The following is a 53865-nucleotide window of genomic DNA, read 5'->3' as shown; positions in this document are numbered from 1 at the left end:
GCTCGGTCTCCTCGGCGAAGTCGAAGACGAAGAAGAGGAGTCGCTGGCGAACGTCGTCAGCGAGGTCATCACCGACCGATTTTTCGAGACGGTTCGGTCGGTCCCCAAGGACGACGGCGAGTACAGCCACAGTAGCGAAGCGTCCTTCGACAAGCCAGTCGCCGAACCCGAGGACTAGCGACGTTTCGAACCGGGGTCCGAGCGGGAAACCTTTTCACGCGTGGTCGCGTCCACCACGCCATGGACGTGGCGGCAGTGCCCGACGGCGGAACCGCAGACGGCAAGCCGACTGTCAAGGAGTACATGACCCGCGACGTGGCGACGGTCTCCCCCGACGCGACCGTCGAGACAGTCGCGCGCCGAATAGCCGAGAGCGACCAGCACAACGGCTTTCCGGTCTGTGACGGCCGCCGGGTCGAGGGGTTCGTCACCGCGCGAGACCTACTGCTCGCCGACGAGGAAGAGCCGATTTTCAAGGTGATGAGCCAAGAGCTAATCGTCGCCCACCCGGACATGAACGTCAACGACGCGGCGCGGGTCATCCTCCGGTCGGGCATCCAGAAACTCCCAGTCGTAGACGACGCGGGCAACCTCGTCGGCATCATCTCGAACACCGACGTGATTCGGAGCCAAATCGAGCGTGCGACGCCCGAGAAGGTCGGCAAACTGATGCGGACGCTGGAATCCATCCACGATACCGAGGTCCACCAGACGCGTCGGGAGGTACCACTCGCCGAGTTGACCCCGACGCAAGGCAAAGTTTACGCCGACGAGTTGGAGGGCCGCACCTACGAGTTACGGCGCGGTCTCGCCGAACCGCTCGTCGTCATCGACACGGACGGCGACCTCCTGCTCGCGGACGGCCACCACCGCGTGATGGCGGCCAACAGACTCGACGTGGAAGAGATGGACGCGTACGTCATAGTCGTAGACAAGGAGGTCGAGTTGGGAATGGAGAAGACCGCCGAGAAGGAGGGTCTGGAGACGCTCGAAGACATCAACGTCGTCGATTACGCCCGGCACCCGTTGGTGGAGACGACGAAGCGGTTGCAGTAGGAAACCTACTCCCGTTCTGTTTCGAGGACGTTCAACTCACCGTCGAGTGTCAACTGTAGTGTGTCCTCGCCGAGTTCGACGGTGACGCGCATCCGGACGGGATCCTCAGAGAGTACACTCGCACTTTCAGGATCTCGAACGAAATCGAGCGAGAGTAGCGGTTCACTCCGAACGTCGATGCCGTGGTCGTGGTAGAGTGAGACGACCGCAGGATGGCGAACGACGGTCACCGCAACTGGGAGGTGCATATAGTTCCAGCAGTTCTCACAGGAGAGCACCACTTGAAGGAGGTTTTCCGGACGTTCCGGAGACGAACAGGAGAGAGGGCCAGTACAGATGTGGCAGTTTCCATCGACAGTGTGTTCGATGTCACGCTGTACTTCGGCGTTGGCGTACGAAAGTAGCGCTTCAATCGTCCGATTCGACGCAGCAGTTGGTGGCACCATGGTCTGGAAAACTTTCTCGTGTTCGTCACACTCTAAGAAGAGTTTCCCTCTGTCGTACGTCGCGGTCAGTAGACTCTCACAGGTCGGGCAGTCGTAGTCGGTTTCTTTCGTCTCGGTAGTAGAGCCACTAGTGTAGATACCCGACCTGATCGCACCGACTGCCCGAAGTGCGGCGTACTGGGGGTGATACTCGCCATCGCGCTTGCTGACGAAGCGGTCCTGTAACTTCGACAGGTGGTAGTTGAACTGTCCGGCGTCGCTGACGCCGACCCGTTTGCGGAGTTCTGCGAACGATAGTCCCGACTCTTCGGCCAGCGTCTCCACGATGGCGACCCGCGTTTCGTTGCTGAGGACCGCGAACGCCTCGGCAGGAAAGAGCGACGCCGTCTCCACTCCATCCCCTTCGGTCATACGCGGAAATAAGTTCCCCGCACGAAATGTGTTTCGTATCAGAATAGTTATTGAAATCGTGTTCTGGAAACGGTTGTCCTTCCAACGGGAGACGAGGGAGGTATGAGCGCGGAACCGACGCAGACGGACTCAGAGTCTGCGGCGACGGCATCGGAGACGGACGACGAGACTGGAGCCAGCACTACCCAAATCGGTGGGGCCGATACAACCGGCGACACCGTCGTCAGCGTCCGAAACCTCCGGAAGACGTACGGCGACGGAGACGAAGCAGTGACCGCAGTCGATGGCGTCTCGTTCGACATCGAACGAGGCACCGTCGTCGGGTTGCTCGGGCCGAACGGCGCGGGGAAGACGACCACGATAAAGTCGATTCTCGGCCTCGTCCTTCCCTCCAGCGGCGAGGTGGAAATCGCGGGCGTAGACGTACACGAAGACGCCAAGCGGGCGTATCGACACGTCGGCGCGACACTCGAAGGGGCGCGCAACGTCTACTGGCGACTGACCGTCCGGGAGAACGTCGAGTTCTTCGCCAGTCTCGGCGGCCAAGACCCAGCCGAGGTCAGAGACCGCTACGAACGACTCCTCGAACAGTTCGGTCTCGCCGAGAAGGCAGAGGAGACGGTCAACGACCTCTCTCGCGGGATGAAACAGAAGGTCTCGCTGGTCTGCACGCTCGCTCGCGGCACCGACGTGGTGTTCCTCGACGAACCGACGTTGGGCCTCGACGTGGAGAGTTCGCTGGAACTGCGGCGGGAACTTCGACAACTCGCCGAACAGGAGTCTATCACGGTCGTCCTGAGCAGCCACGACATGGACGTGGTTGAGGACCTCTGTGAGCGCGTCGTGGTGATGAACGACGGCCGCGTCGTCGCCGACGACTCCGTGGCAAATCTCGTAGAGGTGTTCGGCACGCGCTCGTACCAGATTACCGTCGCGGACTCGATACCAGACTCGACGCGTGAGCGACTCAGAAACAACTTCGGCGCGGACGCGTTCGAGCGTGTCGGCGAGAACGAGCGGTTCGAAGTCACGCTCGCGGAGGGCGACGACCTCTACGCCATCTTCGACGCGCTTCGGGCGGGCGACTGCTCGCTCGACGGCGTGACTGCAACCGACCCCGACCTCGAAACCGTGTTCCTCGAACTGACGAACGAGGACGGCGACGACTCGGCGTCGGCGGAAACACCTGCAACCGCGACGGCGGAGGGCGAGCGATGAACGAACATCTCACTCTCTTGCGTGCGATAGCGAAGAAGAAGGTCGTCTTGCTGGTCAGATACCCGGTCAACACGCTCTCGCAGTTCATCTCCATCTACGCGCTGTTTGCCGTCCTCTTCTTCGGCGGGAGTGCGGTCGCGGGGCCATCACTGACGGAGTCGCTCGGCGGCATCATCGTCGGGTTCTTCCTGTTCACGGCGGCCATCGTCGCCTACTCGGGCCTCTCGTGGAACATGACCCGCGAGGCTCAGTGGGGCACCTTGGAGCAGTTGTTCATGTCGCCGCTCGGGTTCGGGACCGTCGTGAGCCTGAAAGTCGTCGTCAACGTCTGCTACAGCATCGTTTGGGGTGCTGTCATTCTGGCGATGATGTTGCTCACGACCGGCCAATCGCTCGCGCTCGACGTGCTGACGGTCGGCCCGTTGCTCGTCCTCGCCCTCGCCTCGGCGGTCGGCATCGGGTTCGTCTTCGGCGGTCTCGCGCTGCCCTACAAGCGCATCGAGAACGCCTTCCAACTCGTCCAGTGGGCATTCATCGCGTTCATCGGCGCACCGGTGGGCCAGTACGAACTCCTCGGGTGGCTTCCGCTCGCACAGGGAAGCTACCTCCTCCGGCGCGCGATGGAGGGGAGCGTTAGTCTTTGGGAGTTCCCGGCGTCGGACCTCGGCGTCCTCGTCGTCACGTCGGTGGGCTATCTCGCGCTCGGCTACTACTGTTTCCACCGAGCGCAACGCCGCGCCCGACGGCAAGGTGTTCTCGGCCACTATTGACTGTTGACTGATAGTAACCGGCCTTTCCTCCTCGAAACTGCTGATTGTGACAACGAAACGTATAGTGTACTTACAGTGCTCGGTGTCGTTGGTTCTCACCGCATGCGCGTAGCGGTCGCTTTCGCAGTCGTACTACTCAGTGTGGCCACAGTGACCACCGTCGCGTTCGAGCCACCAGCGACTGCGAACGCCACCGAATTCGCCTCTAGAAGTTCCGTGAATGGTCCGTCAGACGAGCGAACGACGAGAAGTGCAGGGATGGCAGGAGCTCCAGAAGTGACAGAACTTGCGACATTTGAGACGTATCCCGGAGCGGTTGTCCAGTACGTCGGTGTCCTGACGCGACGTTCGCTGATAGGAACGTCCGTCGAGGACAGCGAGCGAGAGCCGAACGACGACCCGAACAACGCGAACTCGATTCAGAAAGGACGGACAGTCCGCGGCGAAGTTTCGACGGTCACCGACCTCGACGCGTTCACCGTCTCGGTGGACGCGGGGACGCGCGTCGTCGTGAAGTTGCAGAGTCTCGACGTGGGCGGAACCCTGCAGGTATCGGTGTACGGTCCGGACCTCGGCACAATCGAATCGATGTACGCCTCCGGCGGCGGACAGAACAGCCTCCAGTTCCGACCGTCTCGGAGCGGGAACTACCACGTGGTCGTCTCTTCGGTCCGGAACAGAGACCCCGCGCTGAAACCGGGAACTGGCACGTACGCACTAGTCGTGAATGCCGCCGACGAGACGGACGAAAGCCAGCGGAGCGACACCCCTACGACCGACGACGGACCGACGACAAGTAAATCGACGCCTACTGAACCGACGGACACGACCACAAAGACGCCGACCAGCACGACCCAGACCACTCCGGCCACCGAGTCGGGTCCACCGACTCAGGCATCGAACACGCAGACCAGCGAAGTCCCGAACACCCCGACGAGCGGGTCAGACTCGCCGAATCGGGAGACGACGCCGTCGAACAAAGGGAACTCGACGCAGACTACTTCGTGACCGACCACACCACATGCCGCGTTAGGACTACACTATCGGGGCCGATGTTTCGGTCATTCGTGGGGAAATCATCCGTTTTCAGCGGGTATTGTTCGTTCCTGTGTCGGCCACAAGTCGTTACTTAGGTCGAGCGAAGTCATCAGTTCTCGTATGCGAATCCTCGTTTGCTTCGTCGCGATCCTCGTCGCCCTGAGTCTCGTTGCGCCAGTCGGACCGGTGCAGGCGAATCAACAACCGATAGAGATTCGTCTCGGCGCGGTGGTCTCCGAGTGGCAAGGCCAGTCCGGCGACGGTTCGGGAGCCACGAATCCGACGCTCCGACTCGAAGTCGGCCAGCAGTACGCCATCACGTGGACGAACCTCGACGGCGCGCCGCACAACCTCGCACTCACCGACTCCGCCGGAAACGTGTTGGCACGCACGGAAGTCGTCGCCGAACAGGGAGCGACGCGGACGCTCGTGTTCACCGCGACGGAAGACGTGGCGGGGTATCGCTGTGAGGTTCACCCGCAAACGATGAACGGCGGGGTTCAAGTTTCAGGAAGTGGGCAAGCAGGAACCACTTCTCAGGAGCCGACTTCGACCGAGAATCGACCCGGGAACGCGACCGAGCGCGAACCCAACGACGACCCCGCCAACGCGACGTTCGTGGAATCAACGACGAACGTGAGCGGAAAGTTAGGGAGTCCGGTTGACGTGGACAGGTACAGCTTCGAGACGACCGCTGGCGACCAGATTCGCGTGGAAGTCCGTCGGCCGCGGAACGCAGTCGGGACGCTTCTGACGCGGTTGTACGACGCGAACCTCACGCCGCTCACGAGTCTCCGTACGGTTCGAAGCGGCGAGACGGTGGTCCTCGAGGCCGTCGCACAGCAGTCCGGCCGGTATCACCTCTCGGTCGAGTCAGCCGACGGAGCAGTCGGCGAGTACGCCGTCCGGGTGGTGGGCCAGCGTGACGGCGAGACGACGATTGCCGATCCACCGACCACGCGAGCGGTGTCGGTCACCGAGCAAGAACCGAACGATGCGTCCCAAGACTCCAACGCGATTTCGGCGGGGACGTTAGTCGGTGGCACGCTCGCCACCCCGAACGACCTCGACGCGTTCACCGTGCAAGCAGACGCGGGCGAGACGATCACCGTCGAGTTTGCAAGCTTCAGAACGGGCGGTACTCTCGGCGTCACGGTCCTCGACCCAAACCTCCAATTGGTCGATGGACTCCTCGTCGGTGGTGGCGGACAGGACCGAATTCAGTTCCAAGCACGCGAGAGCGGGACCTACCACTTCGTAGTCTCGTCGCTCAACGGGAGTGATCCCGCGGAGACGCCAGGTTTCGGCCAATACGCCCTTCGGGTGCTGGTGAACGAGTCGGCGAGCGGATAAGGCTCGCGGGGCGGGCTGCGGTCGCAGTAGTTGCATCACCGTGAGGAAGACGCTCGAAATCCGTGTGTTCCGCGCGCGGATTTCGAGCGTCCCTTTTTGGTCCAAAAAAGGTGGTTCGCAAGCCCCAAGTTCGACTCACTCCAAAGTCGAACGATGAGCGACCAATCGCACCGGTATCGCCGTCTCGCGGTCGCACTCGTGGGGACGCTCTTGCTCGCGGCGCGGGCGGCGGCCCACGGCGGCGCGCTCCGCGCGTCCGCCGGGTCGCTGTCGGTGCCGACGTGGCTGTTCCTGCTGACCGGCGGCGGCGTCGTCGGTGCTTCGTTCCTGCTGGCGAGTTTCGTCACCGACCGCGCGTTCGTCCGGTCGATTCACGACTGGCATCGAACCGCGGCGGTCGATAGCGTACTCAATGTGGGCGCGAAGTTGACCCGCGCGCTCTCGGTGGTCGTCTTGGCCGGTATCGTCGCAATCGGCCTGTTCGGCCCCGACGGGCCAGACGCCGCGTTTCGCAACGCCGCGATTCTGGTCGTCTGGGTCGGTTGGTGGGCGGGCTACGTGGCGACGGTGTATCTCGTCGGCAACAGTTGGCCCGCGGTGAACCCGTGGCGGGCAATCGCGGACGTGCTCCCGTCGTTCGGCTTCGACTATCCCGAAAAACTCGGCGCGTGGCCGAGCGTCGTCGGACTGCTCGCGCTGGTCTGGGTCGAAGTCGTCAGTCCGCTCGCCGACGACCCGGCGCTACTGGCGCTGGTCATTCTGGGCTACTCGGCGTTCACACTCTCTGGCGCGCTCTTGTTCGGCACCGACACGTGGTTCGAGACGGTAGACCCCGTCTCGCGGGTATTCAGCTACTACGGACGAGTCGCCCCAGTTCAGCGCACCGAGGAGGGGAACCTGGAACTTCGGCTGCCGGGCGCGGCACTCACGGAGCCGAAACTCGTAGACGGCGCGGACGAAGTCGCGTTCGTCGTCGCACTGCTGTGGGTGACGACCTACGACGGACTCGTCGGCACGGGCGCGTGGGAGACGTTCGCCCGAACGGTCGTCGGCGCAGGCGTGCCCGCGGTGCTTCTCTACCCCACTGTTCTGTTGGTCGGCTTCGGTCTGTTCTGGGGCGCGTATCGACTCGCGGCGCGCTACTCGCGGAAAACTGCGGAGACGTACCTCACCCCGCAAGCCATCGGTCGGCGACTCGCGCCCTCGTTGTTGCCGATTGCCGCCGGATACCACCTCGCGCACTTCCTCGGCTACTTCATTTCGCTGTCGCCGGTCCTTGTTGGCGTCCTCCAGAACCCGATGGTGCCGCCGATTAATCCGGTCGTCATCGTGCTTCCAGCGTGGTTCGGGATGCTCGCGGTGACGTTCGTCTTGGTGGGCCACCTGCTCGCCGTCTGGGTCGCACACGCCACGGCATACGACGTGTTCCCCGGTCGTTTGCAGGCGGTTCGCAGTCAGTACCCCTTCGTCGTCGTGATGGTGCTGTACACGATGACGAGTCTCTGGATCGTTTCCACACCGAGCGGGTCGCCGCCGTTCGTCTAATCCAATCGAACCATGCAAGTCCAATACGACACCGACGTTCCGGCCGACGAAACGCCGTCCAGTTGTCCGTACTGCCAGCGACCGCTCGGAAGCGAGGAACTGGTCGCGTTACACAAGGGTCTCGACCACTGGGAGCGATTGGACGACGAGGAACGCGAGACGTTCTACGATGCGTACGAAGACGAATCTGAAGACCTTCGGACGTTCCGACTGAAGATGCTCGGGATACTGATGCTGGTCTACTTCGGTTTCCTGTTCACGTACTCGTACTTCTCCGCGAACCCGTTCATGTAGTCGAGGGTCGTTTTCTCAGTCGTAGAAAAGACGATGAGACGATAGACGGCGAGACGATGGACGGCGAGACGATGGACGGCGAGAGGTTAGACGGTGAGAGGACGAACGGTGAAACGACAGTGGTCTGTTCTTCGACTACCGGTCTACCGACGACAGGTCGAAATACGGCGTTATCTCTCCAAACTCGACGGCCAACTCGACCAGATGCTCCTTGGCGTCGTAGCGAACGAGACCGAAGTCGGCTAACTTCGGGAGATGGTTGTGGTGGAGCGAGATGTGAGTGTGTTCACACGCGGAGTCGGGACCGACCGCGGCGAGCGCGTCCGCAAGTTCGTCGAGCGAAACGGCGCCGACTCGTGTGGACAGATACTCCAACGTCTGTCGGCGTGTCGGGTGCGAAAAGGCGTCGAAGGTGGCATCTAGCGAGAGGTCCGACCCCACGAAAGTACGTACTCTAGTGTCTGAGGACTCAGTTTTCATGATTACTCCGTACTCGGCCTACGCAGTGTCTATCTGCTAGTCGTCGCGAAACAACTCCAGCAGAGTACGAGTACTGATTACCGCTAATCCTTTTAAAAATGATGTACAAATCAGGGCGTTAGTTACTGTTTCTCACTGAACTAGTCCCGATACCTCGCTCGTGTGTTCGGACGAACGTCGATTTCTGACCACGTTCGGTCACCGCGGTTAGGTAACTCGGTTCGGTCACCATCGGAGGGGGACCCAGTTCGTAGTCGGTGCCCTTTAGTCTGCGCCGCCCCGAGCGACGGGTATGGACGAACAACCGGGCCTGAGCGACGAATATCGAAAAGCGAGTCCGTGGCCGATATTTGTCGCCTTCGGACTCGCCATCTTCGAAGTCGGCATCGTCGTGCCGCTCTTCCCCGTCACCGTCGGCGGGATGCTCCTGTTCGTCGGGAGTACAGTCGGCGTGCTGCGCGAGTCGGGCTACATCGCAAACCCGTGGAAGGGACTGATTACGGCGGCGGTCGTCTCGCTGGCCGTCGGTGGTGCCATCGCTTACACGACCAGCGGGTCGATTCAGACTCGCGGTATCGCAATCGTGGTCGGTGGGGCACTCTGTCTGCTCGGCGGTGCGTTCGGGTCGGTCTGGGTCCCCGAACAGACCAATCGTTGAATCCGAATCGACAACCTATTTGTCGGCCCACCGGCTATCGTCGGACATGGCAACCCCCATCTTCGACCGCGAGACGTGGCTCGACATCACCGTCAACATCATCCCCCTGGGTATCATCGGGTTCTTCCTCGCGCTGTTCTTAATCGCCTCGCCGTGGGAAATCGCGGGACTGACCTCGATGGTCGGCTTCGCACTCCTCGTCGTCCCGTTCGTCGGACTCGCGCTGTTGACCTACTTCGCCGCGAAGGTCATCTGAACTGCTGCTCTGTCTCGCCTTCTACAGGCTCACTCTTGCAGTTCGAGATAGCCCAGTGCCTCTAGTTGCTCTTTGTCCACTTCGTCTACGGGGTCCCTGAGCGACTCGTCTTCGCGGTCGAAGAGGTAGTCGGGAATCTCTCTCTGGAATCGCCGAACTACGTCCTGATTGTCGTCGGCGACGTTCTCCGACTCCCTGGGGTCTGTGTCCAAGTCGTACAACTGCACCGACTCGGCGTCCGCGATGAACTTCCAGCCATCCCACCGGCCAGCGACGACCTGCTCGTCGTCCGGTCGTCCGGAACCGAGCGCGACGATCTTGCGCTCCTCGCCCTCGAACAGCGGTTCACCTTCGAAGTCGAACTCGTCCGTCTCGACGCCGTGAAACTGACAGATGGTGGGCGCGAGGTCGAGCAGTTGTCGCTGTTCCTCGACGCGCTCGTCCACAGGCAGGTCGTCGCCCTTCACGAGAAGTGGAACGTGTATCAACTCGTCGTAGGGGTAGTTGCGGTGGAAGTAGTGGCCGTGTTCGTGAAACTCCTCGCCGTGGTCGGCCGAAAAGAGGAGGTTCGTCTCCTCCCAGAGGCCGAGTCCGTCGAGCGCGTCGAACAATCGTTCGAGGTGGCGCGAGCAGTATCGCAGGTCCGAGTCGTAGAGGTCTACGAGCAACTCGCGCTCTGACTCGGTGATTTCCTCGGGAGTAGTTCCTGCGGTCTTCATCAACTCCTTGATTCGGTCCCGGTCGAGTTGCTCGTCGGGGTACGCCGGGTCCGTGTCGTGGACGCCATATGGCCGGTGGGCCTCCATGTAGTGAATCCAGAGGAAGAAGTCGTCGTGTTGATTGTCTCGAATCCACTCGGTCGCCCGGTCGGTCACTCGCTCGGCACTCGTGTAGCCGAGATACTGGAAGTCGTTCGTCGGCACGAGTCGCCGATACGCGGCGTTTATCGGTTCGTAGAGCGACTCGACTTGCCGAAGTTTCGGCCCGATTTTGCTAGCGAATCGGTCGATTCGGTGGCTCACTTGCTCGCCTAGTGACCGGTCCCGATTCGCTTCGTCGTAGTACTCGTCACGCCCCATATCGAGGTTCTCTTCGAACCTGAAGTCCCCATCGACGAGGCCGACGCCGGTTTGGGTGCCGACGACGGCCGTCTTCGTGCCGTGGTTTCTCAGAATCGACGCGATAGTCGGCAGTCGTGCTATCTCGTCGTACGCGAGGAACTGCGACGTTTGGAACGACGGTATCGAGATGCGCGTGTACGGCGCGTTCGAGTACGCCTGCTCGAACGTCGTACCTGCGTCTGTCAGTCGGTCCAACGCTGGCATGGTGTCGCGTTCGTAGCCGTACTGCCCGAGATGGTCTGCCCGTAGTGCGTCTACGGTAAGTAGTATCGTCTGCATGTCCCCTCCCCGAGTCGTAGATGACTCGACAATCCTCTTCGACGCCATCCTTCTAAAGTCCAGTGTTGGTCGGAACTGTCGTTACCGTCGATGTCGTTGACCAACGGCCGAATTTTCACGATTCCCCACGCCCTCTGGCCCCTCCGTAGGTCCATAACCTAACCTTTCTTTACCCTGTGGTCCTGACCTTCGACCATGGTAGAAGCCGGGCAGATAGCACTCACTGTCGTCATGGGGGTCTTCCTCTTGGCGGTCGCCGCGTTCCTCTCTCGCGTCGAGGACTGGCGCTCGTACACGCCCCTCACTGGTGGCGGTGGGTACGTCGGCGAACAGACCGGGCAGGCACATCACGAGAAGCCTGCTGGAATCATCCGCTGGCTCACGACGGTAGACCACAAAGACATCGGATTCCTCTACGGCGGCTACGGACTCTTCGCGTTCGCGTGGGGCGGCATCGCCGTCCTGCTGATGCGCGCGGAACTGGCCGCCCCCGCAGAGAACTTCATCGGTGCGAACTTCTACAACGCGCTGCTGACGACCCACGGCATCACGATGCTGTTCCTCTTCGGGACGCCCATAATCGCGGCGTTCGGTAACTACTTCATCCCGTTACTCATCGGCGCGGACGACATGGCGTTCCCACGCATCAACGCCATCGCGTTCTGGTTGCTTCCGCCCGCCGCACTCCTCATCTGGGCTGGCTTCCCGCTGGCGACGATGACCGGCGGTCAGATTCAACCTGCACAGACGAGTTGGACGATGTACACGCCGCTGTCGGCCGAGCAGGCCAATCCCGGCGTGGACCTGATGTTGTTGGGACTGCACCTCTCCGGTGTCTCGGCGACGATGGGTGCGATCAACTTCATCGCCACAATCTTCACCGAGCGCGGCGAGGACGTCGGCTGGGAGAGCCTCGACATCTTCTCGTGGACGATGCTCACCCAGTCGGGCCTCATCCTGTTCTCGTTCCCGCTGCTCGGGAGCGCGCTGGTGATGCTCCTGCTCGACCGGAACTTCGGCACGATGTTCTTCGCGGTCGAAGGTGGCGGTCCGATACTGTGGCAACACCTGTTCTGGTTCTTCGGCCATCCGGAGGTGTACATCCTCGTGTTGCCGCCGATGGGACTCGTGAGCTTGATTCTGCCACGGTTCTCCGGTCGCAAGCTGTTCGGGTTCAAGTTCGTCGTCTACTCGACGCTGGCAATCGGCGTCCTGAGCTTCGGCGTCTGGGCCCACCACATGTTCTCCACGGGTATCGACCCGCGAATCCGTGCGAGCTTCATGGCGGTGTCTTTGGCCATCGCGGTCCCGAGCGCAGTGAAGACGTTCAACTGGATTACGACGATGTGGAACGGGCGGCTCCGGATGACCGCACCGATGCTGTTCTGCATCGGGTTCGTCTCGAACTTCATCATCGGCGGTGTCACGGGCGTCTTCCTGGCGGCGGTGCCGGTGGACCTCGTACTGCACGACACCTACTACGTCGTGGGTCACTTCCACTACATCGTCATGGGTGCCATCGCGGTCGCTGGCTTCGCTGGCATCTACTACTGGTTCCCGATGTACACCGGTCGGATGTACCAGAAGGGCCTCGCACAGTGGCACTTCTGGCTGACGATGATCGGGACGAACGTGACGTTCTTCTCGATGCTGTTCCTCGGCTACGGCGGCATGCCGCGCCGCTACGCGACGTACCTGCCGCAGTTCACCGACCTCCACCTCATCGCGACGGTCGGCGCGTTCGTGATGGGCTTCGGACAGCTCATCTTCGTCTGGAACATCGTCGTCTCGTGGCTCGAAGGACCGCACGTCGAATCTGCGGACCCGTGGAACCTCGAAGAAGACGGCCTCCGCTCGAAAGAGTGGGCGTGGTTCGAGCGCAAGCGCGAGACGGCCATCGCCACCGACGGCGGCGAAGAGGTCGCTACTGACGGCGGTCAGGACACAGACGACGAATAACGCGGTTGAATTAGCGGTTTCGGTTTTTCGTCTTCTTTGACGCCACGTAGAGAATCCAATTGGCCTGAATTCGGGATTTTCACGAACACACAGCGCGCGCTGACGTGGCTCGTGGTCACGCGAGTAGCGAGGGACTCCGTCCCTCGGACCGTTCGCGCGGCACCACCGCGCGAAGACGAAGCGAGTGTGACTACGGAGGACACGGTTTGTCCTCCGGTGGTTTGAGCCACGTCGAAACCGTGCGAGGGACGAGGCTGGCGAGACGCTTCGCGTCGTTCGAAATCGAGAAACGCAGTCGGTTGGGGAGGCGTGTGGTCGTTTCGGTGCTGTGCGGTCTCTCATCGGTATCGGGAGTAGCTAGCTTCTCGAAATCAAGAGCAAAATCATCAGAACCAGAACCAACGTCCACGGATACAATTTATCTCTGAAGACGGAGGAGCCAGACAGCAACACACTTGAGTTGAAGGTTCTAAACTCGAATCATGTCCACCACGACTGCCAAGCGGCGGGTCAAGGAAAACCCACGGGCCGCCACGGTCGTCCTCTCGATTCTGGGCTACGTCCTCGTCCTCGGGACGTTCGCCGGACTGTTGCCCATCTACCCGGAACTCGAACGCCCGACCGTAGACCTGCTGAGCCACGCCATCGCGGTCGTCAACACGGTCGCACTCGCTTCGCTCTTGATGGGGTGGCGCTGGATTCGAGCGGGCGAGATCCGCAAACACCGCGCCGCGATGCTTACAGCGTTCTCGCTCATCCTCGTCTTCCTCGCGTTCTACCTCACCAAGGTCGGGGGCGGCGGCGAGAAACACATTGCCGCGACCGGCTTGCCGTACTACGCCTACCTCGTGATGCTGGCGATACACATCCTGCTGTCGGTCGTCGCGGTGCCAGTGGTCATCTACGCCGTCGTCCTCGGACTGACCCACTCGCCTGCCGAACTGAGAGAGACGGCACACGCGAAAGTCGGTCGCTGGGCCGCAGGGGCGTGGAGTCTCAGCCTCGCGCTCGGCATCGTTACCTACGTGATGCTCAACCACGTCTACGGGGCCGAGAAGTACGTGCCCATGTTCGTGTCCTCCGTCCCTCTTGTGTAGTCCGCATGAACTAACTCGGTAGAGCGAGACCCACGACCGATGGACGATTCGTGGGCGTACCCCACTTCCCGCGGGCGAGCGCACGTCACGGACGGGAAACTCCACGTCGAGTACTCACTCCCGAGCATGTTCCGTGGCGGACTCCGCGAGAAGTGGACGAGGGCGGAGTGGAAACACAGAGCCCTCTTTCTCCTGTCGATGTACGGGATAGCGAGCCTCTTCGTGCGTCTCGTCCCCGCAGTTCAGGCGTTGCTGGGTCCCGAGCAACCGTCGATGCTACAGTGGCTTTCGCTCGCGGCAGTCGGCGTTCTCGGACTCGTCGTCGCGTGGCAACTCTCCCGGTCGAAGACCCTCCCACTCGACAGCATCGAGGACCTCCAACGAGACAGCACGACCCTACGTATTACCCACGTCGAAGACGGAGAGCAAGCGACGTACGAACTCACCTTTCCGACCGAGACGGACGTGAACGACGCCGTGGAAGCGCTTCGACTGAAAGGCGTCTCCGCGAATCGAGACGTGAACGCGGTCCGCGACGAATCGGCGAGCGGCTACGAGAGCGTTCGGACGCGAGTCTCCGAGACAAACGAGTGAATCCTTCTTCCCTTCAGTCGCCCCGACGCCGATACACGACGACGGCGACGACGAGCGCCACAACCCCGACGCAGGCCAACGCACCGCCGAGAACCAACTCGCCGCGGAATCCAACGAGAAGCAGGCCAATACTGATAGCGAACAGTCCAACCTGCACGAGAACTGCGAGGAGGATGAACTGCTGAAGCGTCTCGGTCGAGATGCTCTGTATCGACTGTTGCAACTGCGGGTCCCGCTCTCCACCGTGTTCTTCCTCGAACGGGTCGAAGAACATCAGTCGAAGAGACGTCCCACAACTAGATAGCAATTCGGTCGGACTTGAGGATAGCAGTTCGGTCAGTCTGGACGAGTTCGCCCACTTCGACTCGACTCAGTCGGTCTGCGGAATCAGCGCAGCACCGACGGCGAAGAAGACGACCGTCAGCACTGCGAGTATCGCGAGATTGAACTGCCAGCCGACGAGCGAAGAGCCGCCGACTCGCATGATTTCCATCTGCGGGTACGTCACGTCCCGAACGCCCCGTGCGAAGTAGGTCAGCGGCGAGAGGCTCATCGCCGGTCGGAACCACGCGGGAAGCAACTCCGGCGTGACGAACGTGTTCGACAGGAAGAGCAACGGGAGCGCGATGGCATTACTGGCCGCAATCACGCCGTCTTGCGAGTCCGCCAGACTCCCCAGCATCGCCCCGAGACCACAGAACAGCGCGACGGCGAAGGCGACGAACACCGCGACGATTGCGAGGTTCGCCGGGCCGAGTGCGAGGTTCGCCGTACCGGTCACGAGCGCCATCAGGCCGAGGATGATGAGACTGGCGATGCCGATGATGACCACGTTGACGAGCGTGTGAGCCAACAGCCACTCCGCGCGAGAGAGGGGCGTCGTCGCCAACTTCTCGAATCGGTTCCCTTCGCGGTGGCGCGCGACGGTCGAACCGACCCGCGAGAGCGGCGTGAACAGCACGACTACCGCGAGATAGCCCGGTAGGTAGTAGCCCGCGGGTTCGGTGAAGAGGCCGCCCCCGCCACCGCCGCCGGGGTTCGTCTGCACCAGCACGGCGAAGATGAGGATGAGGATGACCGGGAAGAAGAACGTGAAGAACACCGCCGTCCGTCGCCTGACGAACGAGTGCCACGCGGCAGTTGCCTCGGCACTAACCCTGCTGGTCGCGGTCATTGCTCACCTCCGGCGAGCGCGACTTCCTCGCGCTCGCTCGCACCGACGCCCGCAGTCGAGAGCGTCCCATCGGCCACCGACTGCCCCGTCAATTCGAGGAAGACGCTCTCCAAGTCGGGTTGTTTCCACGTCAGTGCCTCGTACTCGACGCCGCGGTCGTTCAGCGCGGCGACCACGTCGCCGATGTCCTCGGGAGCGACGCCTTCGACGACTAGTCCCTCGCCGGTCGTCCGTACGCCGAAGTTGCTCGCTTCGAGTGCGTCTGCGCCCGATTCGGCGTTTTCTGGAGCGACCACGAGTCTGCTCTGGCCACCGTACTCGGCCACGAGGTCTGCTGGTGGGCCGACTTCGACGACGCTCCCCTCCGCGAGGAGTCCCACGCGGTCCGCGAGGTGTTCGGCTTCTTCCATGTAGTGCGTGGTGAGGAAGACGGTCGTCCCGCGGTCGGCGAGGTCTTCGATGAGCGACCAGAGCGCCCGACGACCCGCGGGGTCGATTCCAGTGGTCGGTTCGTCCAGAAACAGCACGTCCGGGTCGTTGACGAGCGCCGTCCCGACGCAGGTCCGGCGTCGTTGGCCACCCGAGAGGTTCTCGTACCACGTCGTCCCAGCATCGTCCATGCCGACCTCCGCGAGGACCGTTTCGACGTCGCGCGAGTCGTCGTAGAGGCCCGCGTAGTAGTCGAGCAGTTCGCGCGCGGTCAGTCGTTCGGGTGGGTCGAACGACTGGGGGAGTAAGCCGAGCCCCTCGCGGTCGGCGTCAGTCGGGTCGCTTCCGAGCAACGAGACTGAACCCGCGTCGGGCGTCGTCGTTCCCGTGAGCGCCCGGACGAGCGTCGTCTTGCCCGCGCCGTTCGGTCCGATGAGCGCGAACACCTCGCCCTCGGCGACCGAGAGGGAGACGCCGTCGAGCGCGGTGGTGTCGCCGTACTCCTTGCGGAGTCCGTCGGCGACAAGTACGTCGGTCATAGCCGGAGGTAACGGCGGTTCGCAGGTAAGGAGTTCGGTTCGCGGAGAGTGGACTACTCACTCGACTGCTGTTTGCGCTGTTCTTCCAGCAACGTGCCGCGGCGACGCTCGAACTCCTCGGTGTCAACCAGTCCCCGCGAGTGCGCTTCGCCGAGGCGTTCCAGTCGTTCCTTGACGCTCTTCGGCCCGGAGTCTCTTAGCTCGCCGTCGCCGCTGTCTGGGGTCGCCCGCTTGTGCTGAAATCGCGCGTAGCCGACTGCGCCGTTCAGGTCGTCCTCGTCGAACGCCGTCGGAATCCAGAGGTGATAGCTCGTCTCCGCGAGTTCGAGTTCGATGCGGTGGCGGCGCACGCCGACGTGAACCTCCGCGGCCTGAATCGACTCGTAGTCGAGGTTCAACGACTTGTCGTCCTCGCCGACGCCGAGGTGCAGATACACTCGCTCGTCGGTGAACAGAAAGACGCCGCCGCGTTCGGGGACGACGGTGTCGTCCGGGTCTCCCATCCCGACGCCGCGCTCGTGGCAGTCGAAGCAGTACTTCGGCGACTCCCCGTCGAGAAGGTGGGAGACGATAGCCGTCTGTAACTCCGAGACGGCGTCACCACTTCCCGCCAGTCGTTCGGTCGTCACTGACCAGTGGTCGGCCCGCTCGGCCAACAACGCCGCACGTTCCCGGTCGTCTTCGGTGGGGGTCGCCATGCGCTGTCGGACGAACGTCTGACGCAAACCCAGTTATAGTTATCTCGCGTTATCACGCGTAATAATCCCTCGCTCAGGTGAATCAGAAGTCGTCGCCGCCTGTCGAATTCGCTACCTGCCACCTATCGTCGGCCGCCAGTAGAGCAACCCGACGGTCACGACGAAGACGACGGTTCCGAGCGTGTAGGACCACTCAGTCGCCGCGACTGCGACGGCGGTACCACTTCCGGCGACGCCGGTCACCAGCGTGGCGACGATGGGCCACGTGCAACTCACGCAGGAGAGCAGGCCCAAGATTCCGGAGATTGCGGACCCGGCGGCGTCGAGGACCGTCGCGTAGACGAGATACGCGAGTGCCACGTATCCGACGACTTTGTACGGCATCAACGCGAGTTTGGCGACGCCGCCGGTGTACAACACTGCAGGCCCCCACCCGGGCGGGAGCCACGCGATTCGCCACCCGAGCGCGTGTTCGGGGTGTGGGACGCCCGGTCCGAGTAGCCCGCCGAAGTACGCCAGCACGAGGAAGTAGCCAGTGGCGACCGCAACTCCGACGTATCTATCTCGCTCGCTGTTTGCCACGGGCTTCGTCTTGACGATTGCCCAGATACCGACGTTCAGCCAGACGAACGGATAGACGAGGTAGCGGAACTCTTGGACGCTGGCGTCCGACAGCAGGAGGTACGCGATGGTCAGAATCAGTTCGGTGTTGAACAGTAGTCCCGCCCACAGCACGGTGTCGCGGTCGGGTCGAAGTCGGTCGATGTCGAGGGTGAAGGTCGAACTCATGGTCTCGGTCTCCCACTCAGACGACGAGCGCGTCGGCGACGACCGCGAGCAGTAGCGCGCCGAGGTACGCGTTCGACGCGTGGAACGACCGGAACGCCGCCCGCTCGGTTCGCTCGCGGTGCAGTCGAACGACCGCCCAGAGGAAGACGGTGCCGAAGACGACGCTCGTCGCGGCGAAGAGCCACCCGAGCGTCGTCACCGTCGAGAGCAGACTCGCCGAGAGCAACGTCGCGCCGAGCCACAGCAGGATGTGTTTCCGGGTGACTGCCTCTCCGCGGACGACTGGCATCATCGGGAAGCCGCCTCGCGCGTAGTCGTCCTTGTACGCCAGCGCGAGGTTGTAGAAGTGCGCGGGCGTCCACATGAAGATGACTCCAGAGAGAACGAGCGCCGGGACGCCGACGTCGCCGGTCACGGCCGCCCAACCAATGAGTGCCGGGAGCGCGCCAGCGAAGCCACCGATGACCGTGTTCTGGACCGTGTTGGGCTTCAACATCAGCGTGTAGACGACGCTGTAGAAGAAGATGGCGAACAAGCCCAGAATCGCCGCCAACACGTTCACGGTGAGGAACACGCCGACCGAGAGCGCGGCGAGCGCGAACCCGAAGACGAGCGCGTTTCGCACCGGCACCTGATGGGTCACTGTCGGCCGGTCGTTCGTCCGGGACATCTTCTCGTCCACGTCGCGTTCGAGGACGTGGTTGAAAGTGCCGGAGGCACCGATGGAGAGGACGCCGCCCGCGAGCGTGGCGACGACAGTCTCGACGCGGAGTGCAGGTCCGGCAGCGAGCGCCATCCCCGCCGACGCGACGAGACAGAGGAGCCACATCAGTCGCGGCTTCATCAGTCGGAAGTAGGCGTTCGCAGTCCGTTTTACGCGGTCGAGTGCCGTCGTCGGTTCGTCGAAGGTCGGTGCGGGGCCGTCTTCGGAGAGCGGTTCTGGCTCCGCGAAGCCGGTCGGGTCGTCGGGCGTCTCAGGTTCTAGCGTCCACGCGAGCGCGAGGACGACGCCGGAGAAGATTGCCATCCCGACCAGCAGGTGAATCGCCGAGAGGGTCGCCACGCCGCCGGTGGTCGCCGCGAACGCGCCGAGGCCGATTTGCACGGGGTAGAGCGCGGCCGCGAGACCCAGTGAGAGTCGGACGCGGCGACGGTCGGCGTCTCGCCAGCCGACGACCAGCGTCGCGAGGAGGAGGACGCCTACGGCCATCGCGGCGACGCGGTGGCCCCACGCGATGGCGAGTTTCGGCTCGCCGAGTTGGGGGAGCCACTGGCCGTTACAGGCTGGCCACGTCGAGCAGGCCGCGACGGCGTCGGTCAGTGCGGTCGTCGCACCGACGACTACCAGCAGATAGACGCCGACTGCCGTGGCCGCGAGGAGCGTAGAGAACCGCCGAGAGATCGTCTGTCCGGTCACGCGAATCAACTACGTTGTCTTTCCGTCTCGGCGTATTTAGAACAACCGACTCAGACTCGGTGCGTGACCGGGTTGCGGACCCGCCAGTGTTGGGTTGCGGACCCGCCACTGGCCGGAGACGACCCGCGAGTGGTCAGGTTGGGCGGCGCGAGCGAAGAATACGGCCAGTGGCAAGTGGAAAATACGAAGGAAGGCGAGCGGAAACGCTGTCGAGCGGAGCAGGCGAAATACTGCAGCCAAACACCAAAGTCAGCAAGTTTTTATGCCAATCGTCCTAATCCGCAACTAGTTATGGATTCCAAGCGGACAGCGTTGACAACGCTGCTGGGTGTCGCCCTGCTCGCGGTCTTCGCGGACCCGGCGCTTGCTCAGGGGTACGACTCCACGACCGAACAGCTCATTCGGTCGCTCAACACCCAGTTGCTCTACATGGCGATTCCCATCACGGTACTCGTAGAAGGTATCCTCATCTACACCGTGTGGAAGTACCGTAAGAACGACGACCCACAACCGACCAAAGAGAACCGACGGCTCGAAATCTCGTGGACCATCGCCACCGCACTGGTCCTGCTCGTCGTCGGCTACGCCTCCTACGGCGTGATGGCGAACGACTACGTGACGAACACGCAGGACGGCAACAACATCGAGACCAACGGCGACGCCGTCGTCGTGGACGTGACCGCCAAGAAGTACCTCTGGGAGTTCGACTACCCCGAACAGAACGTCAGCACGACTGGGACGCTCGTGTTGCCGAAGGGCCAGAACGTCTATCTCAACATCACTTCGACCGACTGGCTCCACGCGTTCCACGTCCCCGAGTTAGGGCTCAAACAGGACGCCGTTCCCGGCCAGAGCCACGTCATCAAGACGAAGATAACCAGCACGGGAACTTACCAACTGTACTGTGCTGAGTACTGCGGCGTCGGCCACTCGAAGATGCTCGGCGAAGTGGAGGTCAAGTCCCAGCAGGGCTACCAGAACTGGCTTCAGCAGCAGAGCAGTTCCAGCGGCGGAAGTTCGAACAACAACTCTAGCTCGAACAGTTCGAGTCTCTCGAGTTCCGGTCTCGCACACTGATAACCTTCTTTTCCGCTCGATTCCTCGTCTCGTAGTCGAGAGACTCCCGTTCGGACCGACCGCCAGTCGGCAGTCAGTTCCGGACGCGTTCAGGTGGCTTTTTACTACTCCGCTCGCTACTCTCACCGTATGACAGTAGCGGACGATTCATCGGAAGAGCACGGCCATCACCTCCCGGCCGTCGAGGACTGGCCTCGCGGGTTCGGCGAGGCGAGTTGGTGGCCCTTCATCACCGCCATCGGTGCGGCGGGCGTCTACGTCGGAGCGGCGTTGTTCCTGCTCGCGCGCGGCGAATCACCCATCGTCACCCCTGCGGCCGGTCCCGCGGTGTTCATCGGCTCTGTGGGCCTGTTCCTAATCGGCCTGTACGGGTGGGTCTACCACGCGTTCGTCAAGGCGTTCTGGAGTTCCGACGGCCACGGCAGTAAGGCACTCAGATGGGGCATGGTACTGTTCCTCGGGTCAGAAGTAGCGACGTTCAGTGCGGGCTTCGTCTACTACGCGTTCATCCGCGTCGGCGAGTGGTCGCCCGAAACACTCGGACTGCCTCACCTACTCGGTTCGCTGGTCCTCATCAACACCGCACTGCTGGTGCTTTCGAGCATCACGCTCCACTGGGGCCACGTCGAACTGAAGAAAGGGAACCGCAAGAACTTCCTCATCGGCACGGGCGCGACGCTCCTGCTCGGCATCATCTTCATCGGCGGACAGGTGCTCGAATACTACGAGTTCATCGTCAACGACGGCTTCACGCTCACCGAAGGCATCTACGCCTCGGCGTTCTTCGGCCTGACCGGCCTACACGGACTCCACGTTTCGATGGGCGCGGTGCTGGTCGGCATCATCTTCGTGCGCGGTCTCTACGGACAGTACTCCTCGGACCGCGACGTGTCCGTCGAGACGGTCTCGATGTACTGGCACTTCGTTGACGCCGTTTGGATCTTCCTCGTCGTCGTGCTGTACGCAGGCGCGGAAATCACGTTCTGAGCGGCGAACAGCGTTCCTTTTTTAAAGAAGAAGTTTCCTCAGCGAAGCCAGCGAACGAGTCGCACCAGTAGCGACGTGGCCGTTCCGATGCCGGGAATCTTCGAAGAGAGCGCGGCCGCGCCGAGGAGCAGCATCCCGCTCTTCGTCCGGCCACGGGCGAACGCCAGTGCGGCGTCGATTACCGTCGAGACGGTACTAAGGTTCTTCAGCGAGTTCGCGTTTGCGTTGACTGTCATTGGCCTTCGACCAGAGTTAGCGCTCCACGGGGAAATAGAGCAGGCTTGCTCGGGCAAGTCCGATAGAAGGGTAAGCGACTCAGCGCTCGACTTCCGGTTCGTCTACGACGCGCCCGCGCTGGGCGTCGAGTCGCGAGGTCGTCTTGGCGTAGACGTGGTCGAAGATGTCGTCTACGTCGAGTCCGGTACGCTCCTCGGCGGTGACGACTGCCTCCGCGACGCGCTGTTCGGCCCACTCGTGAACTTCGTCGTCCGCTTCCTCCGACCAACCGTGGGCGAGTTCGAGGTAGTCGCGGGTCCGGTCCACGGGGTCTCGTTTCGCCCACTCGTCTACCTCCTCGTCGTCACGGTAGACCGAGGGGTCGTCGGTGGTCGTGTGCGCGCCCTGTCGGTAGGTGACCGCTTCGATGAGTCGCGGTCCCTCTCCGGCCTTCGCGCGTTCGAGTGATTCCTTGACCGCTCGGTAGACCGCCAGCACGTCGTTGCCATCGACGCGGATGCCCTCGAAGCCGTAGGCGTGGGCCTTCTGTGCGATGGTCGCCGCGGCAGTCTGGCGCTCGCGGGGGACCGAGATAGCCCACTGGTTGTTCTGGCAGAAGAACACCGTCGGTGCGTCGAAGACGCCCGCGAAGTTCATGCCTTCGTGGAAGTCCCCTTCGCTGGTCGCACCGTCGCCGAAACTGACCAGCGCCGCACAGTCGTCTCCCTTGTAGTCTGCCGCCATGCTGATGCCGACTGCGTGGGGTACCTGCGTGGCGATGGGTATCGCTGGCGGGAAGGTTCTCAGCGTTTCGGGGTCTTGCTGGTCTACGTAGTTGCCTTCGCCCAGCAGGTAGACCAGCACTTCTTCGAGCGGGAGTCCGCGAGCGAGATACATCGCGTGGTCGCGATAGGTCGGGAGACAGTAGTCTGCCTCCGCGAGCGCGGCGGCCGCGCCCACCTGTGCGGCCTCTTGGCCTTGGAGGGGTGCGTACGTGCCGATACGACCCTGCCGGTGGAGTTTTACTGCTTTCTCGTCGAATGTGCGGGCCAGAACCTGTAGACGGTACATCTCTTCGACCGTTTCGGCGGAGATGTCGAGGTCCTCTTCCTCGACGGTGCCGTCCGGGGCGACGACTCGCGTCATATCGGGTGCCTGAATTGCCATGTCGTCAATCACCGACTGTCTGTTAGTCAAACGGTATCCTCCGTAATAAAGAGTCGCTGGGGCTCGAAAATCCCGAAAGAAGAACAGTCTGCTTAAAAACCTAATTATGAATCGGGAACGTATCTCCCACAGTTAGTGGCAAAAATTGAAGAATCGTCGGAGGTTTCGATTCGAAAAACTTACGCGCGTTCCGCGTGTATGTGAACATATGACACAGTGGATTGGACAAACGTTCACGAGTGACGCCGGGTGGAATCATTTAATTGACCTCGTGAACGTCGGCAATCGAATGGCGGGCAGTGAGGGCGAACGAGCGTCGGCGGAACTGACCCGCGACGCACTCGAAGCAGTCGGCGCACGGAACGCACGATTGGAGGAGTTCGACATTCAAGGGTGGGCACGCGGAAGTAGCGAGATTCGCGCGGGAGACACTACACAGGATTGCATCGCGCTCCCGCGCAGTCCAGACGAGGACGCGACTGGCGAACTCGTAGACTTGGGCTACGGCCTGCCGGAAGACTTCGAAGAAGCCGACGTCGAGGGGAAGGTCGTGATGGTGGCGACGAACGTCCCCAGCCACTACGACCGGTTCATCCACCGCCGCGAGAAGTACTACTACGCCGTCGAAGGCGGCGCGGCCGCGTTCGTCTTCAAGAACCACGTCGAGGGCTGTCTCCCGCCGACCGGAAGCGTCGGTACTGCCGGGGCACCAATCGGCGACGTTCCGGCGGTCGGCGTCAGCAAGGAGGTCGGCGCACGAATCGCACGCCGGTTCGACGGTGAGGAGGTCGAGGTAGCTGTCGAAGCGGACGTTCACGACGCGACGAGCCAGAACGTCCACGCCGAACTCGGGCCTGACACCGACGAGGCAGTACTCGTCACGAGTCACGTGGACGCCCACGACATAGCGGAGGGTGCGATGGACAACGGTGCGGGCACGGCGATGGTGGTCGAGATGGCCCGCGCACTCGCAGAACGGGAAGACGAGTTGGACACTCAGGTCCACTTCATCTGCTACGGCGCGGAGGAAGTGGGGTTAGTCGGCTCGGAGTACGACGCGGAGAACGCGGAGTTCGACGGCATCAAAGCCATCGTCAACAACGACGGCGTCGTCCGCGGGCGCACGCTGACGTTCTTCACGCACGGTTTCGACGCGCTGAAGCAAGCCGCCCGAGACGTTGCAGACGACTTCGAGCATCCAGTCAAGACGATTCCCGAGCAAGGTCCCCACAGCGACCACTGGCCGTACGTCCAGTGGGGCGTGCCGGGCTACCACGTCATGAGCGAAACCGGCGACGAGGGCCGTGGCTGGGGCCACACCTACGCGGACACGCTCGACAAACTGGAAGTGCGGGACCTGCGCGAGCAGGCTATCTTGCTGACAGAGCTGACCGTACAGGTTGCTGACGAGGAGTTCGAGGTGGCGCACAAGGACCCCGAGGAGATCGCCGAGGCACTGGAGGATGAGGACCAAGCCAAGGGCATGAAAATCACCGGGGACTGGCCCTACGACTTCTAGGCGACCCCCGGAAATTTTGGATTCCTCTCCGTTACAACTGCCGAACAGTAGAATTGTAAGCTCTGATTGCGTTGGAAATATCGTCTGTAACCCACAGTCTGAGCTTACTCTCCGCGGTCACGGCTTCCGTATCCTTTTCAATGATAGCGACAGAAGAGAGGAGCAATGAGTAGCGCGCACGACGAATCCACCGTCGGCGTCGTCGGTGAGGGGTCGCTCACGGAGTGCGTCCGCAGTGCCGTCGAAGCCGCCGGACGCGACCCGCTACACGGCTCAGCCGCCGACGTAGTCGCCGCCGGGCCAGAAGCCGTCCTCGCGGTCGGGGAGTCTCCACTCCTCGAACTGGTCCGTGAAGGTCTCGACGCGCCGGTGCTTCCGATCGCGGCGGGGCCCGGATACGGAGGGGTCGCCGAAACCGAAGCCGAGCGAGCGGTCGAATCGCTGCTCACCAGCGGGTTCGAAACCGAACCACGAGCGACGCTCTCGGTCTCGGTCGGCGGCGAGTTCGCAGGCCGCGCGCTCGCGGACGTGACGCTCGTGACGACCGAACCAGCACGCATCTCCGAGTACGCCGTCCGCTCGCGCGGCGAACGCGTCTCCTGTTTCCGCGCGGACGGCGTCACCGTCTCCACGCCGACTGGAAGCCACGGCTACGGTCGAAGCGCGGGCGGACCGCTGGTCGAACCGGGAACCGGCGTCGTCGGCGTCGTCCCCATCGCGCCGTTCGCGGTGAACGTAGACCACTGGGTCTTAGACGCCCAACAGCCGGTGACGCTCTCGGTCGAACGCGACGAGGGCGAAGTATCGCTGTTGCTGGACGACCGGAGCGTTCGGCAGGTGCCGCTGAACGCACCGGTCGAACTCGTCCACGGCGAACCACTCGACGTGATTCGCGTCCCAGAGAGCGGTGACTTTTTCGACCGGTGACAGCGCGACCGAGTCGAACTCCTCGGCGCGATGGAAAGGATATAATACGCCGCCTTTCCGAGTATGAAGTATGCAACCGCTGTCACTGTTGGGACCCATCGACGCGGTCCTCGAAACACACATCCTCGACAAACCGCTCATCCTGTGGGTGATACTCGGTCTCGTGGTGGTGAACTTCGGAACGCGCTTCTTCGCGCAACGAAGCTACCGGAAACAGGCCAAAAGCGACGACCACGACGAACATCTGAGCCGTAACGTGGTCCACGAAGTATCGAACGTGCTGCTCGTGCTGGCGTCGTTCTACTTCCTGACGACTCACCACCACGCAGGCATCGTCCTCTCGTCGCTCGTGCTGGGACTGTTCATCACGGACTTCTTCGAGTTCGAGGCGCGCGAGGTCGAACTGCGCAACGGCGAGGCGTTGAGCAAGCCGAACGGCGCGCTCGTCGCGTCGTTCGTCGTCTTCCTCTACGCGGGCTACCTCAGCCTGTTCTTCCTCGTCGAACCGCTCTGGAACGCCGTCATCTGAGCGTTCGACCGACCTTTTTCTCGGCTCGACGCGCGAGTAGTGCGCGTCGTCGCCCGATTCTGCCGGAGCGTAGTGTCGGCTCTCCCCGGGCGTCACTGTTCGTGGTGGTCGTTCTGCGGTACGAGGTAGCTCACTGTTCGGTGCTGGGGCACTGTCGCTGTCCCGCGCTCCTACTACGTTCTCGCTTCGGCGTCCCGATTACTCGCCTCCGCGTGCGCGGCTTCGAAGTTCCTCACTCACGACCTACCAGACCGAGACTACGGTCTGCACGAAGCACCTAGACGACGCGAGCAAGAACTGGACTCCGCCGAAACTGAGACACAGCTACCCACGAAGGGAGAACGAAGAGAAAGAACGGCTTATCGCGCGGCGCGAAGCTGCTGGAACGCCGGGATGACGACCCAGAACGCGAGGATGCCGAAGATGATGAACCACGCCATCACGCTTCGGAGCATGATAGCGGCCTGTCCGTAGGCGTCGAGTCCCTCGGGAATCGCACCCCAGAGCTGTGCGTCTTCGAAACCGGGCGTGGTGTACCAGCCCGACAACACCATCCAGATGAGGCCGCCACCGGTCGCGATGGCAGCCCCTTTCATGAATTCGTCAGCCATTATCTGAAGGTTCGTCGCTGCCGTCTTTAGGTTTTCCCATTCCTTCGGCGCGGAAGCGCGTCGAGAACGCGTACACCAGTGCGCCCGCCGAAATCATCGCCACGCCGAGCAGGGCCAGCGGGACGTTCACGTCGGCGAACGAGAGCCCTGCCTGTCCGGTCGCGGTGTCGAGGACGATGAACCCGCCGACGACGAACGCGACGGCGAACATCGTCGAGAAGACGGTGACGACTTTGTAGATGCGGAGCGGGACGACGACTTCGCGCGCGCTACGCTCCCCCTCGCTGTCGTGGTCGTCGTCGGAAGAAGAAGCCATGAAGAACGTAAGTCGTTACTTCGGCGGTCGAAGCCGGTAGTACCGCTGGTTGAGGTCGAACATGTACCCTTCGCGCATCGACTTCAACACCGCGTAGGTGATGGTGCCGCCGATGATGGGCAGCAGGAACGCGAGGTCGAAAGTCAGGTGTGCGTCGATGGGCAGCAGGTTCTTGATCGACAGCGCGCTGATGGTAACCGCGAAGACGACGCCGGACATCCCGACGGCCGCCCAGAACGGTTGCTCGACGGGTCGCCGCGCGCTCCCCTTGTTCAGGAACGGCACGATGGCGATGAAGCCGACGACGACGACGTTCGCCATCACGCCGTACGTTCGGTCGGCCATCAGCTTCTCGCCGCCCAGAATCGCCAGTTCGGGGTTGAGCGGGCCGAGCTTCAGCAGGCCGAACGACCAGTAGAGATACCAGTCGGGCAGGATGACCGCCGGGGTCGAACTCGGGTCCGCCGGTGGGCCGAGGTGCGGCGGGAGCGTCGCCGAGAGGAAGATAATCATCCCGACGAAGAAGCTCGTCAGCGAGAGGTTCCGAATCATCTCGTGGGGCCACGTCGGGAACGCCAGCACGTCCCGTTCGACGTAGCTCGATTCCTGACGCAGGTCTTGGTCCTCGCGCCGCGCTCGCTCGAAGTATTCGTAGGTCAGCCGGGAGAGCCCCTGCGTGCGCTCCTTACGCTCGCTCCACGTGGGCGTCTCGTCGTCCGGCGGGACGATACCAGTACCGCCTCCGTCCGTCTTTGGTTCGTTGTCTTCGTCTGTCATGGTCTTAGTGGGGTTCCGCGATGCCCTGAATCCACACGATAGCGATGTGTAGTCCGATGAGGGCGGTCACGACGAAGGGCAGGAAGAACACGTGCAGGATGTACATCCGTTGCAGTGTCGCCGCCCCGAGGCTGAAGCCACCGAAGATGAGTTGTGCGACCCACTCGCCGATGAGCGGTATCGAGAGGCTCATCTCGACGCCGATCTGGCCCGCCCAGAACGCGAGTTGGTCCCACGGGAGCAGGTAGCCGGTGTACCCGAACACCATCGTCAGGCTGATGAGGATGATGCCGAGCAGCCAGTTAAGCTCTCGCGGTTCCTTGTACGCACCCGTGAAGTAGACGCGCAGCATGTGCAGGAACACTGCCGCGACCATCACCTGTGCCGACCAGCGGTGAATCGACCGGAGCATGAACCCGAAGTTCAGGTCGGTCATGATGAACGCCAGTTGGTTGTAAGAGACTGACGGGTCTCCGGCGGTCGATGGTGCGTAGTAGAACCCGAGTAAGGCCCCACTTATCGCGGCCACGACGTACGCGATGGTCGAGAAACTCCCGAGCGCGTACAGCGGATACCAGTACCAGAACTTGTTGTCCAAGTTGTACTGCTCCGTGTGGCTCTTCGGCATCTGCATGTTGACCCGGTAGTAGAGGGTCTCCAAGATCTCCAGATAATCGACGATGCGGAACCGACGGTCCATCCAGATGAGTGCCGTGAGGAACGTCGTCTCGACAGGGGTGAGATTCTTCTCTTTCATCCACCCGCCGTGGTCGTGTTCGTCTTTAGGCTCCAAACTCATCGTTACTCACTCTCCGGTCGCGGGAGCGCGACGAACGACTTCTTGATGACGTTGAACGGGTCGTACACCGACTGGTGGCACTGACAGTAAATCATGTCTTCCGCACCAGAGCCAGCGGAGCCAGCCAGTCCCTTGAACGACGGCACGCAACAGAAGTGCGTACACTTGTTCAGGTTACCGATGAAGCCTTTCTCGGTACTCGCGTTGATCCACTCGTCCTGTTTCGCCATCTTCTCGACGTTCGTCGAGCGGATGACCTGGACGACCATCGTGTTCGCCGGTGGCACGTCTTGGGACCGCCACGTCGCCAATGCGGGCTTGCCAACGCCGCTACTGCCGATGCCGTTGCCCCACGACTCGTAGTCTTTGAAGTCGTCGATGTGGACCTTCTGACCCTTCTCGACGGTCTCGTTCTGCCACTCGAACTTCGAGTTGCCGACGTAGCGCAGGAAGTTGTCCTGGTCGGCCTCGGGTGCGACGCCGGGGTACGTCTGGACGCCGCAGTACTGGAACCACTCGCTGGAGTAGGTGACGCCACCCATGTTCGTCTCGGCCACCTTGATGGTCCGACCCTGCTGGGTCTTCTCTTTGACTTCGGGCCAGACGCCCTTCAGGTAGCCTTCCGAGTCGATTTCGATAGGTACCTGCGGCATCCCGCGCGGTGCGGGGCCGGCCGTGTTCTCCATCGCCATGTACTCCGTGATACCGCCACCACTACCGGAGGGTGCCGTGGCGGAGTTGAGAGCCGTCGCGGCACCGGTCCCGATACCTGCGAGGGACGCGCTGCCGACGACGCCTTTCACGAAGCGGCGACGACCTGTACTCTGTGGATATTTGTCGTCTTCTGCCATGTTTTATCGCTTGTAGTAGGGATACACTGCGCGTTTGAGTTGGTCCCACGCCTTACCCATCGTGTCGCTGTCTTCCAGTTGGTCTTCGCGGACGTAGAGGTCTTCCCACTTGCGTCGGCGCTTCTTGACGACCATCACGTCCGGGAGGAACTCCTTGCGGTACAGCAGGAGGATGAACGCGAGGTCGATGAAGATGATCGCGAGGACGAAGCCGAGGTACATGTTACCGACTGCGGTGTACCCCCAGCCCCCGACCAATCCGTAGGTGAACAAGCCGACGAACACGACCTCGACGACCGTGAGCAACACGATGGCGATTGCCGCCGCGGTACTCTCGCGTGCCGGTTCGTAGCGGTGGATGTCGCCGTACGTTGAGCCTGTGGATGACATTGTTATCTGTTACTCCCGCTTGTGTGGGGCGATTCGCCGTACTTCAGGGTGAAGAACGTGTACACGAGCGAGACGACCATCATCAGGAGGGTCGCAATCCCGACGTAGTGGGCCTGAAACGGCACTCCCATGTGTTCGGGGTCCTGCTCCGCGTGGCCACCGCCGGAGGACGCGCCCCCTTCTTGGACGGTGATGGTACCGGTCATGCCCGCCGTCTTGTGTGGCTGACAGAAGTACGAGTACTCGCCCGTCTGTTGGAACGTAAAGGAGTACTCGTGGCCCGTGTTGTACGTCTTGCTCGCCCCGCCCGCCGTGCCTTCCCAACCCGCGCCGTCAGGTTGGCTCTCGGGGACGACGTTGTGGTTGTCGCCTTCCCAGACCCACTTGACCGTGGTGCCGGGCGCGATAGTCAACTCGGCAGGCTCGAACTTGAGACTGCCACCGGGGCCGACTGCTACTGTCTCCGTCGGGCCGCCACCGCCGCCACTCTGGGGAGCCGACTGGTTGCCCCCCGCTGTGCCGTTCGGAGCGGTCGTGTTTCCGCTCGCCGTTCCATTGGCAGCGGTCGTGGTGTTGCCAGATGCCGTGCTGTTGCCGGGAGACGTAGTCGTCTCCTGCGCACCGGCGGGTGCCGCACCTGCGGCTGTACCACCAGCAACACCGCTGGCTGCCATCAGAAAGTCCCGCCTCTTCATACACTTGGGACTCAGGGCAGGAATCGCTTAAAGCCACCGATGCCGCGGGACGGCGGTTTCGGAACGCTACACCCCCGAGACCGGTCGATGCGAGCGAGCGTCCACCCCCTCTAACCGGCGAATTTGGCGGTGTCTAATCGGCGGCCGCGTTTCGTGGCTAACGTGTCATTCGGTGCCGCGTCCCGCACTCGCTTCTCGGGTTTCGGTACCACTCGCCTCTCTGCTTTCGCGCCCGGTCGCCCCGGACGCGTCACCACTTTCGCTGTCGGAATCGTCCTCGCCTTCGGGAGGACGCTCGTGGGGCAGGGAGTCCACCAACGTCCCGTCCTCGTCGAAAATGTCCGGGCGTTCGCCCTCTTCCATGCCGACTGCACGCAGTCGATTGCGGTACTCTTCGGCGCGGAACCTATCGGAGAGTCGGGCGTTGGCGACCAGCAGGAAAACGAAGCCGCCGAACACGAGGAAGCCGAGTCCGGCGATGAGCGCGGGAACGTAGTTGTCCCAACTCAGGTCGAATATCACTATCGAGGAGAGCAACACGATACCGCCGACGACGTGGGCACCGGCGATTATCTGCATGAGTTGGTTGCCGAGTTGCCCTGAGCCTTCCGGCACTTCCGCAGGTTCGGGTAGCACGTCGCCCTCCGGCGGTTCGGGTACCTCGTAGTCCTCCATCGACGCGAGCGCGACGCTCGGTTTTACGTCTCGGAGGACCGTCCCGCTTCCCTCGACGCCGCCGTCCGGATAGACGACGGCGTAGCCCTCGTCGGAGTACGCGACCAGTCGCTGTTCTCCGTCCTGCTCGATGCGTTCGACGACGGCGAACACGTCCCGGTCGGCCACCCGCGACTTGATGTCGGCTTCGACGCGGTCCAACAGCGTCTCGCCCGTTATCCACGTGTCGGGGTCGAAGGCGGCGTCCCACTCCTCGTAGGACATCTCGGCCATGTCCCGCGGGCCGAAGTCCTCGAAGTCGTACTTCTCTTCGACGCTCTCGCGGAGCGACTCTGCGGACTCCGCGTCGGCGGGTTGTCGTTCGTCCGCCTGTTCGTCCGAGGCGTCGGTCATCGTCCGGAACTCAGACCTGTAGCCGCTTAAGCACCGCGACACATCGACAAGAGATGAGCGCTCGCACTACTATGCTATGAACACACATACCATGGTTTTATGGGTCGGACTCACGTTTGACAAGGTGTGGCAGTGGACTACGTACCCCTACCCGGCGAAATCAATCCACGCGCCCACGAAGTTAGCGTTTAGTTACAGAAACGAGCGACAAGAACACCTACGAAGCGTTCACAACTAGCATCCAGTGTTCGTCCAGGAACGACCGAGAGCGTCACGACCATGACGGGAGACCCGGGAGAAATGTCCGGGAAGTTCGACGAGTGGTTCAGCGTCCTCGCCGACAGAGAGTGTCGGTACGTGCTGTACTACTTCTCCGAGAGCGACACGAGCGTCGCGTCTGTCGCCGAACTCGCCGAACACATCGGTGACCACGACGACTACCATCGCTCGGACTCGGACCGTCTCGAACTCTCATTGTATCACGCCAAACTACCCAAACTGGCGGAGGCCGACGTAGTCGAGTACGACGCCCGGAGTAAGACGGTTCGGTATCACGGCCATCCGATTCTCGAAGAGTGGGTCGGTCAGACCGCCGAAACTGAGTGTCGCGTACTCTGAGTGCGTGCCACGATGAGTTACGACGTGGGCGTACCGACGGAGTTTCGCACGCCTTAATTCGGCGCGTTCCTAAGCCCCGTCTATGGTCAGCGACGCGCTGGTAGCGACAGTGGCCGCCCTCTCGGTGACGGCCAGTTTTCCGTTCTACGTCTACGGCGCGTGGTACATCCTCGACCAAGAGGTCGTCACGTGGTCCGTGCTGGTCCACCACCTGAAGTTCATCGTGGTCGGCCTCCTGTTGACGACGGTGCCGATGGTGACGTGGATGGGGCCGCGCTTTCTACAGCAGTTCGGCAAGGGGTTCGCCGCACTCCACGCCTTCCTCGGCTTGCAGGCCTACGCGATGCTCATCGTCGCCTTGACGGGCATCGTCCGAATCTTCCAGGTCAAACGCGACCACGACCTTTACGCGGAGGACGCCGACCACGACGTAGACATCGGCGAACTCCACGAAAACATGGGCGCGTGGCGAGGGCGACTTCGAGTCGGCGTCGTCGGCTACGTGCTGTTCTGGCTATTGGCGTGGCTGGTCGGCATGGTCCGGTTCGTCTTGCAGTACGTGCTGGCGTGAGGATTGGGAAGACCTATTACAGTCACTTCCTCAAGCGTTCGACAGTGCGACCGCTCCGACTCCGATCACTGCTGAAAGATAGTCTCCGCATCGGTGCTATTCTGCTCGTCCTCTACGCGACCGGCGCGGTAGCCAACGCCATGAGCGAACTTCCGTTCCTCGTGAATGCGGGCGACCTCGTTCGCACGGGGTTCGTCTTCGCGGGCACGAGCGTGGCAGTGCTGTACGTCGTCGTCCGGAGCGTCGCTCTCGGGAGCGCGTCTGGGGGTGACCGCTCCAAAATGGTCGATTCGAGTAGTTTCGGCCGCGAAGCAGTCGTCGTCGCTACGCCAGTCGTCTTCTGGTTCGCGCTCGCCGGACTCGCCACGACGCTCGCAGGCCACAGCACGTTGAATGCCGCAGTCGAGACGTTGGTACTCGCGTCCACGCGTGCGGGAATCCTGACGGTCCTCCTGTACGTCCTCGCTCGTGGAATCGGCGTACTGCAGTCTCCCGAAGTGAACTGAGTACGCTCAGTCCCATGGCTCGCCGCTGGCGAGGTCTACGTCGTGGTCGAGTTTCGAGGACGGACAGATGTCTTCCAGCACGCAGTCCGAACAGTCGGGGTTTATCGCGGTGCAGGTCGCCCGGCCGTGGCTGATGAACAGATGCGTAAGCTGTTGCCAATCTTCTTCGGGCACGAGTGGCATCAGGTCCTGTTCTATCTTCTTCGGCGGTTCTTCCTCGGTGATGCCGAGTCGCCGCGAGAGTCGCTGGACGTGCGTGTCCACGACGATTCCCTCGACCACGTCGTGGCCATGTTGGAGCACGACGTTCGCGGTCTTCCGGCCGACACCTTTCAGCTCTGTTAGTTCTTCCATCGTGTCGGGGACTTCGCCGCCGTACTCGTCGATGATGAGGTTCGCACTGCTGACGATGTAGTCGGCCTTGCTGTTGTGGTAGGTGATGGAGCCGATGTCTTCGGAGAGTTCGTCCACATCGGCGTTCGCGTAGTCTTCGACGGACTGGTACTTCTCGAAGAGGTGTTCGGTCTCCTTGTTGACGCGCTCGTCGGTACACTGCGCGGAGAGCATGACCGCGATGAGCAGTTCGAGTCGGTTGGAGAAGTTGAGTGAAATCGTGGAGTCGGGATACTCCTCGTAGAGCCTATCGAGTACCTCCTCGACTTGGGCTTCGCGTGATTCGAGCTTTGTTCCCATGATGGTGTGATTGTGAGGGGGTTGCTTTGAGAATGGTGATTTGAATCGTGTTCGATGAGTTGGAGTTGGAGATTCAGTAATTGCCACATCAGTGACTACCATTAGAGAGCTAGCTACTCCCGAAACCAAGGAGACCGCACAGCACCGCGAGAGCCACGTCCCTCCCCAACCGATTGCGCGACTCGTTTCTGGAAAACGCGGCACGCCGCGTTTTCCAAGCTCGTTGCTCATCCCTCGCGCGAGGGTTGGCGCGACCACGAGGGGCGCGCCAGCGCGCGCCGTCACTTAAAGTTAGCATCGCGTATGTTTACCAACCGGCGCGTGCGGTCGCGGTCTCGTACCGCGACCAGCCGCGCGAGGTCTTGACGAGCGGATGCGAGTCAAGGCTTGAAGGACGCGGTTTGTCCTTCAGTGGATGAGCGAACGAATGTGAGCGAATCGGATGGGGAGGTCTGTGGCTCATGCGGTGCTGTGCGGTGCAGTCGGTCGAGCAAGTCTCCAGAAGACGTGAGAAATCCGTGCGCTCCGAGCGCGGATTTCGAGCGTCCCTTTTTTGAGCCACATTTTTCGAGGAGTGGTGGCGAGGCGCGCGGAGCGCGCCGTCGCCACCCGACGAGAAAAAAGGTGGACCGGAGAGTTTTAACCACCCGACCGACACCACTCCTGATATGAAAGCGACCGCGAAGGCCCACCCGATTCAGGGCTTGGTCAAGTACCACGGGATGCGCGACGAGGACCAGCGACTCCCCTATCACGACTCCATCAGTCTCTGCACAGCGCCGAGTCACACCAAGACCACCGTCGAGTTCGACGGCGACCTCGACTCGGACACCTTCGTCGTGGACGGCGAGGAACTGTCTGGCCACGCGGCCGACCGCGTCGCCAAAGTCGTCGCTCGCGTGCGCGAACTCGCCGACGCCGACCACGCCCAGTACCCCGTCCGACTGGAGAGCGAGAACTCCTTCCCGTCGAACGTCGGTCTCGGCTCCTCTTCGTCCGGATTCGCCGCGGCGGCGATGGCACTCGTTCGCGCGGCCGACCTCGACCTCTCCCACCCCGAAATCTCGACCATCGCGCGTCTGGGGTCCTCCTCGGCGGCCCGCGCGGTCACGGGTGGGTTCTCGGACCTCCACGCTGGTCTGAACAACGAAGACTGTCGCTCCGAGCGCCTCGAATCGCCGCTCGAAGACGACGTGCGAATCGTCGCGGGACTCGTCCCCGCCTACAAGGAGACCGAAGAGGCTCACCGTGAGGCCGCCGACAGCCACATGTTCGAAGCGCGACTCGCGCACATCCACGACCAACTCGCGGAGATGCGCGACGCCCTGCGCGAAGGCGACTTCGACCGGGTCTTCGAGACCGCAGAGAAAGACTCCCTCTCGCTCGCCGCGACGACCATGACCGGCCCCGCCGCGTGGGTCTACTGGAAGCCCGAGACGCTCGAAATCTTCGACACTGTGCGCGAGATGCGCGAGGACGGAATTCCGGTCTACTACTCCACCGACACCGGCGCGAGCGTGTACGTCAACACCACCGAGGAGTACGTCGAGGAAGTCGAAGCCGCCATCGCCGACTGCGGCGTCGAGACGATGAGTTGGGAAGTCGGTGGCCCCGCCGAAGTTCTGCCCGAAGACGAAGCACTGTTCTGATTCTACGGAACTTCTTCTAACCCCACTTCTAAGCCATTCCGTGCCCTACGAGGGAACAGTATGCGAATCGTAGTTCTCGGCGCGGGCTACGCCGGATTGACCCTCGCTCGCAAGTTGGAGCGCACGCTCTCGGACGACGTAGACATCGTCGTCGTGGAGAAGACCGGCCGCCACCTCGTCCAGCACGAGATTCATCGCGCGATTCGGCGGCCCGCCATCGCCGACGACATCGTGGTCGATTTGGTGGACGTACTCGACCGCGCGGATATTCGACAAGCCGAAGTCACCGACGTAGACCACGAAGAGAACGTCGTCACGCTCGCCACCGGAGACGAAATCGAGTACGACTACGCTGCCGTCTGTCTCGGTGCCGAGACTGCCTTCTACGACCTGCCGGGCGTCGAAGAGTACGGGACGCCCCTCAAATCGCTCGAAGACGCAGCGCGAATCCGCGACGGCTTCTTTGACGCACTGGAAGCAAATCCGGAGGGCCACGTCGTCGTCGGCGGTGCGGGACTCTCAGGGGTACAGGTCGCTGGCGAACTCGTGGCACTCGCCCGCGAAGAAGACGCAACGGATGCAGTCACCGTCACGCTCCTCGAACAACTCGACAGCGTGGCTCCCGCGTTCCCCGAGAACTTCCAAGAAGCCGTTCACGAGGAACTCGAAGACCGGGGCGTCGAGATTCGAACCGGCACTGCAGTCGCGCGCGCGACTCATGACACCATCGAGTTAGAAACAGGGGAAACAATCGACTACGACCAGTTCGTCTGGACCGGTGGCATCCGCGGCCCCGACGCACTCCACGGCGAGCGCCCGGCGGTCCAGAACACCATGCGCCTCGGCGACGGAACCTTCGTCGTCGGCGACGCCGCGAGAGTCGTGGACGCCGACGGCGAACCGGTGCCAGCGAGCGCGCAGGCCGCCGTTCGAGAGGCCCGAGTCGTTGCCCAGAACATCGCCCGACTCGTCGAACAGGACGACTCCGACGTGTTCGAACCGCGCCTCGAACGCTTCGCGTTCGACTCGCCCGGTTGGCTGGTGTCCATCGGCGACGGCGCAGTCGCGCAGGTCGGTCCGACTGTCCTCACGGGCACGGCCGCGAACGCCCTAAAGACGACCGTCGGCGCGGGCTATCTCTCCTCGGTCGGTGCCGTCAGAAATGCGGTCGAACTCGTCAGTGGCGAGTTAGGACACGAACACGAGTCGTAAAACCGCAAAAAGCTGTAGCGCCGATTACAGACCGGGGACGCCAAGCGCCGACGTGTGAATGACGCCGAAGATACTCAGTGCGTACAACACGACCCACGTCGTGAGGTAGGCTACTAGGCCGATGCCGACTGCGTTGGCCCAACCGCCGGGGTAGCGAGCGTTGACGATGTACACCCACGCGACGAGCGCGAGCAGCGAGCCGATGACGCCGCCGAACGGAAGCACGAACGAGACGAGTCCCGAGACGAGCCACCAGACGAGAGACCCGACGAGGGCGGTGATGATTGCGTACTCGTAGTCTTGGATGTCAGCGATGACGCTCGCCCCGACGTAGATGCCGAACGCACCGATGAGGAGGCTCACGACGAAGCCGACGATGAGGTCGAGGACTGCCATACACCTCTTACTGCTGTCACCGACCTCTTATATCTGGGTGTCTCGGGCGACAGCGTGCGCCCAAGTGACACAGAAGAACCAGGAGACTCTCAGGCGCGCTCTTTCTCGCGTTCGGTGTACTCGCGCGCACTCTCTGGCGTCTCGGTCTCCAGCAGTTTCTCGACTTTCTGTTCGAACTGCTCGTCGCTCAACTCGCCGCGCGCGTAGCGGTCCCGGAGCGAGTCGAGCGCGTCCGTCTTCGATTCCGGCGCGGTGGCTCGCGTCTCGCTATCTCCGTAGGCGTGTGAGCGGTCGTCGCTTCGCGTCTCTGTGCCGACCCCGAACTCTTGGGAGAGCAGTTTCGCAATCGGAACGACCACCGCGAAGCCGACGACGAAGACGACCCAGAACCAACTGTAGCCCATGAACAACGCGGTGAGACCGAGCCCGAGGACGAGGAGCGACGCGAGTTGCGCGAGCGGTGGGTCCTCGTCGTCGCCCCACCCGTCAGAGTACGGCTTGCCCATGTGAACCGCTACCGTCGTGGCCGCCAAAAAGGTTGCAGTAGACGAATTTCTATTCTGTTGGTTTCTCTCCGTCAGTGGGTTTAAGTTACTGGACCAACCTGCGGCCTGCATGGCACGCGACACGGCACTGTTTGACAAGGCACTGGCAGGAGCGGTCGGACTCGCGGCTGGGGCGGTTATCGGCGCGCACGCGCTCCGATACTACCGCGACGAAGACGACGCGAGCATCGTCTGTACGGAATGTGGTGAATCCATGGAAGTGGACGACGTTCTGGACCCGACGGTGACCTGCGCTTGCGTCACGGCGCAGGATTGGAACGGCTACTAAGACCCCTCTTGCTGTAACCACACCTATGGACGAAGCTGACCTGCACGAGCGATTAGAGATGCGTCTCACGAGTCACGGCGTCTACGTCACCGACTTCGAAGTGACCGACGAGACGCTCAGCATCGAGTACGAGACTGCGACGCCGGGCGGCGACGGCGTCCCGCACCGCGAGATGGGCCGCGTACTGAACCTGCTGTTGGACGCCCAGAAAGAGGAGTGGGAACCCCGAGACGTGGAAGCTACCGTGTTCGACATCGACAGAGAGGAGACGGGAAAGCGCGGCACGTGGCACGCAGAGCGCGACTGGCTCCTCGCCCACGAAGATGGAGAACTCTCGGAGGTCGAACTCTCCCAACGAGTGCTGGACACTATCGAGGAGACGTAGCTACTAATCGTTCCAGGAGACGTAACGACTGCTCGGCGACAAACTGCGCGAAAATGTGAGGTGGCCGCGTCAGAACTGACGCGAAACGCCTATCGCCAGTCGATCTTCGCCGCGGCGAGGATGACCAACAGGCCGAGGAACGCGACCATCAGCCACTGGCCGGTCTGGGAGCCGAGTGCGTCGGCGACCATCCCGAGCAGCGACACGCCGACGGCCTGACCGAGGCCGAACAGCACGACGACCACGCCAACCAGCGCGAGCAGCCACTGAATCGTGGCGTGCGCGAACCAGTCGCCCGGACCGTGGTCGTCCTGTCGGTTCCGCTGACCTTGCGCGCGGTTCTGGCCGTTGCGGCCCTGTGCCGTTCCGCCGTCGGAACGGACCGCACGCGAGTCGTCCTCGCGTCTCGAACCGTCAGTTGGCTCGTTGTGCGAGTCGGTATGACGGGCGTCCCCGCGTTCGTTCGTATCGGACATACGGTGACACCTCGTCTTGCAGTAGTGGGTTCGGGTGTAAAGTTATAGGGCGAGTAAAAATCGGATAGTTCGCTCCCGTGACGCCAACGACATCGTTCCGCTCCGTTTCACACGGCGCAGAAACCGCAGGCAGACGGTCGGATATTCTCTCCTCGTGAAATGTCGCCGCCTCGAACGAACGCTGACCGCCTGCGTGTGTCTCAGTCTCCCACACCACCGAGCCCTTTTTTGAACGAGGTCGGTTCTGTCGAGACATGACTGAGACCACTACGCCCACCGACGCTGCCGCGCTCGAATCGTATCTCTCTACGGAACTCGGCGTCGAAGTAACCGAAACGGAGTTACTCAGCGACAAACTCAATCTGATATTGGCTATTTCGACCGAGGAAAAGGAGGACGCCTACATTTTGCACAGTCCGCTCAAGTTGAGAGACACCGAGTTGTTCAACGAGTTGCGACAGGAGTACGACGTGCTACGGCGACTCGAAGAGACACCGGTAGACGCACAAGTCCCGGTGCTGTTCTGCGAGGACGAGTCGATTCTCGGCGACGAGTTCTTCGTCACCATCTATCTCGACGGCGAGACGATTCCGTTCGGGACCGACCTCCCCGAGCGATTTCGAGTCGCGGATGCGCGCCGGAGCGTCGCCGAGCAACTGATAGACACGCTCGCCGAGATACATTCGCTCGATACCGACCCCTTCGAACCGATTTGCGACCGTCGAACGCCACGTGAGCAGGTCGTCCGCGCCACCGAGCGACTCAACGAGGCGACGAGCGTGACGGGCCACGAGATTCCGAGGCTTCGGTCGGTCGGCGAGTGGCTACAGGACAACGCCCCCTCGAAGCCGGAGACCACGCTCGTCCACGGCGATTTCAGACCTGGGAACGTCCTCTTCGCCGGAACAGACAGTCCCGAAATCACCGGCGTCCTCGACTGGGAGACTGCGATGCTCGGCGACCCGCTGACCGAACTTGGCTACCTGTTGCTCCGCTGGCGCGACGACGGCGACCCGACGCTCTCGCTCGCCGAACTCGAAGCGAAGTACCCGAACGACGACGCCGTCCAGCAGTTGCAGGACAGAAACCAACACGGGATGGCTCCGTTCACGGCGAAGCCCGGCAGTCCCACCAGACAGGAGTTAGTGGCCCGCTACGAGGCCTCGACGGGCATCTCGTTCGAGAACGACCGATTCTACAGAGCGCACGCGGCGTTCATGCTGGCGACGGTCTGGGCGGACCTGCACCGCCACGAAGTCGCGGCCGGAGCGGCCTCTAATCGAGAGCCGTACGTCGATTACATGTCGCTGGTCGCAGAGAGTATCGTCGATGGGAAAATCCCGCTATAAAACTCAGGAGCGAAGCCCCCGGGTTTCGACTACTTTTCGCACCGCCGCGTAGCCGACTAGTGAGAGTCCGACGTACACACCGACCATCGCGTGGGTCAGCGAACTCGGACTGCCGATGGCCAACTTCGCCACCGTGTTCGCGGGCGACTCCGGCAGGAGGTACGTCGCGCTGAACACGACCAGCAGTCCCATCGAGAAGAGGAACTGCGCTTGCTTGCGGTCCCGCAGGTGGAGCGCCAGCAACGCGCCGAGCGCGACGATGGCAATCGAGAACGCCGTCACGAGCAGGAGGATTTCGAGCGGGTTTCTGACGGTCGTGCCTTGGAACGAGAGCAACACGAGCCACGTCCCGGCCTGCAACGGCGCGAGCAGTCCCATCGCGAGTAACTTCCCGTCCACGATGTCGGTACTCGTCAGCGGCGTCACCCGAAGCAGTTCGAGCGTCCCCCGGTCGTACTCCTCGGTGATGGCGTCCACGGTGGTACTCCCGCTGAGGAACACCGGCAGGAACGTGAGCAGGGGCACCAGCACCGTGTACGTGAAGCTGAAGTACGGACTCGAACCGGCGTCGGGAACTGGATTCACGGGTTGCCGGTCGAGGCGGGAACTGAGTCGCTGGCGCTCGCGCTGTTCGAACTGGTCTAGCACTTCCTTCAACTGCGTCACTATCAGCGTCGTCTGGATGTTGCCGTCCGGCGCGATAGCATCGACCTGCGCGCGGCCCCTCGGCCCGCGCTCGACCACCAAGACGGCGTGGACATCACCCCGCCTGAAGTCCGCCATCGCGTTTTCCCTCGTATCGTACTCGACCGCTCGCCAGCCATCTTCGCGCAGGATGACCGGTTCGATGTCCTCGCCTGCCTCGCCCGTGACGCCGAACTCCACGACGAACTCGCCGGAGACCGAACCGGGGTCGTACAGCGACACCAGACCGACCGCGAGGAACGACGAGAACGCCGCGATGAACAACTGGATGAGAATCGCCAGCACGATTGTCTTCTCGCTCCGGAGCGAGGCGAGTTCCCGCCGCGCGACGGTCAGGCGCTTATCCAAGGGCGTTCACCACCGTTAGGTTGTACGCCGCGTGAACCAGCGTCGCGGTGACGAGCGCCACTCCGTACCAGTACTTGTCTTTGCTCGCGCCGTAAGCGGTGACTGTCGTCGTAACGGTGTGCAACGCGAGCGGCGCGAACAGCAGACCAGCCAACACGAGCGGCGACGTCTCGACGCCGATACCTGTGCCAGAGAGGAACGCTGCCCGCCCTACATCGAGGTCCTGTAGTCCGACGACTTGCACGACCGCAGTGGCTTTCTCCCCGAGGAAGAAGCCCAGACCGCTGAGGAACCCGAGGACGAGGACCATCTTCCCCGAGCGCTCGAACCGGGAGTGAGCGAACCCGGCGTAGATGGGCGCGCTCTTGGCGACTTCCTCGATGGGGGCGATGGCGAGCAAGAGGAGAGGAATCGAGAGTTCGACCGGGAGTGCGTAGAGGGACGCCACCGCGAGCAGTTCGCCGACGAGGACGAACGGAATCGAGAGCGCGCTGAGTTTCGCCACGCTCCACTTCCCGGAAATCTGGCTGTCGAGCGCGTCGAGGGCCTTCAGCGGCACCGGCCGCTGGGTGAACATGTCCTCCTCGCGGTAGACGCCCGCACCGAGTGCGAACAGCATCCCGGCCGTGAGATACAACGGAAGCGTCGAGAAGGCGTACTCTGCCAGCGGGACGCCCGACCCACGGAGCGCGCGCACGACCAACGTCAGCGGCGAGATAGCCGCGATGGGATGGACGTCCGTGAAAATCGCCGGGATGAACGCGTAGGCGGTGAGGAACACCGACAGCGACACCGTGACGAAGGTGAGTTCCTTGAACGACCGGGCGAACATCGCACCGACGAACGCGCAGGCGAGGAAGACGAGCGCGATTGGGACGACGGCAGAGACGGAGAGGAACGCCGTGGAGGCAACCGCCAGCGCGCCGCCGTCTGCAACCGGCGTCAGCATCGTCACGCCGACCGCCGTCACAGTCGCAATACCGACCATTCCCACGAAGTACGGCAGGGTCTTCCCAGCGATGATGTCGCCACGCGAGACGGGCGAGACCAGCAGGAGTTCCCCGCGGTCGTTGATTCGCTCGTCGATGACGCTACTCGCGTAGGCCTGAATGACGAAGTTCATCGGCAACACGAACGCGAACGCCAGCACGAGCGACTCGAAGGGGAACGGCGGCGAGATGGAAGAGGGCGTGTTCGACTTGCTGTCGTCGCCGAAGATGGACGCGCTCTCACTACCGACCGTCGGCGGCGGGTTTTCGCTGTCGCCATTGCCACCAGTTCCTGTGCCGGACTGCGTTTGCCTGCCGTCGCCGTTGTTGGTTCCATCGTCGCCCGACCCACCGCCCAGACCGGTCTCGCCCTCTCCCGGAGTACGGGTCGTGACCTGCGAAGGGTCGCCAGCGCCGCTACCGCCGCTCGCACCCGAGAACGCGCTCGCGTTCTGTTCGACGTAACGCAGACTGACGTTCACGGGGAACGCCGCGGCCTCGTCGGCTTCGTGACGCATCAACTCGTCGTTGTACCACTCGACGGTCTTGCGGAACTCGGAGAGGGCGGCCCTGCCCTTCGGGTCGTCGTCCCAACTGACGCGACCGGGCGGACAGTTCCCCATCCGCTCTGGGCAGACGAAGATATCGACTTGGTCGGACCTGAGCGCGTCCACGCTCGGTTCCACGGCGACGAACGTGCCGTCGGCCCTGACCGGGTCGTAGTACGGACTCTCCTCGGAGACCGCGACTTTGTAGATGCCGTCGTCCAGCGTGACGCCCTGACTAGCGACCAAGGGCACGAGTCCCGCCACGATTGCGAGCAGGACTCCGACGGCGACCAGCGTCCGACGGTCGATTTGGCCGCTGTTCTTGGTGACTTCCCAGCGGGCGATGCGGAGCGTCTTCCGTAGCTTCACGGTCGGCCCTCCACCGCCGGTTTCTCCTCGGCCAGTTCGAGGAAGATGTCTTCGAGGCTCGGGGTCTCGGTCTGGATATCGACCACTTCGCCGCCCGCGGCAGTCGCCAACTCGCGGGTCTCCTCGACGCCGTCCATGCTCTGGACGGTCCGACGGTAGTGGTCGTCTGCTTCGTCTCCTTCGCTTTCAACTGGTTCCCCATCCTCGACTGGTTCGGTAGCTTCCACTGGTTCGGCACCTTCGACTGCCACCGTCGTCGTCACGTGGTACGTCGTCTGACCGTACTCCTCTCGGATTCCCTCGACGCTCCCGCGCGCGACGATTCGACCCTCGTTCATCACGACCAGTCGGTCGCAGATGCTCTCGACGTGGAAGAGGTTGTGCGCGCTGAAGATGATGGTCTTGCCCGATTCGGCGAGGTCACGCGTGAACTCGATGATGTAGTTCGTCGTCAGGGGGTCCAGTCCGCTCGCCGGTTCGTCGTAGATGAGCACGTCCGGGTCGTTGACCAGCGAGCGCGCGATAGCGACCTTCCGGCGCATCCCCTTCGACATGTCTCCGAGTCGTCGCTCGCGGTGGTCGAGTTCGAGTCGGTCGAGGGTGCGATGGATTCGCTCTTCGGCAGTGTCTGCGGGCACGTCGTAGAGGTCCGCGAAGAATTTGAGATACGAGAGCGGCGTCATGTCTTCGTACAGCGGCGACTCCTCGGGGAGGAAGCCCAGATGCGTGCGCATCTCTGGGTCTTGCGCGTCGTAGCCAGCGACTTCAGCACTGCCGCTGGTCGGTTCTACGAGACCGGCGAGCATCTTCAGGGTCGTCGTCTTCCCCGCGCCATTCGGGCCGATGACGCCGAACACTTCGCCCTCTTCGACGGCGAAACTACTCCCTTCGACGGCGGTGAACCCGCCGTACTCTTTTCGCAAGTCGTCTACTTCGAGCATTCGAGATGTTGGTCACTCTCTACGGGGGTACCTTCAGTGTGTGGGTCACAGCAGGCGTCGGTGTTTGTTGCCCCACAGCCGCGGAACGCACGGAGGCCAATACACTGATACGACAGTCACGAATAGTCTGAAATATGTTCAGTTCGGCGCGCAGAGACCGAGAGACGCCAGCGCGTCAGAAGAATCCCGGACGCCGAAGGCTTTCGGTACGCCGGGAGGTCCGACCGTGACCAGTCTCTTCGAACGCGCGGTCGGCGACGACTGGAGCAACCTCCACCCAAAACTCCGCGAGCGATACGGCCTCGTCGCCGACGACGACCGCACAGCAGTCGGGCGCGGAACGATGACGCGGCTGACTCGCGGTGCGCTCGCCTTGCCGATACTCTACTTGGGTACCACGCGAAACCTCCTGTTCCCCGAGGATGGCAAGAACGTCGCCTTCGAAATTCGGTCAGAGGCGTTTACAGATGCTCGGGGATTCGAAGCACTCACCCTCCGCCGACGCTTCGAGACCGACCCGGTACGGCGGTTCGACGACACGATGCGATGGAACCCCGAGCGCGACTGCATCACCGATTTCCTCGGCACCGACGGCCGACTCGTCTCGGACCTCCACATCGCCGTAGAGTCCGGTGGTCTCGCGCTCGAACTCGGCGACCAGTGGCTTCGCGTCGGGGAGCGATACGTTCCGATTCCGGACCTGTTCAGCGCCGAGGCGTCCCTGCGGGACTGGTACGACGACTACGCCGACTGCTTTCGGGTCGGCGCGGCAGTGACGAATCCCATCGCGGGCCACGTCTTCGGCTATCAAGGCAGTTTCCAGAACAGTTGGGGGGAAGCGAGCCTAGACGCCGAGCGCGTGACAGACCCCACGCTCCGCGAGGTTCGACTGCCAGGGGCAAGGCGATGACTGGGAGCCACATTGAGCAGCGCGTCAGCGAGACAACTGACGCGACGGCCGACCTGCACCCGCGAATCACTGGCATCAGAGTGACCGACGTGAGTGGGATAACAGGCACACTGGTCTGGGTTGCGCTCGCCGTGCTGACCGTCTGGTCTGGTTTCGCGTGGCTCTCGTTACCCGAACTGTTCGTCTCGCTCGCCGTCCTCGTCCTCGTTCCACTCGGACTCGGAATCGTCGGGGCTGGCTTCCAGTACGAACAAACTCCGCTCGCTTACCGCCTCGCCGTCTCGGGACAACTTCCGGCCGCGCTCGCGGCCGTCGGCGCGCTCGCGCTCCCAGTCGGGACGATGTCGGCAGTCGCACTCGCGCTCCCGTGGCTCGCCGTCACTGGCTGTGTCGCGCTCGTCGGCGTTCACCGTCTATTCTCACGTGGAGTCACAGCAGGGCCGCTCCCAGAACTCGCCGCCGACGCCGCACTGCTGTACGTGCCGGTCGGTGCCGTCGCACTCGTTCTGCACACCGCCGACGTCACGTTCCACTTCAAACCGATAATCATCCTCCTGACCGTCGTTCACTACCACTACGCGGGCTTCGTCCTCCCGCTCGTCGCTGGCATGGCAGGACGAATCGTCGCCGACGAGCAGGGTCACTTCGGTGAGACGCTGCTCGGCCGCGCGATGGCCGCGACGACTCTCGTGGTCGTCGTCAACCTCGCGCTCATCGCAGTCGGCATCACGTTCTCGCCGCTGGTCGAGGTGGTCGCCGTCGCCTTCTTTACGGTGGCCGTAGCGATTTTTGCACTTTGCATCCTCTTCGGCGTCGGCCCGCGAGTCGGCCGCGGACGACGAGTCTTGCTTTCGATTGCGGCGCTGTCTATCGTCTGGACGATGGCGCTTGCGCTCGCCTACGGCTACTCGGCGTATCCGGGGACGCCCGAACTGCTCACGCTGAACGAGATGATTCTGCGCCACGGAAGCGTCAACGCCTTCGGGTTCGCACTTCCGACACTGTTGGCGTTCCGGTGGCGGACTCCTCGAAGGAGGTAATCGGGACTTCAAGCCTTTTAAGGTCGTTCACCGCCCAGAATCGGGCATGACTGACCAAGAGCTACGCAAGAAGGCCCACGACCTCGACGTGACCGTCTGGGTCGGCAAGGCCGGAATCAGCTCCGTCACCGACGAACTGGCAGACCAACTGAAAGACCGCGAACTCGTGAAGGTGAAGTTCTTGCGCGCGGCCCGCGGCGGAACGACGACCGAAGAGCTGGCCGAGGACCTCGCCGAGCGCGTGGACGCCGACCTCGTGGAGACGCGCGGGAACACCGCGGTCCTGCACTAAGGCATGGCAGACGTCCAGCCGCTCCCGTTTCTCGAATTTCTCGGTCCCGAATACTCCCAAATAGCGACGCAAGCAATCTACTTCGTCGTCGCGTTCGCTGGTCTCTACCTGCTCGGACGAATCGCAGTCATGCCGCTCGTCCGGAAGTTCCTCTACAGCAGGGAGATGGACGAGCACGCTCGCAAGCCCCTGCTGAAGGTCACCCACATCCTCGTCGGCTTCGCCGCCGTCGGCGTCGCGTTCGCGCTCGCCGGGTTCGGCAACATCGTGACCTCGATTGCGACTGTCGCGGCGGCCGCCACGCTCGCCATCGGTTTCGCGATGCAGGACGTACTCAAGAACTTCGTCTCGGGTGTGTTCATCTACACCGACAAGCCGTTCCGCATCGGCGACTGGATAGAGTGGAACAACGGCACGTACGAGGGCATCGTGGACGACATCGGCCTGCGCGTGACGCGAGTTCGAACCTTCGACAACGAACTGCTCACGGTGCCGAACTCCCAACTCACCGAGAGCGTCATCAAGAACCCAGTCGCCAACCAGAAACTCAGACTCCAGTTTCTGTTCGGCATCAGCTACGACGACGACATCGGGCGAGCGCGCGACATCATCGTGGAGGAAGCCGAGAACCATCCCGGAATCATGGACGACCCCGCACCGAGCGTCCGACTGACCGAACTCGGCGACTCCTTCGTCGGCCTGAAATCGCGCATCTGGATAGCCGACCCCTCTCGGAGCGACTACGTGAAGATTCGTGGCACGTACGTCCAGAACGTCAAGGAACGCTTCGACGCCGAAGACATCACCATCCCGTTCCCGAACCGCACGCTCAGCGGCGCTATCGAGATGAGCAACGTGGACGGCGTGGTACAGGCGACCAGCGACGATTGAGCGTCACTCTGATTTTCCTGAGGTGATTTCGGGGCGGAATTTGTACTCGTTGAGCAAGAAGAAGGCCCCCGCAACGATTTGGAACGCGCCAGATAATAGGAATCCGTCCACGCCGAACAGGAGGAAATCCGAGCCGTAGCTGAGCCCGAGCCAGAGGTTGGCGAGGCCGATGACGAGGAACGCCAGTCCAATAGTTACGCTCCACGATTTCATCACTCGGTCGGGAGTCAGCCACTCAACTGGAGCCATCTGCGGTCTAACGACGACGTTCGTTGCCAAAGATGTCACTGACGAGACCACAGCACACCTCGCATAGATTTACGCATCGAACATTGTAGACGAACAACTCAAGCAGTGACTCCCCGGACAAACTCCACTTTCGTGCATCTTCACTTTCCACGCTAGCACCAGCGTTCCCACCGCGAGCGCAGGCGGCGCGCTCTGCGCGCCGCGTTTCGCGGCATTCGCCGCTCCACTTCGAGATTCCTTCGGAATCTCGCCGAGCGAGCGCGTCCGAGGAACCGTCGGAAGCGAGCCTACGGCTCGCTGGAGGCGGTGACGAAGTGATTTTCATCAACGTTTTTATCGAGCGGTCGCCACAGCGACCGCTCGCAATAAAAAGGTTGTAGGGTATGAATGGGTGGACGGTCGGACTTGCCCGGCGTTCCGTACTGGGGAATCCCGGTCGCGTCCTCCACCCCGCAACCCTACGAGCGGCAGCTGTCCAGTGGTCCGCTGCTCACTTCCGTGCCTGACGGATTGCCACCGGCAAACTCCGACTGTAACGCTCCTGCGAGCGTCCGTCGGAGACCGCTGTCCCCGTAGGACGAGGCTTCTGTGTCGGCTTCCGGGGCCCGGTACGGTCTGACCGGACGCCTCCGGATTTCGGCCCCCGCTGAAGACCATAGGCGGGTGACGAGCAGGGCCTAACTGCCCGGCCTAGTCCACCTCATACTATCCCCCTCGGACTTAAGGACCTTTCGTCTCAGAATCGCGGGAAGACGAGGCGGTGAACGAGACCCATCAGACGACGAAAAAGTGAACGAGCAGGTTCGAGAGGAGGACGAACAGGCCGAGACACAGACAGACTGCTCCGCCGACGCGAATCGTCTGGCGCAGGTTCGTCGTCACGCCGGGGACCAGCACGAGCATCGCCGCGGCGAACCCTTTCACAAGGACGAGTCCAGCGAGTCCGACTTCGGCGACGACGGCCGCAACGACTGGATTGACCTGCTGGCCGAGCGCGACGCTCATCCCGATGGTCAGCGCGTCGCCGACGAGGACAACGAGGAGCAGTCCGAACACGAGCGGCGAGACGTAGTCGCGCCACCGCCGCGAGTCGCGGACGACGTACTCGCGGTCCTCCCCGTCGAGAAATCGGTCGTCGCGGAGCATCCACTCGCGTTCTGTGGGCGAGGAGGTCCTCGGTTGGTCGCGACGTGCGTCTCGGTTCGACACAGACTGTACTACGACGGTACGGGGCTTTGTTATGGAGTTACTGAACGGAGATTAAGGGGTTGTTACACGGTGATAGAACGTCACTGTGCCGGTCACAGCACCTCGTTCGCGTACCACCCACCGCTCGCCGCGACCAGTAGCGTCGCCGCGAGAAGGAGCCATCGGTGGTAGTCGAACGTCGCTTCGACGGGGAAACTACCGACGAGTTCGCCCGCCGCGAGTGCCCACCAGAGCGTGAGGACGGCCATGAACCCACCCAAAACGACCGCCGCGCCTGCCGCTGTCGGTGGGTCGGTCCGACCGTTGCGCCCCGCGGCGAAGACGATGACCGACACCATGGCGAACAGACCGACGACGAGATGCACCGGGACCGGCGTCGGCGACCCGTAGTAGACGGCCACGTTCGGCCCGGAGAGATAGAAGTACGGGACGGCGACCACTGCGAGGACGACTACTGCGGCGACGATGCCGAGCGTCGGCGCGCGCGTCTCCAGTTCCTGCGTCATGTGTGATACATCTGGGCGTCCGGGTAAAAAGGCCGACGGCATGGCTCGGAAATCGAGTCGGAAAAGTGACGTAGCGGGCGACACAACTTTTCAACATGGGATTTGGCAGCACCGCGAAGAAGGTCCAGAAATTGGCCGACACCGCAGAGAAACTCTACGCGAAACTCAACGAACTGCGCGAGCAGGTCGCTGAGATGCGCGACACGCTGGAGACGACGAGCGACCGCGTCGAGGCACTGGAAGCGGAGAACGCCGAGCAACGTGCGCTCATCGAGGCACTCGCCAAGGAGGAGGGCATCGACGTAGACGACGTGGTAGAGGACGTGGAAGTGCCGGAAGTCGAAGAGTCGGACGCCGAAGAATCGGACGCGACGGCGGCGGACGACTAAGTTGGGCGACGACTGGTTCGATTCTCCTTCGAGATACAGCAACCGTTAACCGACCCCGCAACATTTGCCCCGAATATGACAGCCCACGGGACGCCGCTTTCGTCGGTCCTCGACACAGTCGGGGAGACGCCGCTCGTCCGCGTGCAGTCGGCCCCCGAAGCGGTGCCAGTGTACGCGAAGTTGGAGTCGTTCAACCCCGGCGCGAGCGTCAAGGACCGCATCGGCCTGTACATCGTCGAACAACTGCTCGAACGTGGGGACCTCGAACCCGGCGGTACGGTCATCGAACCGACCGCCGGAAACACGGGCATCGGCTTCGCTATCGCCGCGGGACAGTTGGACGTGAACGCCGTCTTCGTCGTCCCCGAGCGATTCAGCGTCGAGAAACAGCAACTCATGGACGCACTCGGCGCGCGCGTCGTCAACACGCCCACCGAGGACGGCATGGGCGGCGCAATCGACCGGGCGCACGAACTCGCCGAGGAAATCGACGGCGCGGTCGTCCCCCAACAGTTCTCGAATCCGCTGAACGTCGAAGCCCACTACGAGACCACCGGGCCGGAGATTTTCGACGCGCTGGATGGGGAGGTCGGTGCAGTCGTCGCGGGGTGTGGCACCGCAGGCACGCTGATGGGCATCGCCAAGTACGCGCTCGACCAACACCCCGACACGCACGTCGTGGCGGTCGAACCCGAGGGGTCGCTGTACTCCACGACGAAGGGCGCGGACGCCGAAGAAGACGAGTACAAAATCGAGGGCATCGGCACCCACGACACGGACACCAACGAACTGTTCGAACCGGAGTTGGTGGACGAAATCATTCAGGTCCCCGACCGGCGCGCCCACGACGAACTGAAGCGACTGGCGAGTGAAGAGGGTCACCTCGTAGCGTCGAGTTCCGGCGCGGCGAGCGTGGCGGCGCGCAACGTCGCCGAGCGAATTCGAGACGGTGAGATAGACGTTCCGTACGACTCGGTGGCGACCATCTTCCCCGATTCGAGCGAGCGGTACCTCTCGAAAGGCATCTATCGCTCGTTCGAGGAATGGGAAGGGTAGCGCGAGAACGACATTTGAGTGTAGTTGCGTTACTTCTTGAATTTCGGTGGTAGTTCCGTAGAAGGTTGTGAGTCATAGAAGCGTCCTGCTCACACGTCACAAATGAGAACCGCACCGCCTGAGCCACATCCTCCCCAGATGATTCCTTCGTTCGCACCTCCGGTGCTTCACTCAGTCATCCCTCGCACGAACAGTCACTGTGGTCGTGCAAAGCGCGTGACCACCGCGACTGCGAGCGCGGGCGGTACCGGAGGGGCCGCCCCAACTTGGTGCGAGAGATGAGAATCACAGCGCGAGCGGCGCAACGTGTCGCGTCGCTCGAACCCGAGAATCGCAGTCGGTTGGGGAGGCGTGTGGACGTTGCGGTCTCACTTGTGACGGCAACAGTGCTGTTCTCGTCGCTAGTTGGCTCTCTATCACCAAACTCGTCTGCCAGCAACTGGCTTCGAAAATCAACTGGTGAGTTACCGCACCAAAATCCCTCAGACCCTCGTTTCAAGCCACTAGCCGCTGATGTTCGACTTTCATGCACTTGTCTTGGACCACGCGCTTGCCTGCATCCTCTGCCTTCTCCGCGGCCGCGTCGTCCCGAATTCCCAGTTGCGTCCAGATGACCTTCACGTCCTCGCGCTCGATTGCTTGGTCTACGATGCCCGCGACTTCCTCACTCGGGCGGAACACGTCCACGATGTCGATGTCTTCGGCCACGTCCGAAAGCGAATCGGACACTTCGCGGCCGAAAATCTCGTCGGCGTAGGGGTTGACCGGAATCACGTCGTAGCCGTGGTCGCGCAGGTACTTCGGAATCTCGTGGGCGTCTTTCCCTTCGGTACTCGAACAACCGACCACTGCGACAGTCTCCATTCCCAGAATCTCGCGCAGTTCGGCGTCGCTATCGACTGGCATAGCCGAACCGACGACGCCGACCTGCAAAAGGTTGCGGGCAGGGTGCGAAACTGGCCGATAGTTGGCGCTTTTACGGAACGGGTCGCCACTCCGAACCGCCGCCGACGCCGGTGAGTCGAAGTTCAGTCTGGCGGTCCTCGCCCTCGCGGAGCTCGATTTGGCCGTCGAACAGTTGCTTGAGCGTACTCATCGTCTGGTCGTCGTGGGCCGTCGAGTCGATGACGAACACGCCGAGGGCGTCCGCGCTCTGGACGCGGCCGGTGAACACGTGCAAGAATCGGAAGACGGTTTGGAGGTCCGAGTACATCAACAGCGTCGAAAGCGAGTGAAGCAGGATTCGGTTCCGCTGGACGCTGCGCTTCTTGTAGAACTCCTGTAAGAATTCCGAGAGCTGAATCCCGATGCCGGTCATGTCCACTGGAGAAGAGGCGTACTGAATCGAACTGTCCGAGGAGGGGTTCATTCCCTGCTGCTTAGAGACGCAGTCCACGATGCCGATTGGACCGCTCTCGCGTTGGCCAAGCTTGTCGCTCAGTGCGTCACGCATACTCTCGCCGCCGTCCTTCGTGGTGACGATTATCGCACCGTCGCCCTGACGACTGCCGTGAGCGAGAACGTCGAGCGCGAGCGTTCGTTTTCCCGTCATCGGTGGCCCGGTAATCAGGAGGTTCGTCCCTGGTTCGACTTCGACCCCCTGACAGGCCTCACCCAATCCGTACATGGCGGTTCCTCGCAACAGAGTGACACTGGGCGCGTGGACCGGCAGACGCTACCACAGTTTCGTCTGGCAGTAAGATACCTCGTGTCACTTATATTCTTTTTGATTGCTTACTGAGACACGGCAGACGCGACGAATCCCGCGGAATTACTGTCGAATTCAGGTCGTCTCGTGCGGGTCCACTCACGCCCGAAGCCCGTCGATTCTGTCGAGCGACTGCTCCCGGATGTACTCGATGGCGATGCGTGTGAGATGGTCGTCCACCGCGGCGGCCGCCCGGTCGAGGTAGGCTTCGACGATGCGACGGAGCGTCTCGACGCCTTCGGCACGACTGTCTGCGATGTTCAGTTCCGCGGTGACGGGCGTCAGTTGCGTTCCCTTGTCTTCCGGATAGTCGTCGGTGTCGTCCAGTCCGATTTGAGCTCCGATGACCATCAAGACGATAGCCCGCTTGAACCCGTCGCCCAAGTCGAGTCCGAGGTCGGCTTCGTACATGTTCAGCATGTCCTCGTAGAGGATACCGACCCGGGCGTACTGCGTGGCGAAGTACGGAATCTCGAACTCGTCGCCGAACAGTGCTTCCCCGCTTTCGGCATCGGCGAACTTGTACTGCTCGCGGATGTCTTCGGCCGCGTCGGTCCGCTCGTCGGCGGAGGCTTCTCGGTAGTTGTCGAGCAGTTCTCGGAACGTCTGGTCTTCCTCCTGATGGCGCTCGGAGAGTTCGACCGCGTGTTCGTAGTACGTCCGCACCGTCTCGGGCGTGTCCTCGTGGTCGAACCACGATTCGACGTCGTCCTGCAAGCTCTCTTGGGCGAGTTCGGCGACCTGCGGTCGCGGTTGGAGGTTCGTCTGGAAGTCCTCGTACTCCTCGTCGTTTATGGCGTCGCGCATGTCGCCGTCGAGGAGCGCGCGGACGATGTTCCGCGTCGTCTCGCGGCCCTGCGCCACGAGGTCGCGGTTCACGTCGCCAACGGCTCGTGAGACCGGTACGTCCCCCGCGACGACGTGGATTCGCGCGAGCGTCAGCATCGCAGGCAGGACTAGTCGCGTGTCGTAGTCGAACCGTGCCTGCTCGTTTTCCGCGCCGGGAACGGGATTCAGCTCGCCGTCCTCGCGGGCTTGCTGGAGGTCCCGCTCGACGCTCAGAAAGAGTCGCTCGGTTATCGACGCTATCTCCGACTCGACTTCTTGGCGGAGCAGTACCATCGACAGCACCCGCGGGTCGCGTGACTCCGCGAGGGTCGTGTAGAGTGCCCGCGCTGTCGCCGGTATCCGGGACCGAACGCTACCCATCTTGTCGGAGAGTCGCCCGTCGCGCTATTTGAGGATTGTGTAATCGCTGTCGGAGCGCCCGAACGCAGCGGACGACGCCGAAACGAGCCGCAAACGAGCTTTTTATGTATCTCACGTCGGCTGTTCAGCGTAATGAGAGACGCGGACGCTGGCGATAACTGGCTGAGTCGGCTCCAAGCCAGACTGACTCGCGCGGACGACACTGCGAGGTCGGTCGGTCGAGTCGCACAGGCCGGAAAGCTCGCCGCTCGGACGCTCCTGTCGTTG

General features: G+C 62.4%; 65 protein-coding genes and 1 other RNA gene (2 of these 66 only partly in view). 33 read left to right on the top strand and 33 right to left on the bottom strand.

All coding sequences use genetic code 11. The features are described 5' to 3' along the window. On the top strand, positions 1-178 hold the 3' portion of the coding sequence (locus tag F7R90_RS10545) for a DHH family phosphoesterase (RefSeq protein ID WP_158057407.1). Its footprint begins 1307 nt before the window's first position; the window shows 178 of its 1485 coding nt (coding positions 1308-1485); the start codon falls outside the window, past its left edge; the stop codon is at positions 176-178. Positions 179-240: 62 nt separating this feature from the next. Beyond that, entirely contained in the window at positions 241-1056 is an 816-nt protein-coding gene (locus F7R90_RS10540; protein WP_158057406.1) for a CBS pair associated ParBc domain-containing protein, read from the top strand. A 5-nt stretch (positions 1057-1061) separates the two neighbouring features. On the opposite strand, the gene F7R90_RS10535 is transcribed toward F7R90_RS10540, so the two are convergent. Next, on the bottom strand, positions 1062-1913 hold the full coding sequence (locus tag F7R90_RS10535; RefSeq protein WP_158057405.1) for a winged helix-turn-helix domain-containing protein: 852 nt from the start codon (positions 1911-1913) through the stop codon (positions 1062-1064). 102 nt (positions 1914-2015) lie between these two features. Between F7R90_RS10535 and F7R90_RS10530 the strand changes: the two genes are divergently transcribed. From F7R90_RS10530 to F7R90_RS10505, 6 genes are all read left to right on the top strand, one after another. After that, the gene (locus F7R90_RS10530) at positions 2016-3131 is read left to right on the top strand and encodes an ABC transporter ATP-binding protein (RefSeq protein WP_158057404.1); all 1116 of its coding nucleotides are present in this window, start codon (positions 2016-2018) and stop codon (positions 3129-3131) included. Further along, entirely contained in the window at positions 3128-3901 is a 774-nt protein-coding gene (locus F7R90_RS10525; RefSeq protein WP_158057403.1) for an ABC transporter permease, read from the top strand. Before F7R90_RS10530 ends, F7R90_RS10525 begins: the two co-directional genes overlap by 4 nt. 258 nt (positions 3902-4159) lie before the next feature. Further along, positions 4160-4909, top strand: a complete 750-nt coding sequence (locus tag F7R90_RS10520; RefSeq protein ID WP_158057402.1) for a hypothetical protein — start codon at positions 4160-4162, stop codon at positions 4907-4909. Between the two features lie 150 nt (positions 4910-5059). Next, a complete protein-coding gene (locus F7R90_RS10515) occupies positions 5060-6292 on the top strand; it encodes a cupredoxin domain-containing protein (RefSeq protein WP_158057401.1) in 1233 nt (410 codons plus the stop codon). A gap of 153 nt (positions 6293-6445) precedes the next feature. Next, a complete protein-coding gene (locus F7R90_RS10510) occupies positions 6446-7837 on the top strand; it encodes a hypothetical protein (RefSeq protein WP_158057400.1) in 1392 nt (463 codons plus the stop codon). A gap of 12 nt (positions 7838-7849) precedes the next feature. Continuing rightward, positions 7850-8131: a hypothetical protein gene (locus tag F7R90_RS10505; RefSeq protein ID WP_158057399.1), complete on the top strand. Its 282-nt coding sequence runs from the start codon at positions 7850-7852 to the stop codon at positions 8129-8131. A 135-nt stretch (positions 8132-8266) separates the two neighbouring features. Here F7R90_RS10505 and F7R90_RS10500 read toward each other — a convergent pair whose 3' ends face one another. Beyond that, positions 8267-8611 carry a DUF7344 domain-containing protein gene (locus F7R90_RS10500; protein ID WP_158057398.1) on the bottom strand — a complete coding sequence of 115 codons (345 nt, stop codon included), beginning with the start codon at positions 8609-8611 and terminating at the stop codon, positions 8267-8269. A 292-nt stretch (positions 8612-8903) separates the two neighbouring features. On the opposite strand from F7R90_RS10500, the gene F7R90_RS10495 reads away from it, so the two are divergent. Next, positions 8904-9269 (top strand): DUF7541 family protein, encoded by a 366-nt coding sequence (locus F7R90_RS10495; protein WP_158057397.1) that lies wholly within the window; start codon positions 8904-8906, stop codon positions 9267-9269. A gap of 46 nt (positions 9270-9315) precedes the next feature. Continuing rightward, positions 9316-9525, top strand: a complete 210-nt coding sequence (locus F7R90_RS10490) for a DUF6684 family protein (protein WP_158057396.1) — start codon at positions 9316-9318, stop codon at positions 9523-9525. Between the two features lie 29 nt (positions 9526-9554). Here F7R90_RS10490 and F7R90_RS10485 read toward each other — a convergent pair whose 3' ends face one another. Continuing rightward, on the bottom strand, positions 9555-10925 hold the full coding sequence (locus tag F7R90_RS10485; RefSeq protein ID WP_158057395.1) for a sulfatase-like hydrolase/transferase: 1371 nt from the start codon (positions 10923-10925) through the stop codon (positions 9555-9557). A gap of 231 nt (positions 10926-11156) precedes the next feature. Here F7R90_RS10485 and ctaD point away from each other — a divergent pair, with 231 nt between their 5' ends. The 3 genes from ctaD to F7R90_RS10470 all read left to right on the top strand — a co-directional run bounded on the left by ctaD (position 11157) and on the right by F7R90_RS10470 (position 14575). Then, positions 11157-12884 (top strand): cytochrome c oxidase subunit I, encoded by a 1728-nt coding sequence (ctaD, locus tag F7R90_RS10480; protein WP_158058892.1) that lies wholly within the window; start codon positions 11157-11159, stop codon positions 12882-12884. Positions 12885-13366: 482 nt separating this feature from the next. Beyond that, on the top strand, positions 13367-13981 hold the full coding sequence (locus tag F7R90_RS10475; RefSeq protein WP_158057394.1) for a DUF420 domain-containing protein: 615 nt from the start codon (positions 13367-13369) through the stop codon (positions 13979-13981). Positions 13982-14020: 39 nt separating this feature from the next. Continuing rightward, positions 14021-14575, top strand: coding sequence for a hypothetical protein (locus tag F7R90_RS10470; RefSeq protein WP_158057393.1), 555 nt, complete (start codon positions 14021-14023; stop codon positions 14573-14575). A gap of 13 nt (positions 14576-14588) precedes the next feature. Here the strand turns inward: F7R90_RS10470 and F7R90_RS10465 are convergent, their stop codons facing one another. The 6 genes from F7R90_RS10465 to F7R90_RS10440 form a co-directional block, all read right to left on the bottom strand. Next, positions 14589-14849, bottom strand: a complete 261-nt coding sequence (locus F7R90_RS10465; protein WP_158057392.1) for a DUF7322 domain-containing protein — start codon at positions 14847-14849, stop codon at positions 14589-14591. A gap of 96 nt (positions 14850-14945) precedes the next feature. Next, complete coding sequence (locus F7R90_RS10460; protein ID WP_158057391.1) at positions 14946-15749, bottom strand: ABC transporter permease; 804 nt, start codon at positions 15747-15749, stop codon at positions 14946-14948. Beyond that, positions 15746-16717, bottom strand: coding sequence for an ABC transporter ATP-binding protein (locus tag F7R90_RS10455; protein ID WP_158057390.1), 972 nt, complete (start codon positions 16715-16717; stop codon positions 15746-15748). The genes F7R90_RS10460 and F7R90_RS10455 overlap by 4 nt, the downstream gene beginning before the upstream one ends. Positions 16718-16770: 53 nt before the next feature. Further along, entirely contained in the window at positions 16771-17415 is a 645-nt protein-coding gene (locus tag F7R90_RS10450) for a hypothetical protein (RefSeq protein ID WP_158057389.1), read from the bottom strand. 111 nt (positions 17416-17526) lie between these two features. Beyond that, positions 17527-18204: a DUF7546 family protein gene (locus F7R90_RS10445; protein ID WP_158057388.1), complete on the bottom strand. Its 678-nt coding sequence runs from the start codon at positions 18202-18204 to the stop codon at positions 17527-17529. Positions 18205-18220: 16 nt separating this feature from the next. Beyond that, complete coding sequence (locus F7R90_RS10440; protein ID WP_225741141.1) at positions 18221-19621, bottom strand: heme o synthase; 1401 nt, start codon at positions 19619-19621, stop codon at positions 18221-18223. 291 nt (positions 19622-19912) lie between these two features. Here F7R90_RS10440 and coxB point away from each other — a divergent pair, with 291 nt between their 5' ends. After that, complete coding sequence (gene coxB / locus F7R90_RS10435; protein WP_158057387.1) at positions 19913-20698, top strand: cytochrome c oxidase subunit II; 786 nt, start codon at positions 19913-19915, stop codon at positions 20696-20698. A 129-nt stretch (positions 20699-20827) separates the two neighbouring features. Then, a complete protein-coding gene (locus tag F7R90_RS10430) occupies positions 20828-21685 on the top strand; it encodes a cytochrome c oxidase subunit 3 (RefSeq protein ID WP_158057386.1) in 858 nt (285 codons plus the stop codon). A 38-nt stretch (positions 21686-21723) separates the two neighbouring features. Here the strand turns inward: F7R90_RS10430 and F7R90_RS10425 are convergent, their stop codons facing one another. Both F7R90_RS10425 and pdhA read right to left on the bottom strand, forming a co-directional pair. Further along, entirely contained in the window at positions 21724-21921 is a 198-nt protein-coding gene (locus tag F7R90_RS10425) for a hypothetical protein (RefSeq protein WP_158057385.1), read from the bottom strand. A gap of 79 nt (positions 21922-22000) precedes the next feature. Then, on the bottom strand, positions 22001-23068 hold the full coding sequence (gene pdhA / locus F7R90_RS10420) for a pyruvate dehydrogenase (acetyl-transferring) E1 component subunit alpha (protein WP_394352020.1): 1068 nt from the start codon (positions 23066-23068) through the stop codon (positions 22001-22003). Positions 23069-23276: 208 nt separating this feature from the next. On the opposite strand from pdhA, the gene F7R90_RS10415 reads away from it, so the two are divergent. From F7R90_RS10415 to F7R90_RS10405, 3 genes are all read left to right on the top strand, one after another. Further along, complete coding sequence (locus tag F7R90_RS10415; protein WP_158057384.1) at positions 23277-24587, top strand: M28 family peptidase; 1311 nt, start codon at positions 23277-23279, stop codon at positions 24585-24587. A gap of 165 nt (positions 24588-24752) precedes the next feature. Continuing rightward, positions 24753-25514: an NAD(+)/NADH kinase gene (locus F7R90_RS10410; protein WP_158057383.1), complete on the top strand. Its 762-nt coding sequence runs from the start codon at positions 24753-24755 to the stop codon at positions 25512-25514. Positions 25515-25584: 70 nt separating this feature from the next. Further along, a complete protein-coding gene (locus F7R90_RS10405) occupies positions 25585-26043 on the top strand; it encodes a DUF7313 family protein (RefSeq protein ID WP_158057382.1) in 459 nt (152 codons plus the stop codon). A 359-nt stretch (positions 26044-26402) separates the two neighbouring features. Here F7R90_RS10405 and F7R90_RS10400 read toward each other — a convergent pair whose 3' ends face one another. From F7R90_RS10400 to F7R90_RS10365, 8 genes are all read right to left on the bottom strand, one after another. Beyond that, on the bottom strand, positions 26403-26654 hold the full coding sequence (locus F7R90_RS10400; protein WP_158057381.1) for a DUF7314 family protein: 252 nt from the start codon (positions 26652-26654) through the stop codon (positions 26403-26405). Beyond that, on the bottom strand, positions 26647-26970 hold the full coding sequence (locus F7R90_RS10395; RefSeq protein WP_158057380.1) for a DUF7315 family membrane protein: 324 nt from the start codon (positions 26968-26970) through the stop codon (positions 26647-26649). Before F7R90_RS10395 ends, F7R90_RS10400 begins: the two co-directional genes overlap by 8 nt. 15 nt (positions 26971-26985) lie before the next feature. Continuing rightward, positions 26986-27747: a cytochrome bc complex cytochrome b subunit gene (locus F7R90_RS10390; RefSeq protein WP_158057379.1), complete on the bottom strand. Its 762-nt coding sequence runs from the start codon at positions 27745-27747 to the stop codon at positions 26986-26988. Between the two features lie 4 nt (positions 27748-27751). Then, a complete protein-coding gene (locus F7R90_RS10385; protein WP_158057378.1) occupies positions 27752-28546 on the bottom strand; it encodes a cytochrome b in 795 nt (264 codons plus the stop codon). A gap of 2 nt (positions 28547-28548) precedes the next feature. After that, on the bottom strand, positions 28549-29397 hold the full coding sequence (locus F7R90_RS10380) for a ubiquinol-cytochrome c reductase iron-sulfur subunit (RefSeq protein ID WP_158057377.1): 849 nt from the start codon (positions 29395-29397) through the stop codon (positions 28549-28551). Between the two features lie 3 nt (positions 29398-29400). Further along, complete coding sequence (locus F7R90_RS10375) at positions 29401-29787, bottom strand: DUF7318 family protein (RefSeq protein WP_158057376.1); 387 nt, start codon at positions 29785-29787, stop codon at positions 29401-29403. A 2-nt stretch (positions 29788-29789) separates the two neighbouring features. Next, positions 29790-30482 carry a plastocyanin/azurin family copper-binding protein gene (locus F7R90_RS10370; RefSeq protein WP_158057375.1) on the bottom strand — a complete coding sequence of 231 codons (693 nt, stop codon included), beginning with the start codon at positions 30480-30482 and terminating at the stop codon, positions 29790-29792. A 165-nt stretch (positions 30483-30647) separates the two neighbouring features. Beyond that, positions 30648-31550: a DUF7319 domain-containing protein gene (locus F7R90_RS10365; protein ID WP_225741140.1), complete on the bottom strand. Its 903-nt coding sequence runs from the start codon at positions 31548-31550 to the stop codon at positions 30648-30650. 279 nt (positions 31551-31829) lie between these two features. Here F7R90_RS10365 and F7R90_RS10360 point away from each other — a divergent pair, with 279 nt between their 5' ends. From F7R90_RS10360 to F7R90_RS10350, 3 genes are all read left to right on the top strand, one after another. After that, the gene (locus F7R90_RS10360; protein ID WP_158057374.1) at positions 31830-32168 is read left to right on the top strand and encodes a DUF7344 domain-containing protein; all 339 of its coding nucleotides are present in this window, start codon (positions 31830-31832) and stop codon (positions 32166-32168) included. Between the two features lie 82 nt (positions 32169-32250). Further along, positions 32251-32739: a DUF7321 family protein gene (locus tag F7R90_RS10355; protein WP_158057373.1), complete on the top strand. Its 489-nt coding sequence runs from the start codon at positions 32251-32253 to the stop codon at positions 32737-32739. 44 nt (positions 32740-32783) lie between these two features. Next, positions 32784-33245: a hypothetical protein gene (locus F7R90_RS10350; RefSeq protein WP_158057372.1), complete on the top strand. Its 462-nt coding sequence runs from the start codon at positions 32784-32786 to the stop codon at positions 33243-33245. 6 nt (positions 33246-33251) lie between these two features. Here F7R90_RS10350 and nth read toward each other — a convergent pair whose 3' ends face one another. Next, positions 33252-33938: an endonuclease III gene (gene nth, locus F7R90_RS10345; protein WP_158057371.1), complete on the bottom strand. Its 687-nt coding sequence runs from the start codon at positions 33936-33938 to the stop codon at positions 33252-33254. Positions 33939-34606: 668 nt separating this feature from the next. Here nth and mvaD point away from each other — a divergent pair. Further along, positions 34607-35587 (top strand): phosphomevalonate decarboxylase MvaD, encoded by a 981-nt coding sequence (mvaD, locus tag F7R90_RS10340; RefSeq protein ID WP_158057370.1) that lies wholly within the window; start codon positions 34607-34609, stop codon positions 35585-35587. Positions 35588-35647: 60 nt separating this feature from the next. Continuing rightward, on the top strand, positions 35648-36799 hold the full coding sequence (locus F7R90_RS10335; RefSeq protein ID WP_158057369.1) for an NAD(P)/FAD-dependent oxidoreductase: 1152 nt from the start codon (positions 35648-35650) through the stop codon (positions 36797-36799). Positions 36800-36823: 24 nt separating this feature from the next. Here F7R90_RS10335 and F7R90_RS10330 read toward each other — a convergent pair whose 3' ends face one another. Beyond that, the gene (locus F7R90_RS10330; protein ID WP_158057368.1) at positions 36824-37195 is read right to left on the bottom strand and encodes a hypothetical protein; all 372 of its coding nucleotides are present in this window, start codon (positions 37193-37195) and stop codon (positions 36824-36826) included. Positions 37196-37284: 89 nt separating this feature from the next. Next, entirely contained in the window at positions 37285-37701 is a 417-nt protein-coding gene (locus tag F7R90_RS10325; RefSeq protein WP_158057367.1) for an SHOCT domain-containing protein, read from the bottom strand. A 109-nt stretch (positions 37702-37810) separates the two neighbouring features. Here F7R90_RS10325 and F7R90_RS10320 point away from each other — a divergent pair, with 109 nt between their 5' ends. After that, positions 37811-38029, top strand: a complete 219-nt coding sequence (locus tag F7R90_RS10320; protein WP_158057366.1) for a hypothetical protein — start codon at positions 37811-37813, stop codon at positions 38027-38029. 25 nt (positions 38030-38054) lie between these two features. Further along, on the top strand, positions 38055-38414 hold the full coding sequence (locus F7R90_RS10315) for a hypothetical protein (RefSeq protein ID WP_158057365.1): 360 nt from the start codon (positions 38055-38057) through the stop codon (positions 38412-38414). A gap of 89 nt (positions 38415-38503) precedes the next feature. Here F7R90_RS10315 and F7R90_RS10310 read toward each other — a convergent pair whose 3' ends face one another. Continuing rightward, positions 38504-38890, bottom strand: a complete 387-nt coding sequence (locus F7R90_RS10310; protein ID WP_158057364.1) for a hypothetical protein — start codon at positions 38888-38890, stop codon at positions 38504-38506. A gap of 254 nt (positions 38891-39144) precedes the next feature. Here F7R90_RS10310 and F7R90_RS10305 point away from each other — a divergent pair, with 254 nt between their 5' ends. Further along, positions 39145-40239 (top strand): phosphotransferase family protein, encoded by a 1095-nt coding sequence (locus F7R90_RS10305; RefSeq protein WP_158057363.1) that lies wholly within the window; start codon positions 39145-39147, stop codon positions 40237-40239. A gap of 3 nt (positions 40240-40242) precedes the next feature. Here the strand turns inward: F7R90_RS10305 and F7R90_RS10300 are convergent, their stop codons facing one another. Genes F7R90_RS10300 through F7R90_RS10290 form a run of 3 tightly spaced genes read right to left on the bottom strand, consistent with a single transcriptional unit; the run spans position 40243 to position 44139 of the window. Beyond that, the gene (locus F7R90_RS10300; RefSeq protein WP_192498279.1) at positions 40243-41292 is read right to left on the bottom strand and encodes an ABC transporter permease; all 1050 of its coding nucleotides are present in this window, start codon (positions 41290-41292) and stop codon (positions 40243-40245) included. Continuing rightward, complete coding sequence (locus F7R90_RS10295) at positions 41285-43198, bottom strand: ABC transporter permease subunit (RefSeq protein ID WP_158057362.1); 1914 nt, start codon at positions 43196-43198, stop codon at positions 41285-41287. Before F7R90_RS10295 ends, F7R90_RS10300 begins: the two co-directional genes overlap by 8 nt. Then, positions 43195-44139, bottom strand: a complete 945-nt coding sequence (locus F7R90_RS10290) for an ABC transporter ATP-binding protein (protein WP_158057361.1) — start codon at positions 44137-44139, stop codon at positions 43195-43197. The genes F7R90_RS10295 and F7R90_RS10290 overlap by 4 nt, the downstream gene beginning before the upstream one ends. A gap of 226 nt (positions 44140-44365) precedes the next feature. Between F7R90_RS10290 and F7R90_RS10285 the strand changes: the two genes are divergently transcribed. From F7R90_RS10285 to F7R90_RS10270, 4 genes are read left to right on the top strand one after another with little or no spacing between them, the layout of a single operon-like run. Beyond that, a complete protein-coding gene (locus tag F7R90_RS10285; RefSeq protein ID WP_192498278.1) occupies positions 44366-45049 on the top strand; it encodes a DUF4166 domain-containing protein in 684 nt (227 codons plus the stop codon). After that, complete coding sequence (locus tag F7R90_RS10280; RefSeq protein WP_158057359.1) at positions 45046-46089, top strand: YndJ family protein; 1044 nt, start codon at positions 45046-45048, stop codon at positions 46087-46089. The genes F7R90_RS10285 and F7R90_RS10280 overlap by 4 nt, the downstream gene beginning before the upstream one ends. A 46-nt stretch (positions 46090-46135) precedes the next feature. Next, positions 46136-46381 carry a YhbY family RNA-binding protein gene (locus tag F7R90_RS10275; RefSeq protein ID WP_158057358.1) on the top strand — a complete coding sequence of 82 codons (246 nt, stop codon included), beginning with the start codon at positions 46136-46138 and terminating at the stop codon, positions 46379-46381. A 3-nt stretch (positions 46382-46384) separates the two neighbouring features. Beyond that, positions 46385-47272 carry a mechanosensitive ion channel family protein gene (locus F7R90_RS10270; protein WP_158057357.1) on the top strand — a complete coding sequence of 296 codons (888 nt, stop codon included), beginning with the start codon at positions 46385-46387 and terminating at the stop codon, positions 47270-47272. 3 nt (positions 47273-47275) lie between these two features. Here the strand turns inward: F7R90_RS10270 and F7R90_RS10265 are convergent, their stop codons facing one another. The 4 genes from F7R90_RS10265 to F7R90_RS10250 form a co-directional block, all read right to left on the bottom strand. Continuing rightward, positions 47276-47521 carry a hypothetical protein gene (locus tag F7R90_RS10265; RefSeq protein WP_158057356.1) on the bottom strand — a complete coding sequence of 82 codons (246 nt, stop codon included), beginning with the start codon at positions 47519-47521 and terminating at the stop codon, positions 47276-47278. Between the two features lie 389 nt (positions 47522-47910). Continuing rightward, positions 47911-48222: signal recognition particle sRNA (gene ffs / locus F7R90_RS10260), an RNA gene on the bottom strand. Positions 48223-48295: 73 nt separating this feature from the next. After that, positions 48296-48730, bottom strand: coding sequence for a hypothetical protein (locus F7R90_RS10255; RefSeq protein WP_158057355.1), 435 nt, complete (start codon positions 48728-48730; stop codon positions 48296-48298). 92 nt (positions 48731-48822) lie between these two features. After that, the gene (locus F7R90_RS10250; RefSeq protein ID WP_158057354.1) at positions 48823-49236 is read right to left on the bottom strand and encodes a DUF7548 family protein; all 414 of its coding nucleotides are present in this window, start codon (positions 49234-49236) and stop codon (positions 48823-48825) included. Between the two features lie 95 nt (positions 49237-49331). Between F7R90_RS10250 and F7R90_RS10245 the strand changes: the two genes are divergently transcribed. Together F7R90_RS10245 and F7R90_RS10240 are read left to right on the top strand one after the other, a co-directional pair. Next, complete coding sequence (locus F7R90_RS10245) at positions 49332-49625, top strand: DUF5798 family protein (protein WP_158057353.1); 294 nt, start codon at positions 49332-49334, stop codon at positions 49623-49625. Positions 49626-49700: 75 nt separating this feature from the next. Beyond that, positions 49701-50681: a PLP-dependent cysteine synthase family protein gene (locus tag F7R90_RS10240; RefSeq protein ID WP_158057352.1), complete on the top strand. Its 981-nt coding sequence runs from the start codon at positions 49701-49703 to the stop codon at positions 50679-50681. Positions 50682-51176: 495 nt separating this feature from the next. Here the strand turns inward: F7R90_RS10240 and F7R90_RS10235 are convergent, their stop codons facing one another. From F7R90_RS10235 to F7R90_RS10225, 3 genes are all read right to left on the bottom strand, one after another. Further along, positions 51177-51587, bottom strand: coding sequence for a CoA-binding protein (locus F7R90_RS10235; protein ID WP_158057351.1), 411 nt, complete (start codon positions 51585-51587; stop codon positions 51177-51179). 70 nt (positions 51588-51657) lie between these two features. Next, positions 51658-52308, bottom strand: a complete 651-nt coding sequence (locus F7R90_RS10230; protein ID WP_158057350.1) for an RAD55 family ATPase — start codon at positions 52306-52308, stop codon at positions 51658-51660. Between the two features lie 180 nt (positions 52309-52488). Continuing rightward, positions 52489-53598: a hypothetical protein gene (locus tag F7R90_RS10225; protein ID WP_158057349.1), complete on the bottom strand. Its 1110-nt coding sequence runs from the start codon at positions 53596-53598 to the stop codon at positions 52489-52491. Between the two features lie 132 nt (positions 53599-53730). Here F7R90_RS10225 and F7R90_RS10220 point away from each other — a divergent pair, with 132 nt between their 5' ends. Next, a protein-coding gene (locus F7R90_RS10220) for a geranylgeranylglyceryl/heptaprenylglyceryl phosphate synthase (protein WP_158057348.1) crosses the window boundary here: on the top strand, positions 53731-53865 show its start. 1185 nt of this gene lie beyond the right edge of the window; only the first 135 of its 1320 coding nucleotides appear in the window; its start codon is at positions 53731-53733; its stop codon lies off the right edge, out of view.

Source organism: Halorussus halophilus (assembly GCF_008831545.1).
Lineage (GTDB): Archaea > Halobacteriota > Halobacteria > Halobacteriales > Haladaptataceae > Halorussus > Halorussus halophilus.
This window is presented reverse-complemented; position numbering and strand designations above follow the sequence as displayed.

Excerpts from the sequence above, each read along its gene's own strand:
- F7R90_RS10540 (WP_158057406.1), top strand. The coding sequence starts at position 241 with ATGGACGTGGCGGCAGTGCCCGACGGCGGAACCGCAGACGGCAAGCCG.
- F7R90_RS10535 (WP_158057405.1), bottom strand. The coding sequence starts at position 1,913 with ATGACCGAAGGGGATGGAGTGGAGACGGCGTCGCTCTTTCCTGCCGAG.
- F7R90_RS10530 (WP_158057404.1), top strand. The coding sequence starts at position 2,016 with ATGAGCGCGGAACCGACGCAGACGGACTCAGAGTCTGCGGCGACGGCA.
- F7R90_RS10525 (WP_158057403.1), top strand. The coding sequence starts at position 3,128 with ATGAACGAACATCTCACTCTCTTGCGTGCGATAGCGAAGAAGAAGGTC.
- F7R90_RS10520 (WP_158057402.1), top strand. The coding sequence starts at position 4,160 with ATGGCAGGAGCTCCAGAAGTGACAGAACTTGCGACATTTGAGACGTAT.
- F7R90_RS10515 (WP_158057401.1), top strand. The coding sequence starts at position 5,060 with ATGCGAATCCTCGTTTGCTTCGTCGCGATCCTCGTCGCCCTGAGTCTC.
- F7R90_RS10510 (WP_158057400.1), top strand. The coding sequence starts at position 6,446 with ATGAGCGACCAATCGCACCGGTATCGCCGTCTCGCGGTCGCACTCGTG.
- F7R90_RS10505 (WP_158057399.1), top strand. The coding sequence starts at position 7,850 with ATGCAAGTCCAATACGACACCGACGTTCCGGCCGACGAAACGCCGTCC.
- F7R90_RS10500 (WP_158057398.1), bottom strand. The coding sequence starts at position 8,611 with ATGAAAACTGAGTCCTCAGACACTAGAGTACGTACTTTCGTGGGGTCG.
- F7R90_RS10495 (WP_158057397.1), top strand. The coding sequence starts at position 8,904 with ATGGACGAACAACCGGGCCTGAGCGACGAATATCGAAAAGCGAGTCCG.
- F7R90_RS10490 (WP_158057396.1), top strand. The coding sequence starts at position 9,316 with ATGGCAACCCCCATCTTCGACCGCGAGACGTGGCTCGACATCACCGTC.
- F7R90_RS10485 (WP_158057395.1), bottom strand. The coding sequence starts at position 10,925 with ATGCAGACGATACTACTTACCGTAGACGCACTACGGGCAGACCATCTC.
- ctaD (WP_158058892.1), top strand. The coding sequence starts at position 11,157 with ATGGGGGTCTTCCTCTTGGCGGTCGCCGCGTTCCTCTCTCGCGTCGAG.
- F7R90_RS10475 (WP_158057394.1), top strand. The coding sequence starts at position 13,367 with ATGTCCACCACGACTGCCAAGCGGCGGGTCAAGGAAAACCCACGGGCC.
- F7R90_RS10470 (WP_158057393.1), top strand. The coding sequence starts at position 14,021 with ATGGACGATTCGTGGGCGTACCCCACTTCCCGCGGGCGAGCGCACGTC.
- F7R90_RS10465 (WP_158057392.1), bottom strand. The coding sequence starts at position 14,849 with ATGTTCTTCGACCCGTTCGAGGAAGAACACGGTGGAGAGCGGGACCCG.
- F7R90_RS10460 (WP_158057391.1), bottom strand. The coding sequence starts at position 15,749 with ATGACCGCGACCAGCAGGGTTAGTGCCGAGGCAACTGCCGCGTGGCAC.
- F7R90_RS10455 (WP_158057390.1), bottom strand. The coding sequence starts at position 16,717 with ATGACCGACGTACTTGTCGCCGACGGACTCCGCAAGGAGTACGGCGAC.
- F7R90_RS10450 (WP_158057389.1), bottom strand. The coding sequence starts at position 17,415 with ATGGCGACCCCCACCGAAGACGACCGGGAACGTGCGGCGTTGTTGGCC.
- F7R90_RS10445 (WP_158057388.1), bottom strand. The coding sequence starts at position 18,204 with ATGAGTTCGACCTTCACCCTCGACATCGACCGACTTCGACCCGACCGC.
- coxB (WP_158057387.1), top strand. The coding sequence starts at position 19,913 with ATGGATTCCAAGCGGACAGCGTTGACAACGCTGCTGGGTGTCGCCCTG.
- F7R90_RS10430 (WP_158057386.1), top strand. The coding sequence starts at position 20,828 with ATGACAGTAGCGGACGATTCATCGGAAGAGCACGGCCATCACCTCCCG.
- F7R90_RS10425 (WP_158057385.1), bottom strand. The coding sequence starts at position 21,921 with ATGACAGTCAACGCAAACGCGAACTCGCTGAAGAACCTTAGTACCGTC.
- pdhA (WP_394352020.1), bottom strand. The coding sequence starts at position 23,068 with ATGGCAATTCAGGCACCCGATATGACGCGAGTCGTCGCCCCGGACGGC.
- F7R90_RS10415 (WP_158057384.1), top strand. The coding sequence starts at position 23,277 with ATGACACAGTGGATTGGACAAACGTTCACGAGTGACGCCGGGTGGAAT.
- F7R90_RS10410 (WP_158057383.1), top strand. The coding sequence starts at position 24,753 with ATGAGTAGCGCGCACGACGAATCCACCGTCGGCGTCGTCGGTGAGGGG.
- F7R90_RS10405 (WP_158057382.1), top strand. The coding sequence starts at position 25,585 with ATGCAACCGCTGTCACTGTTGGGACCCATCGACGCGGTCCTCGAAACA.
- F7R90_RS10400 (WP_158057381.1), bottom strand. The coding sequence starts at position 26,654 with ATGGCTGACGAATTCATGAAAGGGGCTGCCATCGCGACCGGTGGCGGC.
- F7R90_RS10395 (WP_158057380.1), bottom strand. The coding sequence starts at position 26,970 with ATGGCTTCTTCTTCCGACGACGACCACGACAGCGAGGGGGAGCGTAGC.
- F7R90_RS10390 (WP_158057379.1), bottom strand. The coding sequence starts at position 27,747 with ATGACAGACGAAGACAACGAACCAAAGACGGACGGAGGCGGTACTGGT.
- F7R90_RS10385 (WP_158057378.1), bottom strand. The coding sequence starts at position 28,546 with ATGAGTTTGGAGCCTAAAGACGAACACGACCACGGCGGGTGGATGAAA.
- F7R90_RS10380 (WP_158057377.1), bottom strand. The coding sequence starts at position 29,397 with ATGGCAGAAGACGACAAATATCCACAGAGTACAGGTCGTCGCCGCTTC.
- F7R90_RS10375 (WP_158057376.1), bottom strand. The coding sequence starts at position 29,787 with ATGTCATCCACAGGCTCAACGTACGGCGACATCCACCGCTACGAACCG.
- F7R90_RS10370 (WP_158057375.1), bottom strand. The coding sequence starts at position 30,482 with ATGAAGAGGCGGGACTTTCTGATGGCAGCCAGCGGTGTTGCTGGTGGT.
- F7R90_RS10365 (WP_225741140.1), bottom strand. The coding sequence starts at position 31,550 with ATGACCGACGCCTCGGACGAACAGGCGGACGAACGACAACCCGCCGAC.
- F7R90_RS10360 (WP_158057374.1), top strand. The coding sequence starts at position 31,830 with ATGACGGGAGACCCGGGAGAAATGTCCGGGAAGTTCGACGAGTGGTTC.
- F7R90_RS10355 (WP_158057373.1), top strand. The coding sequence starts at position 32,251 with ATGGTCAGCGACGCGCTGGTAGCGACAGTGGCCGCCCTCTCGGTGACG.
- nth (WP_158057371.1), bottom strand. The coding sequence starts at position 33,938 with ATGGGAACAAAGCTCGAATCACGCGAAGCCCAAGTCGAGGAGGTACTC.
- mvaD (WP_158057370.1), top strand. The coding sequence starts at position 34,607 with ATGAAAGCGACCGCGAAGGCCCACCCGATTCAGGGCTTGGTCAAGTAC.
- F7R90_RS10335 (WP_158057369.1), top strand. The coding sequence starts at position 35,648 with ATGCGAATCGTAGTTCTCGGCGCGGGCTACGCCGGATTGACCCTCGCT.
- F7R90_RS10330 (WP_158057368.1), bottom strand. The coding sequence starts at position 37,195 with ATGGCAGTCCTCGACCTCATCGTCGGCTTCGTCGTGAGCCTCCTCATC.
- F7R90_RS10325 (WP_158057367.1), bottom strand. The coding sequence starts at position 37,701 with ATGGGCAAGCCGTACTCTGACGGGTGGGGCGACGACGAGGACCCACCG.
- F7R90_RS10320 (WP_158057366.1), top strand. The coding sequence starts at position 37,811 with ATGGCACGCGACACGGCACTGTTTGACAAGGCACTGGCAGGAGCGGTC.
- F7R90_RS10315 (WP_158057365.1), top strand. The coding sequence starts at position 38,055 with ATGGACGAAGCTGACCTGCACGAGCGATTAGAGATGCGTCTCACGAGT.
- F7R90_RS10310 (WP_158057364.1), bottom strand. The coding sequence starts at position 38,890 with ATGTCCGATACGAACGAACGCGGGGACGCCCGTCATACCGACTCGCAC.
- F7R90_RS10305 (WP_158057363.1), top strand. The coding sequence starts at position 39,145 with ATGACTGAGACCACTACGCCCACCGACGCTGCCGCGCTCGAATCGTAT.
- F7R90_RS10290 (WP_158057361.1), bottom strand. The coding sequence starts at position 44,139 with ATGCTCGAAGTAGACGACTTGCGAAAAGAGTACGGCGGGTTCACCGCC.
- F7R90_RS10280 (WP_158057359.1), top strand. The coding sequence starts at position 45,046 with ATGACTGGGAGCCACATTGAGCAGCGCGTCAGCGAGACAACTGACGCG.
- F7R90_RS10275 (WP_158057358.1), top strand. The coding sequence starts at position 46,136 with ATGACTGACCAAGAGCTACGCAAGAAGGCCCACGACCTCGACGTGACC.
- F7R90_RS10270 (WP_158057357.1), top strand. The coding sequence starts at position 46,385 with ATGGCAGACGTCCAGCCGCTCCCGTTTCTCGAATTTCTCGGTCCCGAA.
- F7R90_RS10265 (WP_158057356.1), bottom strand. The coding sequence starts at position 47,521 with ATGGCTCCAGTTGAGTGGCTGACTCCCGACCGAGTGATGAAATCGTGG.
- F7R90_RS10250 (WP_158057354.1), bottom strand. The coding sequence starts at position 49,236 with ATGACGCAGGAACTGGAGACGCGCGCGCCGACGCTCGGCATCGTCGCC.
- F7R90_RS10245 (WP_158057353.1), top strand. The coding sequence starts at position 49,332 with ATGGGATTTGGCAGCACCGCGAAGAAGGTCCAGAAATTGGCCGACACC.
- F7R90_RS10240 (WP_158057352.1), top strand. The coding sequence starts at position 49,701 with ATGACAGCCCACGGGACGCCGCTTTCGTCGGTCCTCGACACAGTCGGG.
- F7R90_RS10235 (WP_158057351.1), bottom strand. The coding sequence starts at position 51,587 with ATGCCAGTCGATAGCGACGCCGAACTGCGCGAGATTCTGGGAATGGAG.
- F7R90_RS10230 (WP_158057350.1), bottom strand. The coding sequence starts at position 52,308 with ATGTACGGATTGGGTGAGGCCTGTCAGGGGGTCGAAGTCGAACCAGGG.
- F7R90_RS10225 (WP_158057349.1), bottom strand. The coding sequence starts at position 53,598 with ATGGGTAGCGTTCGGTCCCGGATACCGGCGACAGCGCGGGCACTCTAC.